Source organism: Magnetococcales bacterium, from assembly GCA_015232395.1.
Taxonomy (GTDB): Bacteria; Pseudomonadota; Magnetococcia; order Magnetococcales; family JADFZT01; genus JADFZT01.
Map to the genome: position 1 here is coordinate 1 of JADFZT010000027.1, position 45349 is coordinate 45349.

Consider the following 45349-nt stretch of genomic DNA (forward strand, 5'->3'; position numbering starts at 1 on the left):
CTGACTCGTCATCCCCGCGAAGGCGGGGATCCAGAGAGATAATCATAACCCTCAAGGAAAAATAAAATCTTCAGCAAGGTCGGTATTTTGTTGAAAGTGAAGCAATATTTGGAAGGTTTCGTGCCAGACGCCCTGGATTCCCGCATTCGCGGGAATGACGAAAAAAGTGCAACGGCATATATCCAATTCTTGATTCGAATGGCTATAAAAAGCGGATCAGATCCCCCCATTTATCCGGCTTCATCACATCTTGGCAACATTTTGACAATATTTTATCAAATTATTGTCAATAATCCATCTATATTCGAGCTTTAACCACTCCCCTTGCGCTTGGCGACCAGCTTGGCAATCTGCTCGATGGTGTCCAGCATCTCCAAGGAGACCTCAAAGGTGGGAAGCTTGATTTCAAAGCGGTTTTCCAGATGATTGATCAGTTTCAACACATCCATGGAGTCCAGCAGATCGTTGGAAAAGAGGGGGCCATCCAGGGGATGATCCTCCTCCAGGCCAAACTCATCCGCGAGAATGATCAAAACATCACCTTCAAACCTTTCCGGATTATTCATTCCAGGGCCTCCAATCGTCTGGTTTTTTCAGCTTGTTGGTTTTCACGCTTTTCCCGGGCCAACGCAGTCAGCCGCCCCGACTCCGCATCCATCTGATCCCGTTCAGGGGAGATCACATAACCGATGGGGTTGTATTGGGTATCGGGCCTTTGGGCCTGGGCGCCAATTCGGGCGATGGTGGTTTGCACGGCGCTTTGGAGAAACAGCTCGAACTGATGGTGGCTGTAATCCATATTCAGCAGCGCCCCGTTTTGCTCCAAGCCGATGATGGGGTGGTGGAGAATGGCGTGGTGGCGAATCAGGGAGGTGAGCATGCGGATGTGCAGATTTTGGTTGGTGTTGATCTCACTGATCACAAAGGGGGCCACCAGCCGGTCTGAAAGCATATAGTGGCCCCGGCGAATGTAGCGGGTGCGTTCGATAAACCGCTGATAGACGCTTTTGCCGTGGGCCCGGTCGATGGGGCTGTAGGCCATGAGCAGCACCGCATCGGCTGAAACCAGCCTGGCATGGTGCTGAACAAAAAAATCCTCCTTGCCACCGATGATACAGGCATACTCTTCTACCGGGGCGTGGTGGGTCGGGCAGAGGTCACAGGCGATACATCGGGCGATCTTTTCTTCTGTGAGATCAATCACATCGAAGGCAACGTCCGCATTTTTTGACTGTTCGATATAGCGCTGAACGTACGCCTGCCCCCTTTTATCGGCGCTATCCTGAACGATCCAGATGCCCACGCGCACCGGCTCCTTCATGCGCCATTTGACCCCCTCACTCAAAGCACCAGCCACCCGTGCCAGACGCTTACCGCTGCCGATGGCGGTGTTGAGGCCGTAGCTGTCCTTCCACACCGTGCCCACATCCCCCGCTTGCAGGGTGCCGCCATATTGGGCGGTGGTTTCGGCGGAGTTGCCCAGAGCCAGCATGTTGAGGTTGGATAGATCGATGATCTGATAGATCAGGGAGGTTTCCTGGCCCCCATTGCGCTTGGCCCCGACACTCACCCCGGCATAGACCCGCCCCTGACAGTGACGTTTGAGATCGGGATCGTGGCGAAGGAGTTCGATAAATTCGTGGAGCAGGGAGGAGCGGTCGCCAAAATAGACCGGGCCTGAAATCAACAAAGCGTCCGCCGCCAGCACCACCTGCTTGAGTTGATCGATGTTTTTCGGCTCACCGCTCATGGGAAAGTGCGACGCCAGCCCCACATGTCGAATCCGGGCCCCTTCCTGGCAGGCCCCCCACAACGCCGCAGCCAACCCCGCCTCGGAGTTGGAAAGCCCTTTGTCACCAGGGTTTTTTCGTAAATTACGGTAGATCATGTCGAAGGGGAGATTTTCTTTGCGACCAGCTGCGAGAAACGCCTCCACCTGAAAGGCGCTCTGCTCCTTGAGATAGTCCACCAGCGCTTCCTGGCTCTTCAGCTCCTGAATCTCTTCGACCAGAGCGTCACTGCCCCGTCCGAAACGGGCGTTACGCAGGGAGCCGACAACCCCAAGAATCGTGACATTTTTCCGTGACATGGTGGGAGTCCTGGTCCAAAATTTTTATTGGATCCTCTTAAGAATCCAATATTTGCGGGCCAACCTGGATGGTGCGTCAGAGAGCACCACAACGCCCAGGCATCACCGAAAGGCCCAGGAGTGGTTCGGATCCGGTGACGGAATCGACCTCAAAAGGCGGCATAACGAAAGAGTTGCAGATCACTCGCGGCCAGTACAAAAAAATGGATATGGACAGCCAACGTCGTGACCATGATCGTCAACCAAAAGATATAATGAACCAGATAGCGCATGGGTTTTCCTCGTGTGCCACGCCATGTTAACCCGCCTTCACGAACGGACACAACGCCTCTTTCCGCTTGGTTTTTTCAAGCCAAGCCTGCCTCCGCTGCTGGCTGCCCTGGCGACGGTTCTGGGGGGGATTCTCCTGCTGCCCCATGTCGCCCTTCCCTTTATCACCACCTATGCCGAACGCACGGATGATCACCTGCGCAGCGCCTGGCATGTGGAGAGGCTGGTGCATCGCTTCAAACCCCGGGGAGAGGCCAACGTCATCATACTGGGGGGCTCCCAGGTGATGCAGGGATTTCCATCCTCCGAAAGGATGGCTGAGATCTATCAACAGCGCTACCGGGAGCAAGTAAGGTTTTTGGAGGTGGGCTACAGCTTTCAGAGTATCGCCTCCTACTTGCAAATTTTGACTTATCTCGATATCAACGAAAACAGCGTGGTCTTTCTACACACCGCTCCCTCCAAATTTTCCACCCAGGGGCTCAACACCGACTGCCACGTCACCCGCCACCCGACCCTTTATAGCGACGACTATTTTGCGCTGACCGGGGAAAGTTTTGACCTCGCCTGCCGATTCCGAAAATATTCCCAGCTGCTCTACCGCTTTCACGATGCGGTACGGATTTTTGCCCGCCGGCAACTGCTGCAGTGGCAGGGCAAACCCCTCCCCCCGGCGATTCGGTTTGATAAATTTGGCGGTGAAAAAGCCTACCTCGCCGATCCGATCCAATGGGTCCGCAACAAGATCAGCCTCAACCTGGAACAGGAAGCCCAGGCAAAAGCAGAGCCAGAAGCCCCCCGCCCCCCCGATTTCAACCAAAATAAACGCAACCTGCTGGAAGACAAGACGAAAAACGTTTTTCCAGCGGCCAAGAAGAACCAAGAGACCAAAACAGCTCATGGGGAGCCCGCCAAAAAACCCTCCCCGGCTGAAATAAGGGAGGAAGCCGCCCAACGGGCCATCCGGCTTTTCCAAACCGCCATCGACTATCTGCGCTCCAAAGGGGCTCGGGTGGTGCTCTTCACCATGCCCTACAATCCCGGCTTTCCCAACGGCATGCCCGGCTACCACCCCTCCAGCCACCAAAACCATCCCCGGATTTCCCAATGGCTGACCCACCGGCTGCCGAAAAAAAGCCTGGCTGCGGATATCGGCTTCAATGTGGACAAAAAAACCCGCAACCCCGGATTGAGTCAGCTGTTTTTGGATCGAGTGGCACAACTCCCAGCCCCCTTTCACCCCTTCCAGGTGGAGAGCCTCACCGCCTCGGATTTTTATGACTCCTCCCACATGATCCGCTCCGGACGGGAAAAGTTCATGCCCGATTTTATGGAGGTGGTGAAGAGGGAAATAGCTGCCCGAACCGGATCGACTGACAACGGGGCAATAAACGGGAGAGCACCCCCCAAGCCCCCAAGCCAGATCAAAGATGAGACCCCTCAGGGAGCACCTCCATGAGGGGCAGCACCATCAACTGGAAGGCCTACGCCATCACGGTGGTGTCGGTGTTGCTGGTTCTGGCCATTCTGCTGGGGCAGAGCCCAAGCGATGTGGTGACCCTTTCCCATCCTGTGCCTGCCGCCTTTGAACTGGATCGAAAGGGAAGTAGGACAAGCGCCTTTATCAACCATCAGGTTTTCCCCAAGCTCGCCCTCTCCCTGGAACTCAAAGGCCAAGCCCAGGTGACGGTAGGGCAGAAAAAATTTCAGCTGGGCCCCACCTCCCCCCTCTGCAAACCCGCCGAGGCCGGATTCCACGCCTGCCGTATGGTGGTCAAAACCTCTACCAAAGAGTCCCCCCTCCTGTTTAGCTCCAATAAGGGCGCCTCGATCCAATATTTTCAGTGGACCCTGGTCAAATTCAAGCGCCAATCCACCCTTTCAGGCACCCTCTTTGAGCCTGGAGCCATGGGTTGGCTGGCGGGAGGGATGGGGGGATTGCTGCTCTTCGTTCTGCTGGCCCATCAGAGCCCCGGCCTCTCCCAATGGGGGCTGATCGGGGCAGCGGTGCTCTTTCTGTATTTGAATGACGGGATCTTTACCGGAATTTTGCTGGTTTATCTCCTGGCGCTCTATCTTTTACGCCACCAGGTGAACGATGGCCGTGGCGGGCTTGGGCGACTCTTTGTGCTGGTTGTCTCCGCGATCGCTTTTCTGCTGCTCTTTAAATATGGCAAGGCAGGCATCTATGGGGTGTTTGCCGATCCGGGGGGATTCAATCTCCTCATGCCGGTGGGGATTTCCTATTTCATCATCCGTCTGGTGGACACCCTGCTGCGTTGGTTTCGCGGACAAAATCGCGAGGTCACCCTGCGGGAATTTTTTTGTTTCATCCTCTTCCCCGGCACCCTGGTGGCAGGCCCGGTGGAAAATATTCGGGATTTTTATCAAAAACGGCTCACCAAAATCACCGCCGACGACTATGCCTACGGCCTGTCCCGCATCTTTTTGGGCCTGTTCAAAAAAGTGGTGATCGCCGACGCCTTTCTCTACAAGGTGATGGCTGGGGGGAGTTTCATGTCCTGGATGTGGGGGGATAAAACCCACAATCTGGTCAATCATCTGATCTTTGACCCCCAAGGGGCCTCCCTGGATAAAATCGCCGCCTTTGCCCTGGTGGGGCTGCTCTTTGCCTACATTGATTTTTCCAGCTATTCGGATATGGCCATCGGTTTTTCCCGCTTGCTGGGATTCCGGATTCGGGAAAACTTTAACTGGCCCATTTTGGCCGCCAACCTCCGGGACTACTGGAAGAGATGGCACATTTCCCTCTCCGACTGGGCCTTCCAAAACATTTTTTTCCCTCTGATGATTCAAATTCGCAGCCCCTACCCGCCCCTTTTCGTCACCATGCTGACCATCGGCCTGTGGCACGCCTTCAACCTTTCCTGGTTTTCCTGGGCCATTCACCACGGCATCGGCATGACCCTGGTCGCCTGGCTGCAAAAGCATTTAAAAACCCCCAAAGCCGTGCTGTTTTGGCTGAGGCCCGTCAGAACCGCCCTCACCCTTCAGTTCGCTTCCATGGGCTTTTTGTTCGTTTATTTCAACGACTATGCCATCGCCGCCACCCTCTACAGCCGCTATTGGCTGGGAATTTTTGAGCTGCTGACGCCATTTTAATGGGAGAAGGATGTTGATGATGACCGCTTCCTGCTACCATTCCTTCAGGCCTATGGCTGCCCCCCCTCTTGGCCCCAAAGCCATGGCCCTAACGGCGTTTTATGATCTGACGGGAACCCAACCGCCTCCCCTGGATTCCAAAGGAGGGTGGAGCCCCGCCAGGGTGATTGCCGGGAAAAATCGGGATCACCCCCAACAGTCGCGCCATCTCATATCATCGAGCACCCCCATCGGGAGCGCCCCATGAATCGGCTGACATTGGCCCATGTGGATCTGAAAAAGCGGCTTTGGTTACATGGGCTGACTGGCTTGGCGGTGGTTTTTCTCACCTTTTACGGCAAGGTGGTCTGCCCCTTCATCGACACCCTGACGGTGGTGCGGGTGGCCGCCGGGCTTGGGGTGGTCTGGATCTTTCAAATTTTTGTCCGGGAGTGGCTCTATCGCTGGCTGCCCCGCCGGTTTCCCAACACCCACCCCGCCCGACAGGGATTTCATGGCTCGGTGATCGCCTGGCTTCTCTCCGGTATCGCCGCTTCAATCCTCCACGGCACACTCTATCCCGGTTTTCACTGGGCCAGCCACCTGAAGCTCCTCTCCGGTTATTGGGGGTTGGGAGCGGGCATCCTCTCCCAGCTGGAATATGTGATCCTGGAAAATCATTTTCGCACGCTGGAAAAACGGGGCATCCCCTTGGGAATGGAGCGGATTGCCCGCCGCCTGATGGAGGGCTTTTTTCTCTTCACCCTGGTGCCGGCCATGATGATGGTGCTCATGAGCTTTCGCTTCGTCTATGAAGGGTATACCCACCGGGCTGCGGCCTTTGAGGTGCTTTTTCTGGGAACCATTTTTGTCCTGGCCGGGCTCAGCGTCTCCTGGCTCTATGGTCGCGCACTGCGCAAGGATTGCGACCATCTGCTTCAAGTTGTGGAAGATGTCTCCATGGGCCACTTTCAGGTGGAGGTGGATCTGACCCGGGGGGACGAACTGGGGCGGGTGGCGGCAGGGATCCAGGAGATGGCCCAGGGGTTGGCCCAGCGGGAGCGCATTCGGGAAGCGTTTGGCCGTTTTGTCAATCCGGAGGTGGCCGAATCCTTTATCAAAAACTATGCCCAGACCGGCCTGGAGGGGGCTGTCAAGCTCGGCGGCAAACGTCAACAGGTAGCGATTTTGATGGCAGATATCCGCCACTTTACCCCCCTGTCGGAAACGATGCCCCCGGAAGCCCTGACCGGCCTGCTCAACAGCTATTTTTTGGAAATGGTCGCAGCCATCCAGGCCCATGGGGGGATGGTGGATAAATTTATCGGTGATGCGGTGATGGCGGTGTTTGGTTTGACTCCGGGGCGTGAAGATTTTCCGGGAGATGCGGTGGCGGCGGCCCTGGAGATGCGACAACGCCTGGAACAGTTCAACTGGGGGCGCCACAACCTGGGGGAAGCGCCCATTGAAAACGGCATCGGCATTCATCTGGGAGAGGTGGTCGCAGGCTATATCGGCAGTCCGGACCGGCTGGAATTTACCATTATCGGCCACTCGGTCAACCTGGCCGCCCGCATTGAGGGCCGCTCCAAGCCCCCCAACCCCCCCATTCTCTTCAGCCAGGCGATGGCAGACCATCTGGGGGATCGATTTACCCTGCGGGAGGTGGAGACCACCCAGCTCAAAGGCATCACCGGCACCACCACTCTCTATACGGTGGAGGTTTAACCCCTGACCTCCAATGAGCTAAAGTATAAAGTGATCGAAATGCGGGTTAGCCGGATCGATCCTGATCCCGACACGGTCAGCCATGGGCCGGGTCAGAAAGGTATCGCCAAGATGGCCTGTTTTAACCTAAATCCGGCAGTTGGGCGTGTGTGGCTGGTGCACAATATTGGTTCGCATAGTGAATTGGGAGAAATCGCTGTCACCTGATTGGTCACAAGACTTTCTCCCGATTTGCTTGGTGGATCAAGAGGCTGGGGGCATGTACGTACGCCCAACTGCCGGATTTAGGTTTAACCAAGGATGGACGACATCATGACCACTCCTGACACGACGCAAGGGGATCATCCAGGTCAGAGCGGGGATCGATCTGCGACCCCGGAGGGATTCCCTCTGGTTCGAATTGCCTGGTTGGCGATCGCTTACGCCCTGATCGGCAAGGCAAGCCTGGAATTGGCCATTCCACCGGGCTATGCGACGGCGATTTTCCCCCCTTCGGGACTCGCTTTGGCAGCTCTCTTGATCTGGGGGTGGCGATGCTGGCCCGGGGTGTTTTTGGGCTCCACCCTTTTGAATCTCTGGGTAGCGCTCTCCGGGGGAGGCACTCTCACCGGGATGGGAACCCTGGTCGCCATGGGAATTGCCATGGGCTCCTCCCTACAGGCCTTGGTCTCCGCCTATCTGGTCAGGCGCTTTGTCGGCTTTCCCACCCCCCTGGCCCATGAAAAACAGATCATCCGTTTTATTTTCCTCTCAGGCCCTCTCAGCTGCCTCATAGCCGCGACCGTTGGTGCGGGGGTTCTCTGGGGCTCTGGTACGGTGCCCACGGCCCATCTTTTCTCCACCTGGTGGACCTGGTGGGTGGGAGATACCTTGGGCATCATTTTGATCACGGTGTTGATCTTCTGTTTCGTTGCGGAACCGAAACGTATCTGGCGAAGTCGCCGGGTATCGGTGGCGGTACCGTTATTGGTCCTGATGACCCTGGTGACCACCCTGTTTTTTCGAGTCAGTGACTGGGAAAACACCCGTATCCGGCTGACCTTTGAAAATCAGGCTGATCACCTGGCCTACAACCTGGAAGTCATCTTTCGAGGTTATCTGCAATCCATTCAATCCATCGAACGTTTTTACGCCAGCTCCACCCATGTCGATCCCGAGGAGTTCCGTGTTTTCACCAGTGACACCTTTAAAATGTTTCCGGGCATCCAGGCGCTGGAGTGGATCCCCCGGGTACGGGATGAGGATCGCCTGGCTTTTGAGAAAAAGGCCTCCAGTGAAGGGTTTCCAGGATTCCAAATCCGGGAGCAACAAGCCCAGGGGGTGATGGTGCCAGCCCTGAAACGGGAGGAATATTTTCCGGTCCATTATGTTGAACCTCTCCCTGGCAATGAAAAGGCGGTGGGTTTCGACATCGCCTCCAATCCCACCCGTAAAGCGGCCCTTGATTTGGCTAGGGACAGTGGTCAAATGGTCGCCAGCGGTCGTATCACCCTGGTTCAGGAAAATCAGAAAAAGCATGGATTTCTGGTTTTTCAGCCCATCTACACCGGAGAAAGCCCCCCCCAGAGCATCGATCAACGCCGAAAACAGTTGCATGGGTTTGCCCTGGGCGTTTTCCGTATTGAGGATATGATGCGCTCGGCTCTGGAAGAACTGGTGCGAGAGGATATTCAGATCCGCTTCCTGGACAAAAGTGCTCCGGCTGCGTCCCAAGACCTGCTCCATGAGGTCGGTTTTGAGGAGCCGGTGGCCTTTGACGGTTTTTCATTTGACCATCCTTTTGACATGGCCGGTCGCCAGTGGGTGCTGCAATTTTCCATTGATCAGCGTTACACCTCCCGCATGAGTAGTGACTACCCCTGGTTGGTGATGACAGGGGGGCTGGTGGTGAGTGGCTTGTTTGGCATTTTTCTACTGATATTGACAGGCCGCACCTCCCGCATCGCAGAGCTGGTTCAAGAGCGCACCGCCCAGCTGAAAGACAGTGAATCCCGCACCACCGCGATTGTACAGTCGGCGGTTGACTGTATCATCACCATCGATGAATTCGGCCTCATCGAATCGGTCAATCTCGCAGTCTGTCGGCTTTTTGGCTATACCGAAAAAGAGATGATCGGCCAAAACATCAAGATGCTCATGCCCTCCCCCCACCACGAAAATCACGATCTCTACCTGCAACGCTACCGGGAATCCGGCCAAGCACGGATTGTGGGCTTGTCCCGGGAAGTGGAAGGACTGGCAGCAGACGGCACGCTGATTCCCCTGGAACTGTCGGTCAGCGATATCAAGCTGGCCCAACGGCGTATTTTTACCGGCATTCTCCACGACCTGACGGAACGCAAAAAAGCCGACAAGCTAAAGAGTGAATTTGTCTCCACCGTCAGCCACGAACTACGCACCCCCCTCACCTCCATCCAAGGCTCCCTGGGGCTGATCAAGGGCGGGGTGGGGGGAGAGCTGCCCAGCAAGGTCACCACCCTGGTGGAAGTCGCCCACCGCAACTGTGATCGTCTGGTACGGCTCATCAACGATATTCTCGATCTGGAAAAGATCGAAGCGGGGAAGATGACCTTCAAACTGGAGGTACTGGCGCTCTCTCCCCTGATCCACCACGCCCTGGAGTCCAACCAGGCCTATGGGGACAAACACGGTGTCAGCCTCACTCTCCAGGAAGATCTCACTGATGCTCAGGTCAGCGTGGATGAGGATCGATTGGCCCAGGTGATGGCCAATCTGCTTTCCAACGCCGTCAAGTTTTCCCCCAAAGGGGCCTCGGTGGACATTGCCATCCATCGGGAGGGAGGCTGGGTCAAGGTCAGTGTACGGGACTACGGTGAAGGGGTTCCGGAAGCATTTCAGGACAAACTATTCCAAAAATTCAGTCAGGCGGATGCGGGTAATACCCGCAAAACCGGTGGGACGGGTTTGGGGCTTTCCATCAGCAAGGTGATCGTCGAACGCATGGGGGGGAACATTGGTTTTGATACCGAACCTGGTCGTGGCACCACCTTTTATTTTTCGCTGCCGGAATTTTGCCCCCCCCCTTCCTCCGGCTCCCACCTCTCCAAACCTCTCACCCACCCCCTGGCACGGGTGTTGATCTGTGAAGATGAACCGGATATTGCCCGGACGTTGGGCATGATGCTGGCCAACGACGGCTATGAAACCGACATCGCCATGAGCGCTGCCCAGGCCCGGGAGCTGCTGGGGAAAAACAGCTATCAGGCCATGACCCTCGATCTGATGCTGCCGGATCAAAACGGGCTTGCCCTGCTCAAAGAGCTGCGAGAGGCGCCCGCTACCCGGAACCTACCGGTGGTGGTGGTTTCCGCCTGGGTGGATCAGATGAAGCAGGAGGTGAACGGCAACGCCATCAACGTGACGGACTGGTTGGTCAAACCCCTGGATGCCGGTAGGCTCAAGCAGGCCATTGCCCACGCCTGTGGCGCGCACACGGCCAAACGCCGGATTTTGCACATTGAGGATGATCATTCGCTGTTTGAGGTGGTGCAGTCGCTGTTGTTGACTGTGGGAGAGGTGGAGGGCGCTTTTTCACTTGCCGAAGCCCGGGAAAAACTGGAAGCTGGCCCCTATGATCTCATTTTGCTGGATCTCACCCTGCCGGACGGCTCGGGTGTGGAGCTGCTTCCCTGGCTGCGGGATCGTTTTGGGGAGACCCCGGTGGTGATTTTTTCCGGTAGTGAAGTGGACTCGGAGCTGGCCCAAACGGTCAGCACCACCCTGGTTAAATCCCGTACCTCCAATGGGACCTTGTTGAAGACCATCGAAAAATGGCTCCAAAAAAAAGCGCCATCGTCCGGGAATGGTGACAACACGCCCTGACGCCCCCTGAGCCTGACTTTAGGCAAAGTTTGGAATGGACGACACTTACAATCAAGGAGAACGCCCGGCATGAGCAAATCCCTGGAGCGTATTTTATATGCAGAAGATGAGCCGGACATACAGGAAGTAGCGGGTTTGGCTTTGGAAGCGGTGGGGGGATTTACCCTCAAGATTTGCGATAACGGCCAGATTGCGGTGGATGCGGTGGGGGATTTTCAACCGGACCTGCTGCTGTTGGATGTGATGATGCCCACCATGGATGGCCCATCCGCCCTGAAAGCGATCCGCTCACTCCCCGGCTACGAAAACCTCCCGGCGATCTTCATGACCGCCAAGGTCCAGCCCAACGAGGTGGGAGAGTACAAGGCGATGGGTGCCCTGGATGTGATCCCCAAACCTTTCGACCCCATGACCCTGGCCGATACGGTGCGGGAGATCTGGGAGCGGGGCCAGGGGTAGCGGGTCTCGCACCAACTCGCCTGGTGGATGGTGGGAGCTGTCTTGCCCGTAGTTTCCTTATAGCAGTTCTACCTCAAAATTGGACACTCTTTCCTGACTCGTCATCCCCGCGAACGCGGGGATCCAGGGAGCTGATAATGACCCTCAAGGAAAAACCAAATCTTCAAGAAAGACCTGTGTTTGGCTGAAAGTGATACAAAATTTGGAAAGGTTCGTGCCAGACACTCTGGATTCCCGCATTCGCGGGAATGACAGCAAAAGTGCAACGGCATATGTCCAGTTCTTGATTCGAATGCTATATCTCTGAAATCATGCAAAACCTCACCGCACACCCCACCCTGGACTTCAATCACGAACCACAAAGGGGTGATCCAAACCTGCCAGGATCACTTGTTCAAGTGCTTTCGGTGTAACAAAACAAAGCCCGGGAATACCCATTGATTTCCTGAACTTTTCAACCCGGTTGATCTGGATGCCGTCAGAAAAATGCCCCGACCTCCCTGGGATGGCTTCATTTTCCGCATTCCCTCTCCATCTGCCACCTCCAACACCCTGTCAGGCCAATGGAGTTCCCTGTTTAATCGACAAAACTCCCCGTTTGATCGGTAGAGAATGACGGGCAATCGTGACTGTAAAATTCAATCTACTGAACATCATTCATGTAAAGAGATATCGAGAAGTGACCGTTGAAAATGAGTGCCGTTGGACGTATATTTCTGTTGACGAAATGTTTACTTATGCGCTGGCAATGTGCACCCTGAAGGGTGACCATTGATCCGACGTGGATGGATGGATTCATAACCTGCTCACCCAGGCTACGAAAGAACCACTGGCGGCCTCCGATGATGTTTGACGAAGAGACTCAAAAAGCGCTGCTGGAAGAGTTCCTCTCGGAAAATCGAGAGGCTTTGGGGCGCATTGAGCAGGGGCTGCTGCATCTGGAGAGCGATCCGGGCAACCGGGAACAGCTCAACTCCGTCTTCCGGGACATGCATACCGTCAAGGGCAACTGCCGGATGATGGGGTTCGAGGCTCTGGAAGAGCTGACCCACGCCGCCGAAACCCTCCTTGATCTCCTCCGGGAAGATCGCCTTGCCATCAACCAGCAAATCGGCTCCATCCTCCTGAAAGTGCTCGATTCGGTACGGGCCACCCTGGAAACCATCCACGCCAGCGGTTCCGAAGGGGAGGTGGACTTTACCCGGCAAATCGAAGCTCTCGCCCAAATTCAAGGCCAAGCCGATCCAGAAAGCCCCTTTCACAGCGAAGCCGATCCAGAAGGCGCCGAATTGGATCTGGGCTCACCCGATGACGCCCTCTCATCCGACCCAACCCATGATGAGACTGACGAGTCATCTGATGGTGGGGAAGATATGGCGGTGGATCCGGCTCTGCCATCCCCCCCATCCGGAACTGAAAACAGCGGCGTTATCTCCCAAACAAAGCTCGAATCCATCCGCCTCTCCATCGACCGCCTGGACGACTTGATGAACCAGGTGGGCGAACTGGGAGCCACCTTCAATCAGCTCAAATATACCCTCAAAAACAGACCCGACCAGGTGGACCAAAATCTGGAAGGGATGGGACAGCTGATCCATCAACTGCAAGGGGATGTGCTGCAATATCGAATGCAGCCCATCGGCCGGATCTGGGACAGCTACCATCGCCTGGTTCGGGATCTGGCGGTGGATACCGGCAAAAAAGTGCTCCTGGAGTTGGTGGGGGAAGAGACCGAAGTGGATCGCAACGTCCTCCTCTCCATCAAGGATCTGTTGGGACACTTGATCCGCAACGCCGTGGATCACGGAATTGAATCCCCGGAAACCCGGGTAGAGAAAGGCAAATCACCCATTGGCAGCGTCGTGCTTTCCGCCGAACAAAAACACGGCCAGATCCATCTCGAAATCCGCGACGACGGCCAAGGGATCAATGAGGTCAAAGTTAAGGAAAAAGCCATCTTCCAGGGGTTGATCAGCCCTGAAGAGGCCGCAGAGATGGCCAAGCCCGAGCTGCTGAAGCTCATCATGGCCCCAGGCTTTTCCACCGCCCAGGAGGTGAGCAAAATATCCGGGCGGGGAACCGGCATGGATGTGGTGCAGGCAGCCATCGACAAGGTCGGCGGCAATCTCACCATCTTCAGCACCCCGGGCCAAGGCTCCCGGTTTCTCCTGCGCATTCCCCAAACCATGGCCATCGTGCCGGTACTGCTGGTGACCGGTGGCGGGGAGACCTATGCCGCGCCCCAAAGCAACATCGTCGAACTGGTCTCTTATTTTGGCCCGGATATTCGAAAACATGTCGAAGGCAAAATGCAAACCCCCATGGTCCAGGTGCGGGATAAGCTCCTGCCCCTGATTCCCCTGGAGCGCGCCCTGGCCCGGAGAGGCCATCAGCGCAGCAGCAGCCGGGAGCTTGAACGCATTCTCAAAAAATCCGAACTCCATGTGGTGATCCTCCACGCCGAAGAGGTCCATTTTGGTCTGGAAGTGGTCGAAATTTTGGAACCGGCCAGCCTCGTCATCAAACCTCTGAACCGAATTTTTGCCCATGTCCCCATCCTGTCAGGCACGGCCGTACTTGCCGATGGATCGGTCACTTTTCTTTTGAGTGTGACAGAGCTGATCAAAGATCTGGACAATTGACGGTCGATACGACCTGAAGCAGAATCAACTTGCATCGAAAACCAATCAAAACGGGGCTTAAAGAGATGGCCCGCAACGCCATAAGGGAGGAGTGGAATGGATAAGAAGACCGCCATGATCGTGGATGACAGTAGTCTGGCACGGATGATGGTGCGCAAAATTTTTGCCACCAACTTTAAGGAATGGAACCTCATCGAAGCCAAAAACGGCGATGAGGCCCTGAACAAAATTTCCGAGGTCAGCCTGGACCTGGCCCTGATCGATTTTAACATGCCCGGCATGAACGGTATCGAGCTGGCTGAAAAATTGATGACCCAAAAAACCGACGTTGTCATCCATCTGGTGACGGCCAACATTCAGGAACGCATGCGCATGCGGGCTGAATCCATGGGGATCGGTTTCATCAAAAAGCCCGTCTCCGTGGATAAAATCAAAACCATACTGCCCACTGCCTGACCTCCCCGGATTTTTTAGGCCTGGTTTCCCTGTTTTTGTTTCCATCAGGATGAAACGCCATGTCCGACCTGACTGAGCTGGAATGTGACCTGCTGACCGAGGCCTTCAACATCGGCCTGGGAGCGGGCTCTGCGGCCTTGAGTGAACTCCTGGGGGAGGAAATATTGGTCACGGTCCCTTCCCTCTCCATCCAGCCAAAACGCCCGGTTATCGACCATTTTGCCGTTCTTTTCGATGAGCGGACCCACACCATTCGCCAGACCTTTTTCAGTCCCGAAAATGAAACCCTCTTTTCCGGGGATGCGTTTTTATTTATCTCCGAAAAAAGCAGCCGCGCTTTGACTGAATTTTTGACCGACTCCCAAATCCCCGAGGAGGAGGTGCTGACGGAACTGGGCAACATCGTGCTTCACGCCTGTCTGGGCAGCCTCGCCAACATGCTCGACACGGAATTGGAGTCGGACATTCCCGTCGTCCACATGCATCGCACCTCCGACATTCTGGTCAGGATGGTGCGCAATGATGCCGAGTCTCAAGCTGAAGAGGAGATGTCGACTGCTGACCGGGAACGGCGCAACCTCTCTGAAGATCAGGATCCGGTGTTGCTGTTGGGTCTGCATTTTAAAACGGCAGAGCGGGAAATCGATGGTGATGTGATGCTGTTTCTGGAACTGGCCAAACTGGCTGAACTGAAAAAACAGATCGGTACTGCCTTAAAAAAGCTGTCCCTGCCATGAACATGTTACAGCCGATCCATCAACCTCTCACAAATGAGAAAAAAACAATGTTTAAACTCAATGAGTTGGAAGAGGATGCCCTGAAAGAGTTTTTCAACATGGGGCTGGGCATGGCAGCGGATTCCTTGAGCCAGATGGTGGATAACGAGGTCCTCCTCTCCCTTCCCCAACTCAAGGTGGTGCCTTACGAAGAAGCGGTGCAGATGCTGGTTGAAAACGAAGAGGAAAAGCTGGTCGCCGTGCGGCAAAACTTCCAAGGCGAACTGGCCGGAACCGCCCTCTTGATTTTTCCCGGCGCCGAAAGCCTGGAGTTGGTGCGCACCCTGTTGAATGAAGAGATGCCTCTGGAAGTGCTCACGGAGATTGAACAGGAGACTCTGCTGGATGTGGGTAATGTCATCCTGAACGCCTTTCTGGAGAGCTTTACCCAGATGATGACGGTGGATTTTGAGTTTGAATCCGCTGAATTTTTAAAAGGCAGCTCCCGATTTCTCCTGGATGTCACCTCCCACCTGGCCCAACAAAGACAAACCCTCATGGCTGGGGCCGATGGCCAAAAAGAGCAGGCCTTTGTGTTGATGATGGATTTCAAGACCAGCGATGAAGAAAAAAAACAGCACACCCTGAGCGGTTTTGTGGTCTTGCTCTTCACTCAAAAAGCGATGGAAATATTAAAACGGGAACTGGAAGTTATTCTCTCGGAACTATAATATCCTTCAGGCTTTTATCCGCCGATTGATATTTGGGAGCGCCCGCAGCAAAGGGATAGATGTGGAATCATGAGTGATTTGGACAAAAGATTGCTGCAGAGGGCTTTGGAGGTCAATGCTGTCGGCATCATTCTCCTGGACCAGGAGAGGGATGTCGTTTTTTGGAACGAATGGATGGAAAAGGGCTCTCAACTGGCTCGGGAAGAGGTGTTGGGTCGGCCTTTTCTGGCAATCTTTCCGGAGCTGGACAATTCCCGTATTGCCAGAGCTGTTGAGAGCGCCCTGAATGCCGGGCTGCCCACCATGCTCTCCCATCGCCTCAACCCCACCCCCTTTCCCCTCTATACCGCCTCGGAAAAAAGCACCGACGGCTCCCGCATGAGCCAGATGGTGACGATCAAAGCGATCCGCAACCAGGACATGGAACGCTTTTGCATCATTCAGATCCAGGACATCACCAACACCGTCTCCCGGGAAAATCTGCTGCGCAATCAGGCCAGGGAACTCCAATCCGCCAAAGAGTCCGCCCAGGAAGCCAATCGAGCCAAAAGCGATTTTTTGGCCAATATGAGCCACGAAATTCGCACCCCCATGAACGCCGTCATCGGACTGGCACACTTGTCCCTCAAGACCAATCTGGATGACAAACAGCGGGATTATATCAGCAAGATTCACCTTTCAGCCCGTTCGCTCCTGGGCATCATCAACGATATCCTCGATTTTTCCAAAATCGAAGCTGGCAAGCTTTCCATGGAGTCGGTCCCCTTTCATCTGGATGACGTGCTCAACAATGTCGCCGACCTGGTCTCCATGAAGTCCGATGAAAAAGGGTTGGAGGTCAGTTTTCATGTGGACAAGGGGGTGCCTCTGAACCTGATCGGTGATCCCCTGAGGCTGGGTCAAGTTTTGATCAACCTGACCAACAATGCGGTCAAGTTTACCCAAAAGGGCAACATCGTTCTGTCGGTCCACCTCAGGGAGATGGCTGATTTTCGGGTCGCCCTCCATTTTCAGGTGTGCGATACCGGCATCGGTATGACCGAAGAGCAGGTTGGTCGGCTTTTTACCGCTTTTTCCCAGGCAGACTCTTCCACCACCCGGCGCTTTGGCGGCACGGGGCTGGGGCTCACCATCTGTAAGCGCCTGGTGGAAATGATGGATGGGCGGGTGTGGGTGGACTCCACCCCCGGGGAAGGCTCCACCTTTCACTTTACCGCCTTCTTTTCCAGAAAAGACAACGACCGTCGTCGGTTTCGCCTCCCTTCGGTCAAGCTGGTGGGTTTGCGGGTTTTGGTGGCTGACGACAACCTTATCTCCCGGGAAATTCTGCAAAAAACCCTGGAATCCTTCTCCTTCCGTGTGACCCTGGCGGCTTCCGGAGAGGAAGCCCTTTTTGAGTTGGAGCGCTCTTACACCAACAACCAACCCTTCAAACTGGTATTTCTCGATTGGAAGATGGGCGAATTGGATGGCGTGAAGACTGCCAAGGAAATCTCCCGGCGATTCCCGGAGGTAACGATCCCCAAGATCGTCATGGTGACCGCCTACTCCCGGGAGGATGTCCTCCTCGCAGCCTCCGGCGCCGGTATCGACCTTTTCCTCACCAAGCCGGTCAATCTCTCTCTGATGTTCGAAACCGTCATGACGGCCCTGGGTGAGGAGATCCCCCGGAGCCGCATTTCCGATGGCCTGACCGCTGGAAGCCTGAAGAATCTGGCACTCTCTGGAGCCCGCATTTTGCTGGTGGAAGATAACGACATCAATCAGCAGGTGGCCCGGGAGCTGTTGGAAGAGGTGGGGATGATCGTCACCATCGCCAACAACGGCCAAGAGGGTCTGGCAGCAGTGCAATCCCAAGCATTCGACGGGGTGCTGATGGATGTGCAGATGCCGGTGATGGATGGCTATGCCGCTACCCAAGCCATCCGGGCTGAGGAGCGATTCAAGGATCTCCCCATCATCGCCATGACCGCCAACGCCATGGCTGGAGACCGGGAAAAGTGTCTGGCAGTGGGGATGAACGACCACATCGGCAAACCCATCCACCCGCCGACCATGCTGGAAACCATTGCCCGTTTCGTCAAACCCGAAAAGAGTCGGAAAGGCTCCACCGCTCTCGAACCCCCACTCCCAGTGGGTTCCAGCACGACCACACGATCACATTCAGCCAACCCGCCCGACACTCCGGAAGAGACCGCCCTGCCCCCCTCCCTGGACGGCATCGATATGGAAGCGGGGATGCTCAATGTCAATGGCAACCGCAAGCTTTATCTCAAGGTGTTGAGGGATATCCACAATCGAAATCAGGAGACCCTGAAACAGATCCGCGCTGCCTTGGATCGAGGGGCTGCCGATACCGCCCAACGTATGGCCCACACCTTGAAAGGCGTGGCAGGCACCATTGGTGCGATGGAACTCCAGCAGGCGGCCTCTCTTGTGGAACAAGGGGTGACGGAGCCAGAAAATCCAGAATTAAATCTCCTGTTGGAGCGTCTGGATGTCGCTCTGAACCGGATATTGATCGCCCTCTCTCCCCTCGCCACCTCCCCATCTGATCAAGTGAAACCAGCCGCTGCAACAGAAGCTCCCTTGGCAGAGTCTCCCCCCCGCCAGAGTCAGACCAATCCCGCCCCTTCTCTGGATATCGACCGCTTGAGCACCTGTCTCCAAACCCTGAAAACCCTGATCGACGATGGGGATTCGGATGCTCTGGAGTGGATCGGGCCGGTTCAAACACTGCTAAGCGGTAACGAGTTGACCTCTCAAATCGATCAACTGGAGAGCCTGATTGATGAATATGAATTCGACGAAGCGGGAGCGATTTTAGGTCAAATCGTTGAAAAACTGGATTTAAAAATTTAAATCGAGCCAGAAAATCCTGGACTCTTTAAAAACCTATGCGCGACGCAAAGACAGGATGAGATGACTGAAACACTGAACATGCCAGACCGGCAAGGGAGCCAGGAACGCCCCAAAATTCTCATCGTTGATGATGAAAAGGTCAATCTCGACATTCTCATCGACCTGCTGAAACCCCACTACAAAACCGTTGCCGCCAAAAATGGGGAACAGGCGATGAAACGCCTGGAAAAAGCCCCCCTGCCGGATCTGATTCTACTGGATGTGATGATGCCGGGTCTGGATGGTTATGAGGTGTGCAGGCAGATCAAGGAGATACCAGCCATCCGGGACATCCCCATTATTTTTATCACCGCCAAGGCGACGGCGGCGGATGAAACCAAAGGCTTTGACACCGGTGCCGTGGATTATATCGCCAAGCCCTTCAGCCCCAAAGTGGTGCTGGCCCGGGTCAAGACCCACATCGAACTCAAACGCCGGGGGGACATGCTGGAACAGATGGCCATTCTGGACGGCCTCACCGGCATTCCCAACCGCAGGCGTTTTGACCAGGTGCTGCAGGAAGAGTGGGAGCGTTCCCGCCGGTTTGGCCGGCCCTTTGCCGTGATTTTGATGGATATCGACCATTTCAAGCTCTATAACGACCATTATGGCCACGGCCAGGGGGATACCTGCCTGCGTCAGGTAGCCCAAGCCATTAACCAGGCCATGCCGCGCTGTGTCGATCTCGCAGCGCGCTATGGGGGGGAGGAGTTCAGCTGTATCCTGCCGGAAACCCATCACGAAGGGGCCATTGCCGTGGGGGGAAGAATTTTGCAGAGCGTCCGGGATTTGAAAGCGCCCCATGGAAAATCCAAAACCTCTCCCTTCGTTTCGGTCAGCATCGGCATTTCATCCACCATTCCCACCCGGGAGATGACCCCCCAGGAACTACTGGAAGCCGCCGACAAGGCGCTCTATCAGGCCAAGGAAAATGGCCGCAACCAGATGGTTTGCCTGGACTGACGCGGCCAATGCCTGGATGATGGTCGCTCTGGACAAAACATTTCCATACCTGGATCAACCACCGTGTCGAGATGAATAGACCCATCCCTCAAATCCCGGCTGTGGTAATATATCTGGAAAGATTTTTCCAACGCCTTGATTTTCAAGGCTCCAGTTTAGCCGGATGCCCGACAGACCAGCCATGAGCGAGCCCATTCCCCGCATTTTGATCGTCGATGATGAGAAAACCAACATCGATATCCTGGTGGAACTTCTCTCCGATCGCTACAAAACCGTCGTTGCCAAAAACGGCGCACAGGCTCTCAAACGCGCCAACTCCGACAAACCCCCAAATCTGATTCTCCTGGATATCATGATGCCCGGGATGGATGGTTTTGAGGTGTGTGAACGACTGAAACAGGAGCCAACTACAGCAGACATCCCGATCATTTTTATCACCGGAAAATCCGGGGTGGAAAATGAAACCCGGGCGCTGCAGGCAGGTGGGGTGGATTTTATTCGCAAACCCTTCAACCCCGATGTGGTCTTGGCCCGCATCCGTAATCATCTTATTTTTGAACGGCAAAAAAACCACCTGACGGAGCTGAACCAGATTAAAAATCGTTTCCTGGGCATGGCTGCCCACGATCTGCGCAATCCCCTGAACGCCATCTGCGGCTTGAGCGAACTGCTGTTGGAGCTGGATCTGGCGGAGTCGGACCGAAACCGCTATCTGCAAACCATCCACCGGGTGGGCCAGCAGATGCTGGGAACTATCAATGATTTGCTTGATGTTTCTGTCATCGAAAGCGGTCATTTCGATCTGAGCCCCACCCCTGAAGATCTTCGGGAGCTGGCCAGGGATCGCATCGACTTGATCGGGTTTGCAGCGGAAAAAAAGAACATCACCCTCCAGGCCCGGCTGCAAGCCACCCCGATCATCCCCTTTGACTACGACCGCTTGGCCCAGGTCATCGACAATCTGCTCAGCAATGCCATCAAGTTTTCACCACCCGGCTCCGAGGTCACCATTCTGGTTGGAGAGTCCCAAGGGCGGCTTTTTTTTCGGGTCATGGATCAGGGGCCGGGCATTGACGAGGCGGAGCGGGATAAACTTTTCGGCACCTTCCAAAAACTGACTGCACGCCCCACCGGCAACGAAAAAAGCACTGGATTGGGGCTTGCCATCGTCAAAAAAATTATCGACGCGCATCAGGGGGAAATCCAGGTTGAAAGCCAGCCTGGAAAAGGATCCACATTCAGCGTTTATCTGACTTTGCCTGATAATCAGGGACAGGTTGATTAGGAGAATGAAGCATGGCAGACCCAAAAATACGCTTATTGCTGGTAGAGGATGATGCCCCCCTCAGGCTCATGTATCGCAAAGCCTTTGAGAAGAAGGGCTTTGAGGTGGTTGGTGAGGGAGAAAATGGCCAGGAGGGAATCGCCCTCTTCAAAACCCTGAAGCCTGACATCACCTTGATGGATATCAACATGCCGGTGATGAACGGTATTCACGGGTTAAAGGGTATTTTGAAGGCGGACCCCAAAGCCTTCGTGATCATGCTGACCAGTGAATTCCAGGCTGAACTTTGGGATGAATGCCTCCTGGCGGGTGCTGAATATTATATCCGCAAGGAAACCCCTCTGACTGAAACCCATCGCATCATATTGGAAAACTGGGAAGAACACCTCAGGACCAACGGGCGATGACTGCCCCCCTCCCCCCTCGTCGCCGGGTGTGGGAACCTGGCGCAAGGTACGGAAACTGCCATGACACTCCGACTCTCTCAATATGTTATAGCAGGCCTACCTATAGAATTGGACACTCTTCTCTGACTCGTCATCCCCGCGAAGGCGGGGATCCAGGGAGCTGATGATTGCCCTCAAGAAAAAACAAAATCTTCAGAAAGGCCAGATTTTTACTGAAAGGGGTGCAAGATTTGGAAAGGTTCATGCCAGACACCCTGGATTCCCGCATGCGCGGGAATGACGTCACCGACCCGTTTCGTGACACATTGGGCAAACCTGGATTCCCGCATGCGCGGGAATGACAGCAAAAGTGCAACGACATATGTCCATTTCTTGATTCGAATGGCTATAAGTCCACAGCCTTTGGGATGAGAGTGATGCTGCGATGCTGAAACTGGATGAAATGGAAGAGGATGCGCTCAAGGAGCTTTTCAACCTGAGCCTGGGACGGGCTGCCTCCACCCTGAGTGAAATGGTGGATGCCGAAGTTTCCATTTCGGTTCCCTGCCTGGATTGGGCTGCTCCCAAGGAAGTGGCCAAGCACCTGGGCTCCCTGGCCGGAGCCTCTGTGGGTCTGGTGGCCATGCCCTACCGTTTTGAATTTTCCTCGGAAGAGATCCTGCCGGGGATGGCGGTGCTGCTGATGCGCTATCAGGATGTGGGGCACTTTTTGGATCTACTCTACGGCACGCCCATTCCAGCTGATATGGTCGACCAGGTGGAGGTTGAAGCGATGGAGCAGGTGGGGGATGTGCTACTCTACACCTGCACCAGTTCGTTAAGCGCCTTTTTGCAGTCGGATATCGACAGCGATCCCCCCCGTTATTTAAAAGGGGAGCCCCAATCCCTGCTGGATCATCTGCCCCTCACCAAAACTGAAGAGAGCGATTTAGCCACCACACCTGATCCAGAGGCCCAACTCCTCACCCTCCGGGTGGATTTTGCCATCGTCGAAAAAGAGGTGACCGGCTCCATCATGACCTGGATGGATGGCCGCTGCGTCAAGGGAATGGTGGCAGAGCTGGACCATCTGATCGACGACCACTGCCCATGAGAGCCTCCCCCTTGCCTACCCCCATGATATTTTTACGCCCGCTTTTGACCCTGAGACATTTTTCCTGATGAATGCTCCCCTCAAACTACCTGCCGTACGTCTGGATCCGGGAGAACTTTTCATCGGTACCCGCCCTACGGAAGTCAATACGGTATTGGGCTCCTGTGTTTCGGTGACCATCTTTCATCCCCGCTCCCGTCAGGGGGCCATCAACCACGGGCGCAGGCCGGAGCAAACCTGTGCGCAACCGAATACGGGGTTGAAGGTGTGCCGGGAACTGGGAGACTATGTGGACGGCTCTCTGGAATTCATGCTGGCCTGGTTTGACCGCAACGGGGTCTCTCGAAAAGAGCTGGAGGTCAAGCTGTTCGGGGGGGGGATGATGTTTAATCTGGAAAAGGGTAAACAGTCCAATATCATCTCGGTGGGCAAGCGCAACGTGGATGTCGCCATGCAGTTTATCCGGAAAAATCACCTGCACCTGACCTCCTCGGATGTGGGAGGGCCTTGGGGGCGAGTGATCGTCTTCAACACCGCGACCGGTGAGGTCAAACTGAAACGGGTCCGCAAAACAGTGACCGATATGGAAAACCTCTCCAACATTGGGGTGGATGCCGGGGCTGGGAGATAGGCTGTTTTCCTTCATACCCACCTACCAGGACACTCTGGAGAAGCGAACAGCAGTGAGTCACCCTTGGCGCTTAAGGGCCTGGATGGTGTTTTCCAGGGTGTTGAGGAAGCGGGAGCGATCTTTTTTGCCGAAGCTGGGATTATAGCCTGAAATTTCTCCCGTATCTCTGAGATGGGCGTTGAGATCGCGCATGGCGAGCCCCATACCGATGGAATCTTCGTCAAAGGGCTTTCCCCCGGGACCGATCACCTTGGCCCCTTGCTCCAAACAGCGGGCGGCAAGGGGGATATCTGCCGTGATGGCGATATCCCGGGATCCGACCCGCTCGGCAATCCAGTCATCAGCCTTGTCGAGCCCCCCCTCCACCACAATCCCCTGCACCTTGGGAATGCTGGGCAGGCGCATCCACTGATTGCTCACCAGAATGACCACCAGTTGATGGCGCTGGGCGACCCGAACAATCTCCTCTTTCACGGGGCAGGCGTCCCCATCCACATAAATCTTGATCTCCTGAGCCATATTGATCATTCCATCCGTAAGTGGGGGTTGATTCAACCTAAATCCGGCAGTTGGGCGTGTGTGGCTGGTGCAGAATATTGGTTCGCATAGTGAATTGGGAGAAATCGCCGTCACCTGATTGGTCACAAGACTTTCTCCCGATTTGCTTGGTGGATCAAGAGGCTGGGGCATGTACGTACCCCCAACTGCCGGATTCAGGTTCAACCTTCAGCGGTAGCCCATGGCCGTGAGATAGAGCCCGAAAAATCCGGCACCGACCGCGATCATGCGAAGAGTTTGGTCCTTCTGCATCATGGCTGCCGAGAGACGCAAAACCGGGCCGGGATGGAGCAGCAGCAGGAAACCTTTAAAAAGGGCCAGCCAACCCACCAGGGTGATGATGAGGGTCCAGTTGAACCCCCAGACGTTGTGGAGATTGACCAGCACCAAACCCGCCACCGCCGCAGAAACGGCCCCCAGATAGGTCAAAGCCGGATTATCCAAAAAAGCCTGGATCATTTTCCGATATTCTCCCGGGTTCAGCACCATTCCCACTGCGACCAGAAGATAGAGGGGACCCAAAATTTTGGCTGTGAAGAGGGCAACATCCATGGGCAAACTCCCATTTTATCCAAACTCCCCCAGCGGGGTGGAGAGGGATGGTTGGCAGAAGGATTTTTGCAAACAGCGATCCGACTCAACCCCTGGCGGCCACCTTGTCGATCCCTGAATATTCTGCCACTTTGCGGGTTGGTTCAAGTCGTTGCAAGGGGCTCTCCACCAAAGCCCCGGCATGCCGATCACAGGGAGATGGAAAGACAATGACCGATCAAGCCACCTCAGTTGAGGTAAAAACGGATCTGGATGGTTTGGGCAGCCCTGAAAAAGCCCAACATCTCTCCCGCTTTTTCAAGACCGGCCCGGGGGAGTATGGGGAGGGGGATCGATTTATCGGGGTGCGGGTGCCACAACAGAGAGCCGTCGCCAAACGCTATCGGGGGCTGCCCCTGTCTGAGATCGATCTGTTGCTGGCCAGCCCCATTCATGAGCACCGCTTGACCGGATTGTTGATTCTGGTGGATCGCTACCAAAAGGGCCAAGAGGAGAGTGAAAGAATTGAAATAGTTACGTTTTATCTCTCCAGACTCCACCGGGTCAACAACTGGGATCTGGTGGATCTTTCCGCACCTAAAATTTTCGGAGAACACCTGCTCCACCACCCTGGAGAGCGGAAAAAACTCTTCACCCTGGTCCAATCAAGCCATCTGTGGGAACGCCGTATTGCCGTCGTCGCCACCTGGCCACTGCTCAAACAAAAACAGTTTGACGAACTGTTAACCCTGGCAGAAACCCTGCTCACCGACCGCCACGACCTGATACACAAAGCGGTGGGATGGATGTTGCGGGAGGCGGGTAAGGTTGATCTCGCCATTCTGGAAGGATTTTTGGACCAACACGCCAAAATCATGCCCCGTACCATGCTCCGCTACGCCATCGAAAAGCTCTCCCCTAAGCGACGTAAGCACTATATGGGGCGCTGAACCCTATACGACAGTTGGGCGTGGGCGTATGGGGGCAGGCTACAATCCGACCCCTCCGTTTCCACCATGGATACTCCCAACTCCCAATCAACAGGTAGATTATTCTCTACTGCTCGTTCCGAAGACAGCTATGATAAAGTGTGTCGCTGACGCCATGAATGAATTAAATTGGCTTGACTTTAAAAACATGGCCCGATTCCCCATCACGGAACCGATCTCTTTCGGGAAGAATGAGAGGGAATTGGTCTCGGTGATATAGCCAGATGGGATGACGGTTTGACAAACACAGAGGGGGTCTGTAAATGTCTGTTTCACCGCATAAATTTGGTTTAATCCGAAGAATGGCGCTTGTTTTCGGGGCGTTATGGGCCTTCACGACTCCACACCCGGTCCACTCCGGGGAAACCCTCACCTTGACCTTCGGGGTTTACCAATCGGACAAGGCCACGGTGATGTATCGCAAGTTTGTGCCTGTGCTGGAATATCTTCAGGAGTCCATGGAAGGGCAGCTGCAACGTTCAGTGGACATCCACCTGAAAATCTTCAAAGGCTATGAGGAGGCCAACGATGCAATTGTCGCAGGCTCGGTGGACTTTGTCCGTTTTGGCCCAGCATCCTATATCAAGGCCAAACAGCGCAACGACCAACTCAACCTTTTGGCCCAGGAAGTACGCGACGGCAAAAACTATTTCCACGGTGTGGTCATCGTGCCCGCCGCAAGTCAAGCCACCTCCCTCAAGGATTTGGTTGGCGGGCGTTTTGCCTTTGGCAATCCCAACTCCACCATCGGTCGATTTTTGGCCCAGGGAGAGCTGGTGCAAGCCGGTGTTCAAGGCCGGGATCTGGCAGCCTACGACTATCTGGGGCGCCATGACGTGGTGTTCAAGGCTGTGGCTTTGGGGGATTATGATGCTGGCGCGGTCAAAGAGACCACCCTTCACCGCTATAACAAGCAAGGCGTTGTCCGGGTGCTGCACACCTTTTCCAACGATACCAAGCCCTGGATTGGGCGGGCTGGTCTCGACACCACAGTGACCCAAGCCATTGGTAAAGCCCTTTTCCAACTCAAAAGCCCGGACATTCTGAAAGAACTCAAGGTGACCGGCTTCCAACCGGTGACCGACACGGTCTTCAACCCCCTGCGGGAAAAAATCGCCCTTTCCGCCCAATTTGGCTCCTGATCATCCCCCATGCCTTGGATTAAATCTTTGGGACCGCCCCATGCAACTGACTGATTTTTGGCAACGCCAGCGGCTTGCTGTCAAAGTAATCGGAGCCGCCATGACCCTCCTGGGGGTGGTCACCTTTCTGGTGGGCTGGTATCTGATCGACCATGAACGCCAAGAACATCTCCGCCAGATCGAGACCACTGGCGCCTCACTGGCCAAAACCACAGCCGCCTTCTCTCTGGAACCTCTGCTCATCCTCGACATTCCGGTGTTGGAGACCCATATCCACAATCTGGTGCGGCAAAAAACCGATGTCAGTTATATTCGCCTGATTCGGGCCGATGGCAAAACAATTGCCGAAAGCCGAAAATCAACCACCTCCATGGCAAAAGAGCTTAATAAACTAGCCATTTTTACAGCTCCCGTACGACTATACGACGACCTTTCCAGGCTCCCCCTGGGGCAGGTGGAAATCGGCATGCGAACGGATCGTTCCGAAAAATTGGCCGCTGCCCGCATTCGTTTCCTGGTGATCGCCTTCCTGTTGATCTTTGCCATTCTCACCCTCTCTTTGGCCTTTCTGTTGAAAAAACAGGTCACCGACCCCCTGGTGGCGCTCTCCCGAAGAGCCCGCAAGCTGGGGGAAGGGCGAATGGAAGAAAACATCACCCTGCCCGGTCAGGATGAACTGGGGGATCTGGCCCGGGCACTGAATGACATGCGCCTTCAGCTCAAAGCCTCCTACGGAGCCATTGCCACCCAAAACCAACAGCTCAAAGAGCTATCCCAAACCCTGGAACAGCGGGTCGAAGAGCGAACCCGGGAACTCTCCCGAATCAACGATGAACTGATTGAGGAAATACAACGGCGGCAACATATCGAAGAGGCCCTACGCCACAGCGAGGGAAAGTATCGCGCCATCGTCGAACACGCCAACGTCGGCATTGTCCTGGCCGACTCCCAGGGCCGCTTTCAGGAGGTCAATCCCGCATTCACCCGCATGCTCAGCTATACCCCGGAAGGGTTGCAGGGAAAAACCTTCAAAGAGGTGACCGCTCCCGAAGATCTCCACAAAAGCAGAGCCTTTTTCCAGGAACTCCTCTCCGGCAAACACCACGCCTATCATTTTGAAAAACGCTATCGCACCCAGGATGGACGGATCGTCTGGGGGGATCTGTCGATTTCCACCGTGGGAGATGGTCCCGGGCAGCCCAGCCAGATGATCGGCATTATTCAGGATATTACCCAGCGCAAAGAGGTCGAAGCCAATCTGGTGCGCGCCAAACAGGCCGCCGATGCCGCCAATCGGGCCAAAAGCGAATTTTTAGCGGTGATGAGCCATGAAATCCGCACCCCCCTGAACGCCATACTCGGCATGTCGGAAATTCTTCTGGAGAGCGAACTGGATGCCGAGCAGTCCCAATACATGGCGGTATTGAGCCGGGCCGGTGAAAATCTCCTCACCCTGATTGAGGATATTCTGGATATCACCCAGATCGAATCGGGGCGGATGACCCTGGAGAAAAACACCGTCCACCTGGAAGAGTTGACCCGGGATGTGCTGGAGGTCCACGCGCAAAATGCCGCCAAAAAAGGGCTCGTTCTGGATGGCCATATCGACCCGGACACCCCCTCACAATTCCAGGGAGATGCCAAGCGGCTGAGGCAAATACTCTTCAATCTACTGGGCAACGGGGTCAAATTTACCGATCAGGGGGAGGTGAACCTCCGGGTTTCCAGCCCCACCCCCACCACCCTGCTTTTTTCGGTGCGGGATAGCGGAATCGGCATTGCCAAAGAGCAGCAGCAGATGATCTTCACCCCCTTTTCCCAGGCTGACGGCTCCTCCACCCGTCGCCACGGCGGGGTTGGTCTGGGGCTCTCTCTCTGTCAAAAACTGGTACTCTCCATGGGGGGAGAGATCAAACTGGTGAGCACTCCCGGCCAGGGAAGTGAATTTTCCTTTTCCATTCCCCTGCCCCAGAGCCATTCAGAATCCTCTGCCTTTTCCCAGCCCCCCGCTGACCCATCCGTATCGTCCAAAAATCCAACCCCATCCACCCCCCCATCTCAGGCCACGCCTGGGACCTGTTCTCTCCTGCTGGTGGAGGATGTGGACCAAAATGCCCTGGTAGTCGAAGGGTTTCTCAAACAGACCCCCTACCGGGTGGAACGGGTGGTGGATGGCGAAAAAGCGGTGGAGAGAATCTTTTCCGGCAGACGCTATGATCTGGTGTTGATGGACATTCACATGCCCGGCATGGATGGCCTGGAAGCGACCCGACAGATTCGAAGTTGGGAGGCCGAACAGAAAGGTCAGCGCATACCGATTTTGGCACTCACAGCAGATGCCATGGCAGGAGATGCGGAAAAATCAGTGGCCGCTGGCTGTGACGGTCACATCACCAAACCCATCTCCCGAACCAAACTGATGACGGTGATCGAGCAGTTTGCTCTGTAAAATCCCGTCAGCCCTTCTCCTCCAGCAGACGTCCCTCCCCTCCTCCCCTACTCCCCCCCGGATTATCGTCAGAGACAGCAGAGTGGACTAACCCCTTTTCCTGCCCGAACAATCGTCACCGATTGAATGGAAAATGGCTGGCAATCCCTCATAAATGCTTGGTTTTTTGAATAACTACAGAATCTCCCAGACCGTTTTATAGCAACAGGATGATGTCGGGAAACACGGATCCGGAATCTGATACCACGCTCCTTTTTTTGTAGTGACCCATTATAATTCAATCATTGAAAATCCGTGTAACATGAATGTGTCATTTTGTGGGTTTTCTGTAACAAAAAATAAAAGTAACCAAGCTACCTGTTGTGAATGAGAGCCATCACATGTGTTAACCGTCAAATTTTTTCACGCTTTATCACTCTACCTTAGAACTGTCCCTCTATATGGGTTAGTCTATAGGGTCGAAAAAAAAGTCGATTTATTGTGGAGATGGATCCAATGCGCCCGTTGCTGTTTTTGAGCCACCTGGTTTGTCTGTTGCTGTTCATGACCCCCGCCTGGGGAGCGGATAAGGTATTGACTGCCGACATTCGTCATCGTCCGCCAGAGATGATCGTCGATGGCGGATTCCAGGGTGGCCCACTGAAGGAAATTCTGGAAGAGGCCGCCAATCGGATAGGCTATCGCGTTCAGTGGCGAGACCTCCCCTTTCCAGTAAGCATCAAGGATCTCAAGGAGGGAAAAACCGACATCATCCCTCGCACCATCCGCCGCCCCAACCGGGAAAGCTTTGTTAATTTTTTAGGCCCCATCGGCTCCCAGCGCAAAGATATCCTCTTTTTGGTTCACCAAGGGGATGAGGCCACCATTCGTGATTATGCCGATTTGAAAAAACTGACGGTGGGGGTGAAGGCCAAAACCGCCTATTTTTCCACCTTCGACAAGGATGACGAGATTAAAAAAATCCCCTCCGAAGGGGGGGATTATGGCCTGGCCCGGCAGCTCATTGAGGGGAAGGTGGATGCCGTTGCGGTATTGGATCGGGGGGCCATGGACAGCGCCCTGGCCGGTCTCGGCTTTCGGGATTACACCTATGCCACCTTTCGTCACATCCAAACCATAAAAAATTATTACGGCATGTCGAAAACCTCGGCCAATGCCGCCCTCTACGATCAACTCAACCGCGTTCTTCTGGCGATGACCGAATCAGGCCGGGTGGAGGAGATCTACGGCACCCATCAAGCAGCCCCTGAGCCCATGGTCTCCAAGGATGTACGCCTGACTGTGGCTGAAAAAAAATGGCTCGCTGAAAATCCCGGCCCCTTTCTGGTTCACAACGAAGAGGATTATCCCCCCTTCAACTATGCTGAAAATGGCAAGCCCAAGGGGTTTTCCATCGACTATATGGATCTATTGGCTGCCAAGCTGGGAATTTCCATCCAATACGTCACCGACCCCTCCTGGGATCAATTTTTGAGGCAAATAAAAGATGGCAGCCTGGATATCATGCTCAACATCGTCAAAACCCCTGAGCGTGAAAAATATTTGAACTTTACCCTGCCCTATGTGGACAACCCATCGGTTTTTGTCACCCGCCAGGATCAGAAGCCGGTTCGAAATATGTCCTCTCTTCTCGACAAGCGAATCACCATCCCCAAGGGTTTTTTCTATCAGGAGCTTTTAGAGCATCACTATCCCCAGATTTCCCTACACTTGACTCAAACTTCGCTGGAAAGCCTGCAAGCGGTGGCAGGGGGTGAGGCGGATGTGGCCATGGGGGGATTGGCTATCGAAAACTGGCTGATCCAAAAGCATGGTCTTACCAACCTGCGGGTGGACAGCATTGTTGACGACCCGGTTTTTTCCAACAAACAGCGCATCGCCGTCCAGAAGAAATACCCCCTCTTGCGGGATATTCTGCAAAAGGCCTCTTCAGCGGTCACCCAGGAGGAGTATACCCAACTACAACGCCGCTGGTTTGGCGGCACCCTGACCACCTCCCGGGCCAAGCTGACCCCGGAGGAGCAATTTTGGATCGCTGATCTCAAGGAGCCCCTCAAAGTGGGCGCCGAGACCGATTGGCCCCCCTTTGATTTTGTCCACAACGAACATGCCACCGGTTATTCCAATGAGTTGATGCGCCTGATCGCCAAGGAGACCGGCCTGCCTGTCGTCTTCGAACATGGCTATACCTGGCCCGAATTGATGGCGCGGTTTCAGTCTGGTGAGCTGGATATTCTCCCCGCCATCAATCAGACCGTGGAGAGATCCAAATTCATTGCTTTTACCGACCACTATGCCATGAATCCCACGGTACTGGTCACCCGGGACATTGCCCTCCCCCCCACGGAACTGGAAGAGCTATTGGGAAAACGGGTGGCCATTGTCGCCGGAACCGCCACAGCCACCCTCATGGCTGAGCGCTTTCCCGATATCATTCAGGTTCCCTCCACCAATGATGCAGAGGGGCTCAAGCTGGTTTCATTGGGCAAGGCAGAGGCCTTTGTCGGCAGCCATGGGGTGATCAATCATCTCCTGAAAAAACACGATATTCCCGATATTCGCATCCAAAACGAGGTGTGGCTCAAACAACCCGAGGAGAGCCAGCTGCACATTGGCGTCAGAAAAGAGCAGACCATTCTGAGGAATATTCTCATCAAGGGTCTGGCCTCCATCGCCCCGGAAGAGATCTACCGATTGCGCCGGCAGTGGCTGCCGGTGGCAGCTGAAACCACGGATGAGTCACAAGTTCCCCTCACCCTCACGGAAAAAGCCTGGCTGAAAAAGCATCGCACGCTGCGTTTGGGGGATGATTTTTCCTGGCCTCCCTTTAGTTTCCGGGATGAAGAGGGAAACTACAGTGGGATCTCCGCAGGCTTTATGGAGGTTTTGTCAGAGCGACTGGGAATCACCTTCAAGCCGGTTTGGGGACTCAGTTGGCCGGAGGTTCTCCGGCGCCTCGTGGATCGGGAAATCGATGCAGCCCCTGCTGTGACGCCAACCGAACAGCGACGCTCCCGCTTCCTCTTCACCAAACCCTATCTCACCTTTCCGGTGGTGATCGCTTCCCGCAAGGATGGGGAATTTGTGGAAAATCTGGGAGATCTCTCCGGCAAGCGGGTGGGTGTGGTGGGAGGGTATGTCACCGAGCAATATTTAAGAACCGATCATCCAACCATCAAATTGGTTCCCCTGAAGAGTGTCAATGCCGGTATGGCACTCCTGGACAGGCAGGGCCTTGATGCCTTTGTGGGCAATCTCGGGGTGATCACCTACTCCCTTGATCGCTTACAGATGGATGATATCAAGATTGCCGCACCCACCCCCTACAATTTTGAAATTTCCATCGCTGTCCGCAAGGATTGGCCCGAACTGGTCGCCATCCTCGACAAAGCCCTGGACAGTTTGGAGGAGAAGGAAAAAGCCGCCATCAAAAACGCCTGGATGGCGGTTAACTATCAGTTTGGAGCAGATCTGAAGTCCATTCTCATCTGGGTCATTCCCATCGGTTTGGGCCTGCTTTTGATCATTGGCATGACCGTCTTTTGGAATCGTCGCTTGGGCCGGGAAGTGGAGCAGCGTCGGCAGGCGGAAGGAGAGCTGAAAAAACTCTCCATGGCGGTGGAAAACAGCCCCTCCGTGGTGATAATCACCACCCCCAACGGCCATTTTGAATATGTCAATCCCCGCTTTGTGGAGTTGACCGGTTACACCCTGGCCGATCTCAAGGGCAAAACGCCCGAAGTCATCAATTCCGGCGAAACCACAGCGGAAACCTACCGGGATTTGTGGCAGACCATCCGGGCTGGAAAGGTGTGGCGTGGGGAGCTGCTCAACCGCAAAAAGAGTGGCGAAACCTATTGGGCCGCCATCTCCATCAGCCCGGTCATTCAAGAAGGACGCATCGCCCACTTTATCGCCCTACAGGAAGATATCACCTCCAAAAAACAGGCTGCCAGAGAGCTGGAAAACTCCCAGCAACGACTCAAGCTGGCCCTCTCCAGCATGTCTGACGGCCTCTTTATGCTGGATGACGATCTCAATTTCGTCTTTTTCAATGACCTCTATATCACCCTTTTGCGTCTTCCTGAAAATTTGGTTCAGGTGAACGGGCCGATCTCCCAGGTGGTGCGCTATCTGGCACAACGGGGAGATTACGGCCCCGTATCGACAGACCATTTCGTGACCGAACGCCTGGAGACCATTCTCAAGCGGAAAAACATCACTCTGGAGATGAAAACCCCTTGGGGCACTGTGCTGGAATTAAGACAATCCCCTACCAGCGCCGGTGGTGTGGTGGTCACCCTTACCGACATTACCCAGCGCAAAAACAACGAAGAGCGGTTCCGGCTGGCTCTGGAAGGGGGCAACCTGGGTTTCTGGGATGTGGATCTGGCCTCTGGAGATACGATCGTCAACGACCGCTATCGGGAGATCTTCGGCACCCCCGGTCAGGATGAACCCCACGCCCGCAATCATTGGCTGGAGTTGATCCTTGAGGAGGACCGGGAACGGGTTCTGGAAACGGGCCGCCGCTATCGGGAAGGGGAAATCGATGCCTATGAGATCGAATATCGCATTCGTCACCCCGATGGCGGTATTCGCTGGCTGGTTTCCAAGGGATCCGGAGTGGAGTGGAGCGAAGCGGGTCATATCAGTCGCATGGTGGGGACGGTCCAGGACATCACCGACCGCCGCTTGGCTGAAGAACGCATCAAGGGCCGGGAAAAACAGTTTCGAACCCTTTTGGAGCTGGCCCCCGACGCCATGGTTTTGGTCAACAACCAGGGTGTCATCGCCATGGTCAACCGCCAGGCGGAAATATTGTTCGGCTATGAACGCTGGGAAATGCTGGGCATGCAGGTGGAGATGCTCATTCCCCAAAAGATGGCTAAAGAACATGCCGCCAAACGGGAAGGCTATCTGGAATCCCCGGTGGCGCGCCCCATGGGTTCGGGCAAGGATCTGACGGCACGCACCAAATCGGGCAAGCTGATTCCCGTTGAAGTGAGCCTGAGCCCTATCGAAACCGATGAAGGCCGAATGGTGGCGAGTTCTCTACGGGATATCAGCCAACGCAAGGCGGCTGAACAGGCCATTCGGGAAGGAGACGTGCTCAAAGCGCGCATGGAGGATGTGGAACGGTTCAACCGGCTGGCCCTGGACCGGGAACAGCGGATCATCGAACTGAAGGAGACCATCAACAGCCTCTCCGAAGCACTCCATCGCCCTCCCCCCTTCGCAGACCCCCAAGCGATTGAGGAACAACTTGGGGAGGAGCTGCTTGAGAAAGATGACACTGAAACCGAACAAACGGAAGAGATGGATATGGCGGCTCTGCTCAACCTGGAGGAGCTGAGTGGTCTGTTTGACAATTTTTGCCGTAGCGTCGGCATTCCCGCCGCCATCATCGATTTGCAAGGAAAGGTTCTGGCTGCCTCCCAGTGGCAGCGGGCCTGTACCGATTTTCATCGGGTCAACGAAAAAACCTGTGCCCGCTGCATCGAAAGCGATACCGATCTGGCCAACCGCCTGGATGAGGGCAAGGATTTTGCCATCTACCGCTGCCAAAATGGCCTCACGGATTGCGCCTCTCCCATCACGATTCAGGGAAAACATGTCGCCAACGCCTTTGTGGGGCAGTTTTTCCTGAAAAAGCCCGATATCGACTTTTTCCGGGGCCAGGCGTTGGAATTTGGTTTTCAACCCAGCGACTATATTGCCGCCATCAGTGAAGTACCCATCGTCGATGAGGAAAAACTGCCGGATATTCTCTGTTTTTTAAGTGGCTTTGCCCGCATGGTGGGCTCTCTCTCCCTGGAGCGGCAGCGTTCCACCAATGCCGAGGCTTCCATTGCATCCCGTGCCGAAGAGCTGCAGCGGGAGCGCGCCGCCGCCATGAGTGTGGCGGAGGATGCCCAACAAGCCCGGGCCGAAATCCGCCGTCATCAGGAGCACCTGGAGCAGCTGGTGGAAGAGCGTACCGAGGATCTGGCCAAAAATCAGGAACAGATGCAATCGATTTTGGACAACTCCCCGGCCCTGATCTACGCCAAAGATCTCGATGGTCGCTATTTCCTGGTCAACAAACAGTGGTCCCAGATTTTGGATCTGGTTTCAGGAGACGTTTTGGGCCGGACTGATTTTGAAGTTTTCCCCAAAGAACTTGCAGATGTTTTTTTCGAAAACGACCAAAAAGTACTCAAGAGTGGCCAAGCCCTGCAACTGGAGGAGGAGACCCAACACGACGATGGCACCCACACCTATATCTCCTTCAAATTTCCTCTGTTCGATCCCCAGGGCAAACCCTACGGGGTGTGCGGTATTTCCCAGGACATCACCCCGCTGAAGGCGGCGGAACTCAAAGTGGCCGATCAGCTGAGCTTTACCCAGGCTCTGGTGGATACCATTCCCTATCCTGTCTTTTACAAAGGGGCAGATACCCGGTATGTGGGCTGCAACCGGGCCTATGAAGAGACTTTCAACGTCAAACGGGAAAATTTTATCGGCAAACGGGTGATGGATCTGGACTATCTCTCCGAGGAGGATCGCCGCAACTATCAACGGGAGGATGAAGAGGTCATCAACTCCCTGGGAGAGCTGCACAAAGAGCTGGTCATGCCCTTCTCCGACGGCAAAGATCATCACACCCTCTACTGGGTTCAGGCTTTTACCAAGAAGGATGGCTCCCCTGGCGGATTGGTGGGGACTTTCGTTGATATTGAGGACCAGAAGCAGGCCGAACAGGCGATGATCAAGGCCAAGGAGCTGGCGGACGCCGCCAACCAGGCCAAATCAGACTTTTTGGCCAATATGAGCCACGAAATCCGCACCCCCATGAACGCCATTATCGGCATGTCCCATCTGGCGCTGGAGACTGAACTGACCCGGCGTCAGCGTAACTATATCCAAAAGGTCCATCGCTCCGCAGAATCCCTGCTCGGCATCATTAACGACATTCTCGACTTTTCCAAAATCGAAGCGGGCAAGCTCGACATGGAAGCGATCAACTTCAACCTGGAGGATGTTTTCGACAATCTGGCCAATCTGGTGGGGCTCAAGGCTGAGGAAAAAGGGGTGGAGCTGCTGTTCGACCCCCAACCCGACATGCCTACTGCTCTGGTAGGAGACCCCCTCAGGTTGGGACAGATTTTGATCAACCTGGGCAACAACGCCGTCAAGTTTACCGAAATCGGCCAGATCGTCATCGGGGTCAAGATGATCGAGGAGCAGGGCAGCCAAGCCAATTTCCATTTTTCGGTATGGGATTCCGGCATCGGCATGACACCGGAGCAGCAGTCAAAGCTGTTTCAATCCTTTTCCCAGGCCGACACCTCCACCACCCGCAAATATGGTGGAACGGGTCTGGGGCTCACCATCTCCAAACGATTGACGGAGTTGATGAAGGGGGATATCTGGGTTGAAAGCGAGGCGGGTAAAGGGAGCGTCTTCCACTTTACAGCCTACCTGGAGACCCAGAAAAATCCCCAGGAGCGATTGAAGATAGACCGGGAGGGGCTCTCGGATTTGCGGGTTTTGCTGGTGGACGACAACGAAAGCGCCCAGGTGATTCTATCGGGCATGACCTCCTCTTATGGCTTGGAGGTGGAAGTGGCGCCCAGTGGTGAAAACGCCCTGGAACGCATTGGGGAAGCTCATGATAAAAAGCAACCCTATGATCTGGTTCTGTTGGATTGGCAGATGCCTGGCATGGATGGAGTCCAGTGCTTCAAACAGCTACAGGCTGCCCCCCATGAATCCCCCCCCGTCGCTCTCATGGTAACCGCCTACAGTCGGGAAGAGGCGATGCAGTCCATCCAACTCAATGGGGTTGAATTTAACACCATCCTGATCAAGCCCGTCATGCCATTCTCTCTGCAGGAGGCCATCGGCGAGTGTCTGGGAGGAGATCTGATCCAGCGACCTGAAGGAGGCGCCCTGGAGAAAGGACAGTCGGCTGAGGATGCCGCCATCAAGGTGCGAGGGGCCAAGGTACTGCTGGTGGAAGATAACGAGATCAATCAAGAGCTGGCCCTGGAGCTGCTTGCCAATGGCGGGGTGATAACCGACCTGGCGGAAAATGGCCAGGAAGCCTTGGACAAGCTGGCCCAGGAGAGCTTTGACGGGGTGTTGCTGGATATCCAGATGCCGGTGATGGATGGTTACACGGCCGCCAGGGAAATTCGCAAGCAGGAAAAATTCAAGGATCTTCCCGTCATCGCCATGACCGCCAACGCCATGGCCGGGGATCGGGAAAAAGTGCTCGAAGCGGGCATGAACGATCACATCGCCAAGCCCATCAACGTTCGGGAAATGTTCAACACCATGGCCAAATGGATCGTGCCTTCGGATCCCACCTTGGCCGTTGAAGCCCCTCAGGAGGAAGGAGCCCCTGCCAGCGAAGACAATTCCCTGCCTGAACTTCCGGGGATCGACATCAAGGCGGGGCTCGCCACCACCCAGAACAACACCACCCTGTTTCGTCGCCTGCTCAAGCGCTATCGGGAGAGCCAATCCGGGTTCGAAAGGGAGTTCCGTACCGCCCTGGAGGCTGACGACCTGGAAACCGCCACCCGCGTCGCCCATACCCTCAAGGGGGTATCGGCCAATCTGGGAGCCCGAGGGGTGCAGGAGAGTGCCCGACTGCTGGAGGAGGCCTGTGGCAACAAGGCTCCCATAGCAGAAATTGAACCGCTGCTGGAAGATGTACTGGAAGAGATAAAACCCGTGATGGCGGGACTTGAAGGGCTGGATCAACCCCAAGGGGGAGCCGCTGAGGAGAAGGCAGCCCTGCCGGATCTCAGCCAGGTGATGCCCTTGATTGAGGAGACTCTGGCCAAGATCGATAATTTTGACAGCGGGGCGGTGGAGGATGTGGAAGCGCTGGAATCCCTTCTGGCCGGCACCCCCTTCGCAGCGATTCTGGGGCGGGTGAGCGCCCGCATTGGGGAGTATGATTTTGATGGCGCCGGGGAAGCCCTCAATGAGATGAACCAAGCCCTGCAAACCGCTGCTGCATCAGAGGCAGATTCCCGGGAGCCTGCCAGCCATGCTACGGATTACAGCGCCATTCTGCCGACCATCAAGCCGATATTGGAAAAGATGGACAATTTTGACAGTGCGGCGGTGGAAGATGTCGAAGATCTGGAATCCCAACTGACCGGCACCCCCTTTGAGGCCACTCTGAAACGCGCGAGTGCCCGCTTGGCGGAGTATGACTTCGATGGGGCCATGGATGCCCTCAAGGAGGTGCAGGAGGCGATGAAGGGGGTTGTGGAAGGGGAATGAGCTGTTCTGACATCGGCGGCGGGTTTGGCTGGGTTTTTTATCCTTCCCAGTCGGGATGTGCCTTCCAGCGACTACCCAGATAATCGATCAATGCCCGCACCCGGGCTGAGAGGTGACGCTGATGGGGGTAGAGGGCATGGATGCCCATCTCCGGGAGTCGATAACGGGTGAGGATCGGCAGCAGCCTGCCAGCTTTGAGATCCTGCCCGATAATGAAGGTGGGGCTGATGGTGATCCCCTGCCCTTGGAGCGCAGCCGCTCTCAACACATCGCCATTATTGGCCTTGAAGGGACCGCGCACCTTGATCCGATGGATCCCCCCCTCCCTGTTTTCAAACCGCCACACGCCGATGCTTTCATGCATCATCCCGGTGTAGATCAGGCAGCGATGCCGGGTCAGCTCCTCCGGGGTTTGGGGGGTTCCCTGGCGTTTCAGATAGTCGGGGCTGGCGCACACCACCCCCCGGGTTGAGGTCAGACGTTTGGCCATCAGGCTCGAATCTACCAGTTTTCCCACCCGTATGACCAGATCAAACCCCTCCTCCAGGAGATCCACATAGCGGTCGGTGAGGTCCAGCTCCACTTCGAGTTCGGGGTGTTGCCCCATGAATTCCACCAGAGCCCGGGAGAGGTGGGAAAGACCAAAGGAGAGGGGGGCGCTTACCTTCAGCCGCCCCCGCACCGCTCCCCGCATCTGCCCCAGGGAGCGCTTGCTCTCTTCCCAGTCCGCCACCATCTGGATCGCCCGGGGTAGCAGGCTCCGGCCCTCTTCGGTGAGGGTGAGTCTGCGGGTGGTGCGCTGCATAAGCCGCACCTCCATGGACTCTTCCAGCGCCCCCAGATATTTACTCACCGCCCCCTTGCTGATGCCCATGCTCCGGGCCGCCCCCGTCAGCGTGCCGACTTCGGCGACGGTGACGAAGGTTTCCAGCAGAGTGAGTCGATCCATGGTCAATGTCCTTGCTCAGTGTTCACAATATGGAAACAATGTGTCAATAAATAGATGGATTGTTTATGACGACTTTCTGGTCCAAGATCAAGACATCATCAACGCTTGATTGGGAGAGATGCCATGGAAGCCCCTGTTGTCATTAACCGTACCGCCCGCTTGCTTCACTGGGTGATGGCGATCTTGATTTTGTTTTTATTGGGATTGGGGGTCTACATGGTGGAGTTGACCTATTACGACCCCGACTATAAGAGCAGCCCGGACCTGCATCGCTCCCTGGGTTTGGTGGTCTTCGTGCTGGTGTGGGTCCGGCTGGCCTGGCGATTGAAGCACCCTCCCCCACCCCCCAACCCCAACCACGCCCCCTGGGAACATTTTGTGGCCGGGGCCACCCACCTGGCGCTTTATGGCTTGATGCTGGTGCTGCCCATCACCGGATTTTTAATCTCCACCGCCAAAGGTCACCCGGTCGAGGTGTTTGGGCTGTTTGAAATTCCAGCGATAACCAGCGGCAAGATGCAGGAGGAGGTGTTTGGATCTCTCCACGCCTGGCTGGCTTATGGGGGGGCGGGATTGATGGGGCTCCATGCAGCTGGGGCCTTGAAGCACCACCTGATCGATAAAGATGACACCCTGATGCGGATGATTGGCCCTTGGGGTCAAAATCGTAGCCAATAAATGAATCTTTTGAATAACTGAAACGTACGAGGAGAATGGCAAATGAAACGTCTGACTTTAAAATCCGGATGGTTGACCTTGGCTCTCATTATGGGGATGAGCCTGCCCACTCAGGGGGAAGCTGACACTTTTAAGCTCGATCCCACCCACAGCTTTGTGGATTTTTCCATCTCTCACCTGGGCTACAGCGTGCTACGGGGCCGCTTTAACGATCTTTCCGGCCATTTTGAGCTGGGAGTAAAAAATCCGTCGATCCAAGTGACGGTGAAGACCGCCAGTGTGGATAGCAACCATGCGGAGCGGGACAAGCACCTGCGGGGAGATGATTTTCTCGATGTGAAAAACCATCCCGAAGCCAGCTTCGCCTCCACCCACATCGCTGAAACCGCCACCGGAGCCCAAGTGCAAGGCAACCTCACCCTCCATGGTGTCACCAAAGCGGTCTCCTTTGACGCCGTCAAGATCGGTGAAGGCAAGGATCCCTGGGGAGGTTATCGGGCGGGCTATAAGGGGGATCTGGTGATCAAGCGCAGCGACTACGGCATCAGCTATAACCTGGGCCCCGCGGCCCAATCCATGACCCTCCACCTCTTCATCGAAGGGATCCGCCAATAACCGATAGCTGAACCGGGCTCAACAAACGCCTCTTCAGCCATGGAATGGCCTCTCCTCCCCCTCCCCCACAAAACCGATCTGGGGTGAGCGGGGGGGATAATCTCACCACTGGATGGATCAGGTTTGACACCCGTTGGCGGAGTGTCTCTGCCAGCCAGCGGTTTCAGAGGTGGGAATCGCCACGGTGGGGTGACGTTTATGGCCCTCCTCCGGAGTCACTTTGAAAAGGTATAGAAATTTATCGTTGTTCAGCAAAAGACGATAACAGCCTGCTGCCAACTCCTGTTTGATTCCTGACTCTTCGGGGATCGCACTCTTTTCCTTCAGCCAGACTTTTACCGTGGGGAATCTGGGAAAACCCGCTTCCTTCTGGCTGTCATACAATTCTTTGGCCCGCATGCCACCCAACTGGATTCCTATGATGATCATGATGGGAATCGTCAAAATGGCCAGTACGTGGAGAAGGGTGGGCAAATAGGCCATATGAGGCCAGCGTTGTGGCAAAGAGCTGACTCCGATGGCAGCGAAAAAAAGCAACAGCGCAAAAAGCCAATGACTCTTCCAGGCCATAAAACCGTAGAGAAAAAAAACCTCCTTTGGGAGTTTCAGGCCCAATAGACCCACATCGTACAGATTAAAATGATGCACACCATATGACCAACCAGAAGCGTAGAGCAGTGCGGTCAGAAAAGCGGTGAGGATGGCGGTTTTTCCCAGCCACTCCAGGTTTTTAGGTGAGGTTGCTTTCATGGTTTTTGTTTGATCCTCCCTTTGGGGCCACCAGCCCCAATGACAAATCCCAAGCTGAAAAAATCTTTAGACCAACCGCTCCCCTCTCCCAAAGGGTTTCCCAGCCAAATCATCTCTAGACCTGATGAGAACAGGCTGTGGGGCCGAGGGTTTTGAGCAAAAGTTGTTGCTGTCAGAAAATTCACATGCTTAAGAATATTGATGTCGTGTGGCACGGGGCAATGAAAAAAGGGATGTCATCACCAGGTGGGATCAGGAAGAGTTGGGCAGAAGGAAAAGAATAATCACGGCCTGTTTTCGGAGTGGAATGGTTAGGGGCGGGGGAGCGTGAGGCAGGTTGGTTTGCAGAGACTTGGCGCAAAACTTGCGAGCTACCCCTCACATACGGCGAAAGCGCCGAAATATTGACCACCCTGCCCTGGGTGGGAAGCACTGAACAGCCCCAACGGATTGGGGTCCCTTGGAAAGGAGACGAACATGCAGGCAGCAGTTTCACAAGAGTCGGCCAAACCTCAGCCCACCACCACCGGCGGCATCACCGGCGAGCATTTGAGCCAGTTGGTGGAGCGCATCGAGCGACTCGAAGAGGAAAAAGCGGATCTCGGCCAGGACATTCGGGATATCTACACCGAAGCCAAAGGCCACGGCTTTGACGCCAAAGTGATCCGACAGATCATCAAAATTCGCAAAATGGATCAAAACGAGATGGATGAACAGGAAGCCCTCCTCCATCTCTACATGCAGGCGATCGGCATGCGGCCCACTCAGGCCCACTGATCGTAGGCGACCTGATCAGCAGTTGGGCAACCCCTCAGGGGTGGGGGGTGTGGAGCGAATTCCACTTGAAACAAAATCAAGCATGACCTTGGCGGGGATGCGGGTTTGTTTCAACGCAGGGTGGGGTTCCAAACGGGTGGTGCAAACCGGCCACAAAGCCCAACTGCTGATCCAGGCTCAAGCCCAACGAAAAACACTCGACAAACAAGCCACGCTCTAAAAAAATACGCTTTAAAAAGAACACACTACAAAAAAGAACACACTCTATATACAAAAACGCTCCAAAAAACTCTCTCAAAGAAAAAAACTTCCAAAGCAGGCTCTCTCAAGATCCCTCATGCCAATCATCCACCCCACAGGGGGGAGATAACGGGCAGGAACAGGATCTGGCATGAAAAGAGGTCACATTGGGAAGAGAATGCAGCAAGTGAACGCTTGCCCGGGAACGGTCGGTACTTAATCGACCTTTTCCCGGGCAAGCGTGCTACTCTCAGGTCGCTTCTAAAGGTCACTCACGCAACCCGTGCAACTCGTAGGATGTGGTGAGCCACGCGAACCGCATCAATCAAGGAATCAAGGCTATGGAAAGTCCCTCAAACGCCCCCTCCCCCCTCTAAAAGGCATTTGCAGCATCCAGACAAGAATCCCCCTGAAATGGCCAGGAAAACCCTTTTTACACCATTACACGTCCAGATTGGCCACATTCAGCGCATTGTTCTGGATAAACTCCCGCCGGGGCTCCACCTGATCCCCCATCAGGGTGGTAAATACCTCGTCCGCCGCCACCGCATCCTCCACCCGAACCTGTAGCAACGAGCGAATCGACGGATCCATGGTGGTCTCCCACAGCTGATCGGGGTTCATCTCACCCAATCCCTTATAACGCTGAAAAGCCTGACCCCGGCGGCCATCGGCCATCACCTGATCCACCAGCTGCACCATCCCCCCCAGAGTCCGCTCCCGCTCACCCCGGAAACTCACCACATCATCCCCCAGCTGCTCCCGATACCAGGCGGAAATTTCCGACATTTCCCGATATTCCGGGGAGTGAAACAGCTCCACATCCAACCGGGTGCGGCTCTGAACGCCATGGATGATGCGATTGATGGTGAGCACCCCGGAATGGGTCTCCTCATCCTGGGTCAACAACACCTGGATACGATCCTGGGGATCCAGCCGCGCAGCCAGAGCTTCCCGCAAGCGATCCGCCGCCGCCATGCCCGGGGCGGCGTCACTCTGGCCATCCGGGGTGTCGGTGGATTCCAGATCAGCCTGAACCAGCCCCAGCAGCTCGGTAGAGGTATTCAACACCAACCGGTCGTGGTGCCGGGCCAAGCGACCCAAAAGAACAGCATAGCGCCGGGCTTTTTTCACCAACACCGTCAACGCCTCGGGATCAGAGATCTCCTTCTCCCCGGATTTGAGCGTCAAACCGACGATGCCATTATCCAGCAGCATCACATCAAGAGCGGTTTCATCCTTGAGATAGTGGACGTTCTTGCCCCGGGTCACCCGATAGAGGGGGGGCTGGGCGATGTAGAGATGGCCCCGCTCGACGATGTCTGGAAACTGACGGTAGAAAAAGGTCAGAAGGAGCGTGCGGATATGCGCCCCGTCCACATCGGCGTCCGTCATGATGATGATGCGATGATAGCGAAGCTTGGCGATGTCATACTCTTCAACACCGATGCCAGTCCCCAGAGCCGTGATCAGCGTCCCCACCTCAGCAGAGGAGAGCATCTTGTCAAAACGGGCTTTCTCGACGTTGAGAATCTTCCCCTTCAGGGGCAGCACCGCCTGAAACTTCCGATTCCGCGCCTGCTTGGCCGAACCACCCGCCGAATCTCCCTCAACCAGATACAACTCACACAGCGCCGGATCCCGCTCCTGACAATCCGCAAGTTTCCCCGGCAGAGAGGAGATCTCCAGGGCACTCTTCCTGCGGGTCAATTCCCTCGCCTTGCGGGCCGCTTCACGGGCAGAAGCGGCCTCGACGGTTTTGGCCAGGATGGATTTGGCCTCCTGGGGGTGCTCCTCAAAAAAAGTCGAGAGCTTATCCGCAACAATCCCCTCCACCGCTGTCCGGACTTCCGAGGAGACCAGTTTTTCCTTGGTCTGGGAGGAAAATTTGGGATCGGGAATTTTGACTGAAATAACCGCCGTCAACCCCTCCCGGCAATCCTCACCAGCCAGGGTTCCCTTGTCCTTTTTAAGAATACCGGCAGCGAGGGCATAGCCATTGAGGGTCCGGGTCAAGGCCGCCCGAAATCCGGCCAGATGCGTCCCGCCATCCCGCTGGGGAATGTTATTGGTGTAGCAAAAGACGTTTTCCTGGTAGGAGTCGTTCCATTGCAGCGCCACCTCCAGATAGACCACCCCCTTCTGATCGGTAAAAAAGATGGGGGGCTCCACCAGAGGGGTGCGGGCACGGTTGAGATGTTCCACAAAGGAGCGGATGCCCCCTTCATACTGGAAATGGTGGGCCTTGTCGGTGTTTTCATCCAAAATATGAATGTTGACGCCGGAGTTGAGAAACGATAGCTCACGAAGCCGCTTCGACAGAATATCGAAGGAATATTCGGTAATGCTGAAAATTTCCCGGCTGGGGGTAAAGGTCACCTGGGTACCGGTACGGCTGGTCTCCCCTACCGCCCGGATGGGGGCGACCGGGTCACCATCCTTATATTCCTGATACCATCTCTTGCCATCCCGGCGAATGGTCAACTCCAGCTTTTCCGACAGGGCGTTGACCACCGACACACCCACGCCATGCAGACCGCCGGATACCTTGTAGGAGTTTTGGTCAAACTTACCCCCCGCATGAAGCACGGTCATGATCACTTCCGCCGCAGAGCGTCCCTCCTCGGCGTGAATCTCAACGGGGATACCTCGGCCATTGTCCCGGATGGTCACCGAGCCGTCGATGTGGATGATCACCTCGATCTTATCGCAATAGCCTGCCAGAGATTCGTCGATGGAGTTATCCACCGCCTCAAACACCATGTGGTGCAGCCCGGTGCCGTCGTCGGTATCGCCGATATACATCCCAGGGCGCTTACGAACCGCTTCGAGCCCCTTGAGCACCTTGATGCTTTCTGCGCCATAGGAATCGTTATCGCCTTGAATCTCGTTTTCGGGTGCATCGGTCATCGGTCGCTAAACTCCGTCGCTGTGGCCGTCGCTGTGGCCGTCACTGATCCCATCCCTGTTTCCATCCCTACTTTTGCTTCTGCTTCTGCTTCTGCTTCTGCTTCTGCTTCTGCTTCTGCTTCTGCTTCTGCTTCTGCTTCTGCTTCTGCTTCTGCTTCGC

At 55.2% G+C, this 45349-nt stretch carries 30 protein-coding genes; 22 read left to right on the forward strand and 8 right to left on the reverse strand.

The annotated features are described in order from the left end of the window. Positions 1-311: 311 nt before the first annotated feature. Together HQL52_09510 and HQL52_09515 are read right to left on the reverse strand one after the other, a co-directional pair. Entirely contained in the window at positions 312-566 is a 255-nt protein-coding gene (locus HQL52_09510) for an acyl carrier protein (protein ID MBF0369679.1), read from the reverse strand. Next, positions 563-2089 carry an NAD(P)H-dependent oxidoreductase gene (locus tag HQL52_09515; protein MBF0369680.1) on the reverse strand — a complete coding sequence of 509 codons (1527 nt, stop codon included), beginning with the start codon at positions 2087-2089 and terminating at the stop codon, positions 563-565. The genes HQL52_09510 and HQL52_09515 overlap by 4 nt, the downstream gene beginning before the upstream one ends. A gap of 295 nt (positions 2090-2384) precedes the next feature. Here HQL52_09515 and HQL52_09520 point away from each other — a divergent pair, with 295 nt between their 5' ends. The 15 genes from HQL52_09520 (at position 2385) to HQL52_09590 (ending at position 23316) form a co-directional block, all read left to right on the forward strand. After that, positions 2385-3818, forward strand: a complete 1434-nt coding sequence (locus tag HQL52_09520; protein ID MBF0369681.1) for a hypothetical protein — start codon at positions 2385-2387, stop codon at positions 3816-3818. Further along, the gene (locus tag HQL52_09525; protein ID MBF0369682.1) at positions 3815-5482 is read left to right on the forward strand and encodes a hypothetical protein; all 1668 of its coding nucleotides are present in this window, start codon (positions 3815-3817) and stop codon (positions 5480-5482) included. The genes HQL52_09520 and HQL52_09525 overlap by 4 nt, the downstream gene beginning before the upstream one ends. A gap of 243 nt (positions 5483-5725) precedes the next feature. Continuing rightward, positions 5726-7189, forward strand: coding sequence for an adenylate/guanylate cyclase domain-containing protein (locus tag HQL52_09530; protein ID MBF0369683.1), 1464 nt, complete (start codon positions 5726-5728; stop codon positions 7187-7189). 312 nt (positions 7190-7501) lie between these two features. Next, on the forward strand, positions 7502-11032 hold the full coding sequence (locus tag HQL52_09535) for a CHASE domain-containing protein (protein MBF0369684.1): 3531 nt from the start codon (positions 7502-7504) through the stop codon (positions 11030-11032). A 69-nt stretch (positions 11033-11101) separates the two neighbouring features. Next, complete coding sequence (locus tag HQL52_09540; protein MBF0369685.1) at positions 11102-11491, forward strand: response regulator; 390 nt, start codon at positions 11102-11104, stop codon at positions 11489-11491. An 842-nt stretch (positions 11492-12333) separates the two neighbouring features. Then, positions 12334-14133: a chemotaxis protein CheA gene (locus HQL52_09545; protein ID MBF0369686.1), complete on the forward strand. Its 1800-nt coding sequence runs from the start codon at positions 12334-12336 to the stop codon at positions 14131-14133. A gap of 96 nt (positions 14134-14229) precedes the next feature. Beyond that, positions 14230-14589 (forward strand): response regulator, encoded by a 360-nt coding sequence (locus HQL52_09550; protein ID MBF0369687.1) that lies wholly within the window; start codon positions 14230-14232, stop codon positions 14587-14589. 59 nt (positions 14590-14648) lie between these two features. Next, positions 14649-15326, forward strand: a complete 678-nt coding sequence (locus HQL52_09555; protein ID MBF0369688.1) for a hypothetical protein — start codon at positions 14649-14651, stop codon at positions 15324-15326. A gap of 47 nt (positions 15327-15373) precedes the next feature. After that, positions 15374-16036, forward strand: coding sequence for a hypothetical protein (locus HQL52_09560; protein ID MBF0369689.1), 663 nt, complete (start codon positions 15374-15376; stop codon positions 16034-16036). A gap of 69 nt (positions 16037-16105) precedes the next feature. Continuing rightward, on the forward strand, positions 16106-18898 hold the full coding sequence (locus HQL52_09565) for a response regulator (protein ID MBF0369690.1): 2793 nt from the start codon (positions 16106-16108) through the stop codon (positions 18896-18898). 78 nt (positions 18899-18976) lie between these two features. Continuing rightward, positions 18977-19900 (forward strand): PleD family two-component system response regulator, encoded by a 924-nt coding sequence (locus tag HQL52_09570; GenBank protein ID MBF0369691.1) that lies wholly within the window; start codon positions 18977-18979, stop codon positions 19898-19900. 163 nt (positions 19901-20063) lie between these two features. After that, the gene (locus tag HQL52_09575; GenBank protein MBF0369692.1) at positions 20064-21185 is read left to right on the forward strand and encodes a hybrid sensor histidine kinase/response regulator; all 1122 of its coding nucleotides are present in this window, start codon (positions 20064-20066) and stop codon (positions 21183-21185) included. Between the two features lie 11 nt (positions 21186-21196). Further along, on the forward strand, positions 21197-21592 hold the full coding sequence (locus HQL52_09580) for a response regulator (GenBank protein ID MBF0369693.1): 396 nt from the start codon (positions 21197-21199) through the stop codon (positions 21590-21592). 424 nt (positions 21593-22016) lie between these two features. Further along, positions 22017-22685 carry a chemotaxis protein CheC gene (locus HQL52_09585; GenBank protein MBF0369694.1) on the forward strand — a complete coding sequence of 223 codons (669 nt, stop codon included), beginning with the start codon at positions 22017-22019 and terminating at the stop codon, positions 22683-22685. A 67-nt stretch (positions 22686-22752) separates the two neighbouring features. Further along, positions 22753-23316 (forward strand): chemotaxis protein CheD, encoded by a 564-nt coding sequence (locus HQL52_09590; GenBank protein ID MBF0369695.1) that lies wholly within the window; start codon positions 22753-22755, stop codon positions 23314-23316. Between the two features lie 57 nt (positions 23317-23373). On the opposite strand, the gene HQL52_09595 is transcribed toward HQL52_09590, so the two are convergent. Both HQL52_09595 and HQL52_09600 read right to left on the reverse strand, forming a co-directional pair. Then, entirely contained in the window at positions 23374-23844 is a 471-nt protein-coding gene (locus HQL52_09595) for a YaiI/YqxD family protein (GenBank protein MBF0369696.1), read from the reverse strand. 198 nt (positions 23845-24042) lie between these two features. Beyond that, entirely contained in the window at positions 24043-24426 is a 384-nt protein-coding gene (locus HQL52_09600) for a hypothetical protein (GenBank protein ID MBF0369697.1), read from the reverse strand. 209 nt (positions 24427-24635) lie between these two features. Between HQL52_09600 and HQL52_09605 the strand changes: the two genes are divergently transcribed. The 4 genes from HQL52_09605 (at position 24636) to HQL52_09620 (ending at position 38270) form a co-directional block, all read left to right on the forward strand. Beyond that, on the forward strand, positions 24636-25355 hold the full coding sequence (locus HQL52_09605; protein ID MBF0369698.1) for a DNA alkylation repair protein: 720 nt from the start codon (positions 24636-24638) through the stop codon (positions 25353-25355). Positions 25356-25657: 302 nt separating this feature from the next. Next, positions 25658-26536: a PhnD/SsuA/transferrin family substrate-binding protein gene (locus HQL52_09610; GenBank protein ID MBF0369699.1), complete on the forward strand. Its 879-nt coding sequence runs from the start codon at positions 25658-25660 to the stop codon at positions 26534-26536. Positions 26537-26576: 40 nt separating this feature from the next. After that, a complete protein-coding gene (locus HQL52_09615) occupies positions 26577-28985 on the forward strand; it encodes a PAS domain S-box protein (protein ID MBF0369700.1) in 2409 nt (802 codons plus the stop codon). Positions 28986-29480: 495 nt separating this feature from the next. Next, complete coding sequence (locus HQL52_09620; GenBank protein ID MBF0369701.1) at positions 29481-38270, forward strand: transporter substrate-binding domain-containing protein; 8790 nt, start codon at positions 29481-29483, stop codon at positions 38268-38270. 37 nt (positions 38271-38307) lie between these two features. Here the strand turns inward: HQL52_09620 and HQL52_09625 are convergent, their stop codons facing one another. Beyond that, positions 38308-39219 carry a LysR family transcriptional regulator gene (locus HQL52_09625; GenBank protein MBF0369702.1) on the reverse strand — a complete coding sequence of 304 codons (912 nt, stop codon included), beginning with the start codon at positions 39217-39219 and terminating at the stop codon, positions 38308-38310. 123 nt (positions 39220-39342) lie between these two features. On the opposite strand from HQL52_09625, the gene HQL52_09630 reads away from it, so the two are divergent. Then, positions 39343-39897 carry a cytochrome b gene (locus tag HQL52_09630; protein MBF0369703.1) on the forward strand — a complete coding sequence of 185 codons (555 nt, stop codon included), beginning with the start codon at positions 39343-39345 and terminating at the stop codon, positions 39895-39897. A 42-nt stretch (positions 39898-39939) separates the two neighbouring features. Continuing rightward, entirely contained in the window at positions 39940-40512 is a 573-nt protein-coding gene (locus tag HQL52_09635) for a YceI family protein (GenBank protein ID MBF0369704.1), read from the forward strand. 117 nt (positions 40513-40629) lie between these two features. Here the strand turns inward: HQL52_09635 and HQL52_09640 are convergent, their stop codons facing one another. Then, positions 40630-41262, reverse strand: a complete 633-nt coding sequence (locus tag HQL52_09640; GenBank protein ID MBF0369705.1) for a hypothetical protein — start codon at positions 41260-41262, stop codon at positions 40630-40632. 477 nt (positions 41263-41739) lie between these two features. Between HQL52_09640 and HQL52_09645 the strand changes: the two genes are divergently transcribed. Continuing rightward, on the forward strand, positions 41740-42039 hold the full coding sequence (locus HQL52_09645) for a DUF2312 domain-containing protein (protein ID MBF0369706.1): 300 nt from the start codon (positions 41740-41742) through the stop codon (positions 42037-42039). A gap of 681 nt (positions 42040-42720) precedes the next feature. Here HQL52_09645 and gyrB read toward each other — a convergent pair. After that, entirely contained in the window at positions 42721-45189 is a 2469-nt protein-coding gene (gene gyrB, locus HQL52_09650; protein ID MBF0369707.1) for a DNA topoisomerase (ATP-hydrolyzing) subunit B, read from the reverse strand. Continuing rightward, the coding region (locus HQL52_09655) for a hypothetical protein (protein ID MBF0369708.1) at positions 45186-45349 on the reverse strand (164 nt) is incomplete at its 5' end. The genes HQL52_09655 and gyrB, both read right to left, overlap by 4 nt.

Bases quoted from the DNA above. Each gene is read 5' to 3' on its own strand.
- HQL52_09510 (MBF0369679.1), bottom strand. From the start codon at position 566: ATGAATAATCCGGAAAGGTTTGAAGGTGATGTTTTGATCATTCTCGCG.
- HQL52_09515 (MBF0369680.1), bottom strand. From the start codon at position 2,089: ATGTCACGGAAAAATGTCACGATTCTTGGGGTTGTCGGCTCCCTGCGT.
- HQL52_09520 (MBF0369681.1), top strand. From the start codon at position 2,385: ATGTTAACCCGCCTTCACGAACGGACACAACGCCTCTTTCCGCTTGGT.
- HQL52_09525 (MBF0369682.1), top strand. From the start codon at position 3,815: ATGAGGGGCAGCACCATCAACTGGAAGGCCTACGCCATCACGGTGGTG.
- HQL52_09530 (MBF0369683.1), top strand. From the start codon at position 5,726: ATGAATCGGCTGACATTGGCCCATGTGGATCTGAAAAAGCGGCTTTGG.
- HQL52_09535 (MBF0369684.1), top strand. From the start codon at position 7,502: ATGACCACTCCTGACACGACGCAAGGGGATCATCCAGGTCAGAGCGGG.
- HQL52_09540 (MBF0369685.1), top strand. From the start codon at position 11,102: ATGAGCAAATCCCTGGAGCGTATTTTATATGCAGAAGATGAGCCGGAC.
- HQL52_09545 (MBF0369686.1), top strand. From the start codon at position 12,334: ATGATGTTTGACGAAGAGACTCAAAAAGCGCTGCTGGAAGAGTTCCTC.
- HQL52_09550 (MBF0369687.1), top strand. From the start codon at position 14,230: ATGGATAAGAAGACCGCCATGATCGTGGATGACAGTAGTCTGGCACGG.
- HQL52_09555 (MBF0369688.1), top strand. From the start codon at position 14,649: ATGTCCGACCTGACTGAGCTGGAATGTGACCTGCTGACCGAGGCCTTC.
- HQL52_09560 (MBF0369689.1), top strand. From the start codon at position 15,374: ATGTTTAAACTCAATGAGTTGGAAGAGGATGCCCTGAAAGAGTTTTTC.
- HQL52_09565 (MBF0369690.1), top strand. From the start codon at position 16,106: ATGAGTGATTTGGACAAAAGATTGCTGCAGAGGGCTTTGGAGGTCAAT.
- HQL52_09570 (MBF0369691.1), top strand. From the start codon at position 18,977: ATGCCAGACCGGCAAGGGAGCCAGGAACGCCCCAAAATTCTCATCGTT.
- HQL52_09575 (MBF0369692.1), top strand. From the start codon at position 20,064: ATGCCCGACAGACCAGCCATGAGCGAGCCCATTCCCCGCATTTTGATC.
- HQL52_09580 (MBF0369693.1), top strand. From the start codon at position 21,197: ATGGCAGACCCAAAAATACGCTTATTGCTGGTAGAGGATGATGCCCCC.
- HQL52_09585 (MBF0369694.1), top strand. From the start codon at position 22,017: ATGCTGAAACTGGATGAAATGGAAGAGGATGCGCTCAAGGAGCTTTTC.
- HQL52_09590 (MBF0369695.1), top strand. From the start codon at position 22,753: ATGAATGCTCCCCTCAAACTACCTGCCGTACGTCTGGATCCGGGAGAA.
- HQL52_09595 (MBF0369696.1), bottom strand. From the start codon at position 23,844: ATGATCAATATGGCTCAGGAGATCAAGATTTATGTGGATGGGGACGCC.
- HQL52_09600 (MBF0369697.1), bottom strand. From the start codon at position 24,426: ATGGATGTTGCCCTCTTCACAGCCAAAATTTTGGGTCCCCTCTATCTT.
- HQL52_09605 (MBF0369698.1), top strand. From the start codon at position 24,636: ATGACCGATCAAGCCACCTCAGTTGAGGTAAAAACGGATCTGGATGGT.
- HQL52_09610 (MBF0369699.1), top strand. From the start codon at position 25,658: ATGTCTGTTTCACCGCATAAATTTGGTTTAATCCGAAGAATGGCGCTT.
- HQL52_09615 (MBF0369700.1), top strand. From the start codon at position 26,577: ATGCAACTGACTGATTTTTGGCAACGCCAGCGGCTTGCTGTCAAAGTA.
- HQL52_09620 (MBF0369701.1), top strand. From the start codon at position 29,481: ATGCGCCCGTTGCTGTTTTTGAGCCACCTGGTTTGTCTGTTGCTGTTC.
- HQL52_09625 (MBF0369702.1), bottom strand. From the start codon at position 39,219: ATGGATCGACTCACTCTGCTGGAAACCTTCGTCACCGTCGCCGAAGTC.
- HQL52_09630 (MBF0369703.1), top strand. From the start codon at position 39,343: ATGGAAGCCCCTGTTGTCATTAACCGTACCGCCCGCTTGCTTCACTGG.
- HQL52_09635 (MBF0369704.1), top strand. From the start codon at position 39,940: ATGAAACGTCTGACTTTAAAATCCGGATGGTTGACCTTGGCTCTCATT.
- HQL52_09640 (MBF0369705.1), bottom strand. From the start codon at position 41,262: ATGAAAGCAACCTCACCTAAAAACCTGGAGTGGCTGGGAAAAACCGCC.
- HQL52_09645 (MBF0369706.1), top strand. From the start codon at position 41,740: ATGCAGGCAGCAGTTTCACAAGAGTCGGCCAAACCTCAGCCCACCACC.
- gyrB (MBF0369707.1), bottom strand. From the start codon at position 45,189: ATGACCGATGCACCCGAAAACGAGATTCAAGGCGATAACGATTCCTAT.